52 protein-coding genes (1 of these 52 cut by a window edge) are annotated in these 56,608 nt (G+C 64.2%); 33 read left to right on the top strand and 19 right to left on the bottom strand.

The window, feature by feature from the left end:
• From pimD to FNV92_RS04675, 4 genes are all read right to left on the bottom strand, one after another.
• Positions 1 to 864, bottom strand: partial view of a pimeloyl-CoA dehydrogenase small subunit gene (gene pimD, locus FNV92_RS04690; RefSeq protein WP_143841910.1) — the 5' portion only. Its footprint begins 279 nt before the window's first position; only the first 864 of its 1,143 coding nucleotides appear in the window; it begins with the start codon at positions 862 to 864; the stop codon falls past the left edge of the window.
• A gap of 160 nt (positions 865 to 1,024) precedes the next feature.
• Entirely contained in the window at positions 1,025 to 2,215 is a 1,191-nt protein-coding gene (gene pimC, locus FNV92_RS04685; protein WP_014439594.1) for a pimeloyl-CoA dehydrogenase large subunit, read from the bottom strand.
• Between the two features lie 25 nt (positions 2,216 to 2,240).
• Positions 2,241 to 3,902: a dicarboxylate--CoA ligase PimA gene (gene pimA / locus FNV92_RS04680; RefSeq protein WP_143841912.1), complete on the bottom strand. Its 1,662-nt coding sequence runs from the start codon at positions 3,900 to 3,902 to the stop codon at positions 2,241 to 2,243.
• Positions 3,903 to 4,125: 223 nt separating this feature from the next.
• Entirely contained in the window at positions 4,126 to 6,222 is a 2,097-nt protein-coding gene (locus FNV92_RS04675) for a 3-hydroxyacyl-CoA dehydrogenase NAD-binding domain-containing protein (protein WP_143841913.1), read from the bottom strand.
• Positions 6,223 to 6,352: 130 nt separating this feature from the next.
• Between FNV92_RS04675 and FNV92_RS04670 the strand changes: the two genes are divergently transcribed.
• The 10 genes from FNV92_RS04670 (at position 6,353) to FNV92_RS04625 (ending at position 17,662) form a co-directional block, all read left to right on the top strand.
• On the top strand, positions 6,353 to 7,219 hold the full coding sequence (locus FNV92_RS04670; RefSeq protein ID WP_168213766.1) for an IclR family transcriptional regulator: 867 nt from the start codon (positions 6,353 to 6,355) through the stop codon (positions 7,217 to 7,219).
• A gap of 66 nt (positions 7,220 to 7,285) precedes the next feature.
• Complete coding sequence (locus FNV92_RS04665) at positions 7,286 to 8,083, top strand: ABC transporter ATP-binding protein (protein ID WP_014439590.1); 798 nt, start codon at positions 7,286 to 7,288, stop codon at positions 8,081 to 8,083.
• The gene (locus FNV92_RS04660) at positions 8,080 to 8,793 is read left to right on the top strand and encodes an ABC transporter ATP-binding protein (protein WP_008135694.1); all 714 of its coding nucleotides are present in this window, start codon (positions 8,080 to 8,082) and stop codon (positions 8,791 to 8,793) included. The genes FNV92_RS04665 and FNV92_RS04660 overlap by 4 nt, the downstream gene beginning before the upstream one ends.
• Positions 8,794 to 8,805: 12 nt before the next feature.
• Entirely contained in the window at positions 8,806 to 9,684 is an 879-nt protein-coding gene (locus FNV92_RS04655; RefSeq protein WP_014439589.1) for a branched-chain amino acid ABC transporter permease, read from the top strand.
• A gap of 2 nt (positions 9,685 to 9,686) precedes the next feature.
• Entirely contained in the window at positions 9,687 to 10,703 is a 1,017-nt protein-coding gene (locus FNV92_RS04650; RefSeq protein WP_014439588.1) for a branched-chain amino acid ABC transporter permease, read from the top strand.
• A gap of 25 nt (positions 10,704 to 10,728) precedes the next feature.
• The gene (locus tag FNV92_RS04645) at positions 10,729 to 11,958 is read left to right on the top strand and encodes an ABC transporter substrate-binding protein (RefSeq protein WP_014439587.1); all 1,230 of its coding nucleotides are present in this window, start codon (positions 10,729 to 10,731) and stop codon (positions 11,956 to 11,958) included.
• A 131-nt stretch (positions 11,959 to 12,089) separates the two neighbouring features.
• Positions 12,090 to 13,316, top strand: a complete 1,227-nt coding sequence (locus FNV92_RS04640) for an ABC transporter substrate-binding protein (protein WP_143841915.1) — start codon at positions 12,090 to 12,092, stop codon at positions 13,314 to 13,316.
• A 254-nt stretch (positions 13,317 to 13,570) separates the two neighbouring features.
• Positions 13,571 to 14,800: an ABC transporter substrate-binding protein gene (locus FNV92_RS04635; protein WP_014439585.1), complete on the top strand. Its 1,230-nt coding sequence runs from the start codon at positions 13,571 to 13,573 to the stop codon at positions 14,798 to 14,800.
• Positions 14,801 to 14,955: 155 nt separating this feature from the next.
• Positions 14,956 to 16,185 carry an ABC transporter substrate-binding protein gene (locus tag FNV92_RS04630; RefSeq protein WP_143841916.1) on the top strand — a complete coding sequence of 410 codons (1,230 nt, stop codon included), beginning with the start codon at positions 14,956 to 14,958 and terminating at the stop codon, positions 16,183 to 16,185.
• Between the two features lie 193 nt (positions 16,186 to 16,378).
• A complete protein-coding gene (locus FNV92_RS04625) occupies positions 16,379 to 17,662 on the top strand; it encodes a glycerate kinase type-2 family protein (RefSeq protein WP_143841918.1) in 1,284 nt (427 codons plus the stop codon).
• 37 nt (positions 17,663 to 17,699) lie between these two features.
• On the opposite strand, the gene FNV92_RS04620 is transcribed toward FNV92_RS04625, so the two are convergent.
• On the bottom strand, positions 17,700 to 18,221 hold the full coding sequence (locus FNV92_RS04620; protein ID WP_143841920.1) for a MarR family winged helix-turn-helix transcriptional regulator: 522 nt from the start codon (positions 18,219 to 18,221) through the stop codon (positions 17,700 to 17,702).
• 176 nt (positions 18,222 to 18,397) lie between these two features.
• On the opposite strand from FNV92_RS04620, the gene FNV92_RS04615 reads away from it, so the two are divergent.
• From FNV92_RS04615 to FNV92_RS04605, 3 genes are read left to right on the top strand one after another with little or no spacing between them, the layout of a single operon-like run.
• On the top strand, positions 18,398 to 19,438 hold the full coding sequence (locus FNV92_RS04615; protein WP_168213352.1) for a branched-chain amino acid ABC transporter permease: 1,041 nt from the start codon (positions 18,398 to 18,400) through the stop codon (positions 19,436 to 19,438).
• A gap of 7 nt (positions 19,439 to 19,445) precedes the next feature.
• Positions 19,446 to 21,215, top strand: coding sequence for a branched-chain amino acid ABC transporter ATP-binding protein/permease (locus tag FNV92_RS04610; protein ID WP_143841922.1), 1,770 nt, complete (start codon positions 19,446 to 19,448; stop codon positions 21,213 to 21,215).
• Positions 21,212 to 21,943 carry an ABC transporter ATP-binding protein gene (locus FNV92_RS04605; RefSeq protein WP_143841923.1) on the top strand — a complete coding sequence of 244 codons (732 nt, stop codon included), beginning with the start codon at positions 21,212 to 21,214 and terminating at the stop codon, positions 21,941 to 21,943. Before FNV92_RS04610 ends, FNV92_RS04605 begins: the two co-directional genes overlap by 4 nt.
• Before the next feature lie 192 nt (positions 21,944 to 22,135).
• Here FNV92_RS04605 and FNV92_RS04600 read toward each other — a convergent pair whose 3' ends face one another.
• Complete coding sequence (locus FNV92_RS04600) at positions 22,136 to 22,765, bottom strand: pyridoxamine 5'-phosphate oxidase family protein (RefSeq protein WP_143841925.1); 630 nt, start codon at positions 22,763 to 22,765, stop codon at positions 22,136 to 22,138.
• 123 nt (positions 22,766 to 22,888) lie between these two features.
• Between FNV92_RS04600 and FNV92_RS04595 the strand changes: the two genes are divergently transcribed.
• Positions 22,889 to 23,773, top strand: coding sequence for a LysR family transcriptional regulator (locus FNV92_RS04595; RefSeq protein ID WP_143841927.1), 885 nt, complete (start codon positions 22,889 to 22,891; stop codon positions 23,771 to 23,773).
• A gap of 140 nt (positions 23,774 to 23,913) precedes the next feature.
• On the opposite strand, the gene FNV92_RS04590 is transcribed toward FNV92_RS04595, so the two are convergent.
• Both FNV92_RS04590 and pobA read right to left on the bottom strand, forming a co-directional pair.
• A complete protein-coding gene (locus tag FNV92_RS04590; RefSeq protein WP_143841929.1) occupies positions 23,914 to 24,333 on the bottom strand; it encodes a PaaI family thioesterase in 420 nt (139 codons plus the stop codon).
• A gap of 226 nt (positions 24,334 to 24,559) precedes the next feature.
• On the bottom strand, positions 24,560 to 25,729 hold the full coding sequence (gene pobA, locus FNV92_RS04585) for a 4-hydroxybenzoate 3-monooxygenase (RefSeq protein WP_014439575.1): 1,170 nt from the start codon (positions 25,727 to 25,729) through the stop codon (positions 24,560 to 24,562).
• A gap of 254 nt (positions 25,730 to 25,983) precedes the next feature.
• Between pobA and FNV92_RS04580 the strand changes: the two genes are divergently transcribed.
• From FNV92_RS04580 to FNV92_RS04540, 9 genes are all read left to right on the top strand, one after another.
• Complete coding sequence (locus FNV92_RS04580; protein ID WP_143841930.1) at positions 25,984 to 27,000, top strand: TRAP transporter substrate-binding protein; 1,017 nt, start codon at positions 25,984 to 25,986, stop codon at positions 26,998 to 27,000.
• Positions 27,001 to 27,226: 226 nt separating this feature from the next.
• Complete coding sequence (locus tag FNV92_RS04575) at positions 27,227 to 27,736, top strand: TRAP transporter small permease (protein ID WP_143841932.1); 510 nt, start codon at positions 27,227 to 27,229, stop codon at positions 27,734 to 27,736.
• 2 nt (positions 27,737 to 27,738) lie between these two features.
• Positions 27,739 to 29,058 (top strand): TRAP transporter large permease, encoded by a 1,320-nt coding sequence (locus FNV92_RS04570; protein WP_014439572.1) that lies wholly within the window; start codon positions 27,739 to 27,741, stop codon positions 29,056 to 29,058.
• 10 nt (positions 29,059 to 29,068) lie between these two features.
• Positions 29,069 to 29,530, top strand: a complete 462-nt coding sequence (locus FNV92_RS04565; protein WP_014439571.1) for a DUF3237 domain-containing protein — start codon at positions 29,069 to 29,071, stop codon at positions 29,528 to 29,530.
• Positions 29,531 to 29,780: 250 nt separating this feature from the next.
• Entirely contained in the window at positions 29,781 to 30,590 is an 810-nt protein-coding gene (locus tag FNV92_RS04560) for a crotonase/enoyl-CoA hydratase family protein (protein ID WP_143841934.1), read from the top strand.
• Positions 30,587 to 32,470 (top strand): feruloyl-CoA synthase, encoded by a 1,884-nt coding sequence (locus FNV92_RS04555; protein ID WP_143841936.1) that lies wholly within the window; start codon positions 30,587 to 30,589, stop codon positions 32,468 to 32,470. Before FNV92_RS04560 ends, FNV92_RS04555 begins: the two co-directional genes overlap by 4 nt.
• 27 nt (positions 32,471 to 32,497) lie before the next feature.
• The gene (locus FNV92_RS04550; RefSeq protein WP_014439568.1) at positions 32,498 to 33,259 is read left to right on the top strand and encodes an SDR family NAD(P)-dependent oxidoreductase; all 762 of its coding nucleotides are present in this window, start codon (positions 32,498 to 32,500) and stop codon (positions 33,257 to 33,259) included.
• A 12-nt stretch (positions 33,260 to 33,271) separates the two neighbouring features.
• The gene (locus FNV92_RS04545) at positions 33,272 to 33,691 is read left to right on the top strand and encodes an acyl-CoA thioesterase (RefSeq protein WP_014439567.1); all 420 of its coding nucleotides are present in this window, start codon (positions 33,272 to 33,274) and stop codon (positions 33,689 to 33,691) included.
• A gap of 90 nt (positions 33,692 to 33,781) precedes the next feature.
• The gene (locus FNV92_RS04540; protein ID WP_014439566.1) at positions 33,782 to 34,933 is read left to right on the top strand and encodes an ABC transporter substrate-binding protein; all 1,152 of its coding nucleotides are present in this window, start codon (positions 33,782 to 33,784) and stop codon (positions 34,931 to 34,933) included.
• 59 nt (positions 34,934 to 34,992) lie between these two features.
• On the opposite strand, the gene FNV92_RS04535 is transcribed toward FNV92_RS04540, so the two are convergent.
• Positions 34,993 to 35,721 (bottom strand): glutathione S-transferase family protein, encoded by a 729-nt coding sequence (locus FNV92_RS04535; protein WP_143841938.1) that lies wholly within the window; start codon positions 35,719 to 35,721, stop codon positions 34,993 to 34,995.
• A 37-nt stretch (positions 35,722 to 35,758) separates the two neighbouring features.
• Positions 35,759 to 36,019 (bottom strand): hypothetical protein, encoded by a 261-nt coding sequence (locus FNV92_RS04530; protein ID WP_143841939.1) that lies wholly within the window; start codon positions 36,017 to 36,019, stop codon positions 35,759 to 35,761.
• Positions 36,020 to 36,131: 112 nt separating this feature from the next.
• Between FNV92_RS04530 and FNV92_RS04525 the strand changes: the two genes are divergently transcribed.
• Positions 36,132 to 36,830 carry a helix-turn-helix transcriptional regulator gene (locus FNV92_RS04525; protein ID WP_143841941.1) on the top strand — a complete coding sequence of 233 codons (699 nt, stop codon included), beginning with the start codon at positions 36,132 to 36,134 and terminating at the stop codon, positions 36,828 to 36,830.
• A gap of 5 nt (positions 36,831 to 36,835) precedes the next feature.
• Positions 36,836 to 37,159 carry a YkgJ family cysteine cluster protein gene (locus tag FNV92_RS04520; RefSeq protein WP_168213353.1) on the top strand — a complete coding sequence of 108 codons (324 nt, stop codon included), beginning with the start codon at positions 36,836 to 36,838 and terminating at the stop codon, positions 37,157 to 37,159.
• Here FNV92_RS04520 and FNV92_RS04515 read toward each other — a convergent pair.
• Positions 37,156 to 37,554, bottom strand: coding sequence for a hypothetical protein (locus FNV92_RS04515; protein WP_014439561.1), 399 nt, complete (start codon positions 37,552 to 37,554; stop codon positions 37,156 to 37,158). The two genes, FNV92_RS04520 and FNV92_RS04515, sit on opposite strands and share 4 nt — an antisense overlap.
• 278 nt (positions 37,555 to 37,832) lie before the next feature.
• Positions 37,833 to 38,180, bottom strand: coding sequence for a DUF3307 domain-containing protein (locus FNV92_RS04510; RefSeq protein WP_186355519.1), 348 nt, complete (start codon positions 38,178 to 38,180; stop codon positions 37,833 to 37,835).
• Positions 38,181 to 38,581: 401 nt separating this feature from the next.
• On the opposite strand from FNV92_RS04510, the gene FNV92_RS04505 reads away from it, so the two are divergent.
• The 3 genes from FNV92_RS04505 (at position 38,582) to FNV92_RS04495 (ending at position 42,132) form a co-directional block, all read left to right on the top strand.
• Positions 38,582 to 40,030 (top strand): TAXI family TRAP transporter solute-binding subunit, encoded by a 1,449-nt coding sequence (locus tag FNV92_RS04505; RefSeq protein ID WP_143841946.1) that lies wholly within the window; start codon positions 38,582 to 38,584, stop codon positions 40,028 to 40,030.
• Positions 40,031 to 40,224: 194 nt separating this feature from the next.
• Positions 40,225 to 41,334, top strand: a complete 1,110-nt coding sequence (locus FNV92_RS04500) for a cyclic nucleotide-gated ion channel (protein ID WP_143841948.1) — start codon at positions 40,225 to 40,227, stop codon at positions 41,332 to 41,334.
• Positions 41,335 to 41,346: 12 nt separating this feature from the next.
• A complete protein-coding gene (locus FNV92_RS04495; protein WP_143841950.1) occupies positions 41,347 to 42,132 on the top strand; it encodes an enoyl-CoA hydratase/isomerase family protein in 786 nt (261 codons plus the stop codon).
• Positions 42,133 to 42,342: 210 nt separating this feature from the next.
• Here FNV92_RS04495 and FNV92_RS04490 read toward each other — a convergent pair whose 3' ends face one another.
• Positions 42,343 to 42,987 carry a glutathione S-transferase family protein gene (locus FNV92_RS04490; protein ID WP_143841951.1) on the bottom strand — a complete coding sequence of 215 codons (645 nt, stop codon included), beginning with the start codon at positions 42,985 to 42,987 and terminating at the stop codon, positions 42,343 to 42,345.
• Positions 42,988 to 43,073: 86 nt separating this feature from the next.
• Here FNV92_RS04490 and FNV92_RS04485 point away from each other — a divergent pair, with 86 nt between their 5' ends.
• Entirely contained in the window at positions 43,074 to 44,078 is a 1,005-nt protein-coding gene (locus tag FNV92_RS04485; RefSeq protein ID WP_143841953.1) for a helix-turn-helix transcriptional regulator, read from the top strand.
• Between the two features lie 137 nt (positions 44,079 to 44,215).
• A complete protein-coding gene (locus FNV92_RS04480) occupies positions 44,216 to 44,461 on the top strand; it encodes a hypothetical protein (protein ID WP_014439553.1) in 246 nt (81 codons plus the stop codon).
• A 57-nt stretch (positions 44,462 to 44,518) separates the two neighbouring features.
• Here the strand turns inward: FNV92_RS04480 and FNV92_RS04475 are convergent, their stop codons facing one another.
• The 5 genes from FNV92_RS04475 to FNV92_RS04455 all read right to left on the bottom strand — a co-directional run bounded on the left by FNV92_RS04475 (position 44,519) and on the right by FNV92_RS04455 (position 50,913).
• On the bottom strand, positions 44,519 to 45,775 hold the full coding sequence (locus FNV92_RS04475; protein WP_143841955.1) for an EAL domain-containing response regulator: 1,257 nt from the start codon (positions 45,773 to 45,775) through the stop codon (positions 44,519 to 44,521).
• 287 nt (positions 45,776 to 46,062) lie between these two features.
• Positions 46,063 to 47,013: a fatty acid desaturase gene (locus tag FNV92_RS04470; RefSeq protein ID WP_143841957.1), complete on the bottom strand. Its 951-nt coding sequence runs from the start codon at positions 47,011 to 47,013 to the stop codon at positions 46,063 to 46,065.
• Between the two features lie 15 nt (positions 47,014 to 47,028).
• Positions 47,029 to 48,045 carry an alpha/beta fold hydrolase gene (locus FNV92_RS04465; protein WP_143841958.1) on the bottom strand — a complete coding sequence of 339 codons (1,017 nt, stop codon included), beginning with the start codon at positions 48,043 to 48,045 and terminating at the stop codon, positions 47,029 to 47,031.
• 231 nt (positions 48,046 to 48,276) lie between these two features.
• Positions 48,277 to 49,284, bottom strand: coding sequence for a zinc-dependent alcohol dehydrogenase family protein (locus tag FNV92_RS04460; protein WP_143841960.1), 1,008 nt, complete (start codon positions 49,282 to 49,284; stop codon positions 48,277 to 48,279).
• A gap of 15 nt (positions 49,285 to 49,299) precedes the next feature.
• Positions 49,300 to 50,913, bottom strand: a complete 1,614-nt coding sequence (locus FNV92_RS04455) for an acyl-CoA synthetase (protein ID WP_143841961.1) — start codon at positions 50,911 to 50,913, stop codon at positions 49,300 to 49,302.
• 210 nt (positions 50,914 to 51,123) lie between these two features.
• Here FNV92_RS04455 and FNV92_RS04450 point away from each other — a divergent pair, with 210 nt between their 5' ends.
• The gene (locus FNV92_RS04450) at positions 51,124 to 52,329 is read left to right on the top strand and encodes an ABC transporter substrate-binding protein (RefSeq protein ID WP_143841963.1); all 1,206 of its coding nucleotides are present in this window, start codon (positions 51,124 to 51,126) and stop codon (positions 52,327 to 52,329) included.
• A gap of 122 nt (positions 52,330 to 52,451) precedes the next feature.
• Here FNV92_RS04450 and FNV92_RS04445 read toward each other — a convergent pair whose 3' ends face one another.
• Complete coding sequence (locus FNV92_RS04445; RefSeq protein WP_143841965.1) at positions 52,452 to 53,396, bottom strand: helix-turn-helix domain-containing protein; 945 nt, start codon at positions 53,394 to 53,396, stop codon at positions 52,452 to 52,454.
• Positions 53,397 to 53,676: 280 nt separating this feature from the next.
• Here FNV92_RS04445 and FNV92_RS04440 point away from each other — a divergent pair, with 280 nt between their 5' ends.
• The gene (locus FNV92_RS04440) at positions 53,677 to 55,560 is read left to right on the top strand and encodes an AMP-binding protein (RefSeq protein WP_244623768.1); all 1,884 of its coding nucleotides are present in this window, start codon (positions 53,677 to 53,679) and stop codon (positions 55,558 to 55,560) included.
• Between the two features lie 41 nt (positions 55,561 to 55,601).
• Complete coding sequence (locus tag FNV92_RS04435; protein ID WP_143841967.1) at positions 55,602 to 56,573, top strand: ABC transporter permease; 972 nt, start codon at positions 55,602 to 55,604, stop codon at positions 56,571 to 56,573.
• Positions 56,574 to 56,608: the final 35 nt, after the last annotated feature.

Raw genomic sequence — 56,608 nt, 5'->3', positions numbered from 1 at the left:
GACGAACATGTCGGAGGCGCGATGCTGCAGGCTCTGGAACGAGCCGATAGCGACGCCGAACTGCTTGCGCGTCTTGATGTACTCGACCGTGGTCTTGAGCGATTCGTCCATCAGCCCGACCGCCTCGGCGCAGAGCGCGATGCGGGCCTCGTCCACCACGCGCTCGATCAGCGCGAGGCCGTCCTCGGGATTGCCGAGCGCGGCATCGCTGCCGACTTCGACACCGGTGAAGGTGATGTCGGCGGCGTGCAGGCCGTCCTGGGTCGGGTACGACTTCCTGGTCACGCCCTTCGCGTTCGCCGGCACCAGGAACACGCCGATGCCGCTGGTGTCGCGGCGGCTGCCCTTGGTGCGCGCGGTGACGACAAGCGTGTCGGCGTTCTCGCCGTTGAGCACGACGAATTTTTCGCCGTCGATGACCCAGCCGTCGCCCTTCTTCTTCGCGGTCGTGGTGACGTCGAACAGATCATAGCGCGAGTTCTTCTCGAGCTGGGCGAAAGCGAGCGTCTTGCTGCCGTCGATGATCCCGGGCACATGCGCGGCCTTCTGCGCGTCGGTGCCGGCGTGGCGCAGGAAGCCGCCGCCGATCACCACCGTCGCGAGATACGGCTCGAGCACCAGCGCCTTGCCGAGCGCTTCCATCACGATCATGGTCTCGACGCCGCCGCCGCCGAAGCCGCCATCGGCCTCCGTGAAGGGAAGTCCGAGCAGGCCCTGCTCGGCGAGCTTGCCCCAGACGGCTTTGCTCCAGCCGCCCTTCTCCTTCATGTACTTCTTGCGGCTCTCGAAATCGTAGGAGTCGGTCAAGAGTCCGTCGATGCTGTCCTTGAGAAGCCGCTGCTCCTCGGTCAAATCAAAATCCATGTTCTTTGCTCTCCGGGTATCTATTTCGTCATGCCCGGCCTTGTGCCGGGCATCCACGTTCTTTCGTGCCGCTAGGCGTGGATGGCCGGGTCATTTTTGCGAAGACGCGCTTCGCGCTTTAGCCCGGCCATGACGGCGAGTGCGTGGTGATAGCGCGACATCACAGCCCCAGCACCGCCTTGGCGATGATGTTGCGCTGGATCTCGTTGGAGCCGCCGTAGATCGAGACCTTGCGGTTGTTGAAGTAGCTCGGCGCGATCTGGGCGGTCCAGTCCATGGCTTCGTTGGAGCCGTCGTCGCCGTGCACGTCGTAGGGCGCGGCGAACGGGCCGATCACTTCCATCAGGAGCTCGGTGGTGGTCTGCTGGATCTCGGAGCCCTTGATCTTCAGCACCGAGGAGGCCGGATTAGGCTTGCCCTTGCCGTGCTTGCCTTCGTCGGCGACGACGCGCAGCTGGGTGAGCTCGAGCGCCTTCAGCTCGATCTCGCAGGCGGCCAGCTTCTCGCGGAAGGCGGCGTCCTGGATGATCGGCTTGCCGCCGGATTCGACCTTGCCGGCGAGATCGCGGATGCGGCGCAGCCGCTCCTTGGAGACGCCGACCCGGGCAATGCCGGTGCGCTCGTTGCCGAGCAGGAATTTTGCGTAATCCCAGCCCTTGTTCTCCTCGCCGATCAGGTTCTCGTAGGGCACCTCGACGTCGTCGAAGAAGACCTCGTTGACCTCATGGCCGCCGTCGATGGTCTGGATCGGGCGCACCGTGACGCCCTTCGACTTCATCGGGAACACGATGAAGGAGATGCCCATCTGCTTCTTGGCATTGGTGTCGGTGCGGCAGAGGCAAAAGATCATGTCGGCGTGCTGGGCCAGCGTGGTCCAGGTCTTCTGGCCGTTGATGATCCACTTGTCGCCCTTGCGCTCGGCCTTGGTCTTGAGCGAGGCGAGGTCGGAGCCGGAGCCGGGCTCGGAGAAGCCCTGGCACCACCAGTCGTCGACATTGGCGATGCGCGGCAGGTACTGTTTCTTCTGCGCCTCGTTGCCGAAGGTGTAGATGACCGGGCCGACCATGCTGACGCCAAAGGCGAGCGGCTGCGGCGCCGGATAGGCCTGCAGTTCCTCGTTGAAGATGTAGTGCTGCACGGCGCTCCAGCCGGTGCCGCCAAATTCCTTCGGCCAATGCGTGACGCCCCAGCCCTTCTTGTTGAGGATGCGCCACCACGTCACCATCTCGTCCTTCGAGAGGTGACGGCCCTCGACCAGCTTGCGCCGCGTGTCCGGCGGCACGTTGTCGCGGAAGAACGAACGCACTTCCTCGCGAAACGCCTGTTCTTCTTTCGTGAATGCGAGATCCATCGGATCCTCCTGTGAGCTCTCTTGTTTATGGAGTGGATTGTGCCGGTTTCTGCCGCTGGCGCAATTCGTGGCGCGACAGCTTTCCGACCGGCGTGCGCGGCAGTTCGTCGACGAATTCGACCTCGGCCGGCAATTCGTGCTTGCCGACCTTGCCGGCGAGCTGCGCGCGCAGATCGTCGAGCGAGAACGGCTTTGCGTCCGGCTTGAGCTTGATGAAGGCCTTGGCGGCTTCGCCGCGATACTGGTCGGGGATGCCGAGCACGATCACCTCGTGCACGCCCGATATGGTGTAGATCGCCTGCTCGATCATCTGCGGATAGACGTTGAAGCCGCCGGAGATGATCATGTCCTTCTTGCGGTCGACCAGGAAGAAATAGCCGTCGGTGTCGACATAGCCGATGTCGCCGGTGAGGAAGCGGCCGTCGGCGAAGGACTCCGCGGATTCCTTCGGCTTGTTCCAGTAGCCTTTGGTGACGTTCGGCCCCTTGATGCGGATCTCGCCGACTTCGCCCGGCGGCAGCACCCTGGTCGGGTCGTCCAGCGAGACCACGTCGAGCTCGATGCCGGGCAGCATCAGGCCGATCGAGCCCGGCTTGTCCGGGCCTGTGGGCGGATGGCCGGTGCCGGGCGAGCACGTCTCGGTCATGCCCCAGCCGCTCTTCAGCTTCTTGCCGACCTTGCGTTCGAACAGGCTTGCGATCTCGACCGGCAGCGGCGCGCCGCCGGAGCCGACGCTGGCGAGCGAGGAGAAGTCGCGCTTGTCCAGATCAGGCAGCGCCGCGATCGCGATCCACATCGTCGGCACGCCCGGGAAATAGGTCGCCCGTTTCACTTCGATGTCGCGCATCACGGCTTCGACGTCGAAGCGCTGGTGCAGCGAGATCAGATTGCCGCGGCTGAGCGAGGACAGCAGCACGACGGTGAGCGCGTAGATGTGGAACAGCGGCAGCACGCAGATCACGCGCTCGACGACGTCGCCACGCGCCGCGCGCGTCGGCTTGCCCCAGACGTCGTAGATCGACACCGCCGAAGTGAGGTTGCCGTGGGTGAGCATCGCGCCCTTGGGCAGGCCGGTGGTGCCGCCGGTATATTGCAGCAGCGCGACGTCATCGGCCGTGACAACAGGCCATCGCGCCGGCGCGACCGCGCCCTCGACGAAGGCCTTGAAGGTGACGATGCGGGGATCGCTGGGAATCGCGGCCTGCGGCGTGCCGACCTTGCCCCAATTGTCGTCCTCGCAGACGACCAGGCGGTCGATCAGGCCCTTCTCCAGGAACTTCAGCGCGGTCGGCAGCAGCGCGGCGAGATTGGACGTGACCAGCAGACGCGAACCTGAGTCCGAAACCTTGTGGGTCAGCGCGATCTCGCCGTCGAGCGGGGAGAGATGCGCGACGCGGGCGCCTGCCTTCAGCGCGCCGAAGAAATTGACGGGATGATCGGGCGTGTTGCCGAGGAACAGCGCGACGGAGCTGTCCTTGCCGCAGCCGGCGCGGAGAAAGGCGGCGGCCGCGCGCTCGGCCATCGAGGCGAGCCCGGCATAGGTGATCGGACGCTCCCGGAATTCCAGCGCGGTGCGCTGGCCGTAGCTCGCGGCGGCGCTCGACAACAGGTCAGGCAGCGTACCCTGGACGATGGTGTCGTCCCAATGCACGCCTTCGGGATAAAACTGTTCGCCGGGATGGGTCATTAACGATCGATACTCTGCAGAGCGATAGCAGCCGGGTCGTGTGAGGCGGGCACCGGCGGATGGGCTCCCTCCCCCCTTGCGGGGAAGGGTTGGGGAGAGGGGTGCCACGCACTCCGGTCTCGCCCGGGGCTACCCCCCTCCCTGACCCTCCCCCGCAAGGGGGGAGGGAACGGAAAGAGCCCTACCTCGGACGAAAGATCGGCAGCCACAGCACCCAATCCCATCACGCCGCCTTCGAGCCCGCCGCCAGCGAGGCGAAGGTCTTGCCTTCGGCCGCGAGCTTCTTCAGCAGCGGCGCGGGCTCGAGGCTCGGATCGTTGGTTTCCTTGGCGTAGAAGGCCAGGCGATCGGCGATGTGCTTGAGGCCGACGGTGTCGGCCCAGAACATCGGGCCGCCGCGATAGATCGGCCAGCCGTAGCCATAGAGCCAGACCACGTCGATGTCGGAGGGACGCGCCGCGATGCCTTCTTCGAGGATCTTCGCGCCCTCGTTGATCATCGGATACATCATGCGCTCGAGGATCTCCTCGTCGCTGACGACGCGCTTCTTGCGGCCGAGGCGGAGCAGCGTCTCGTCGATCAGCTTCTCGACCTCGGGATCCGGCAGCGCCGAGCGGGAGCCGGGTTCGTACTTGTAATAGCCCTTGCCGGTCTTCTGGCCGAAGCGGCCGGCCTCGCACAGCGCGTCCGCGATCTCGGACTTGATGCCGCGGTCCTTGCGCGAGCGCCAGCCGATGTCGAGACCGGCGAGATCGCCCATCGCGAACGGTCCCATCGGCATGCCGAACTTGGTCACGACCGCGTCGACCTGCTGCGGCAGCGCGCCTTCGAACAGCAGCTTCTCGGACTGCTTGCCACGCTGCGCCAGCATGCGGTTGCCGACGAAGCCGTCGCAGACGCCGACCACGGCCGGCACCTTCGCGATCTTGCGCGCGATCGAGACCGCCGTCACCAGCGCGTCCGGCGCGGTCTTGTCGGCACGCACGATCTCGCACAGCTTCATGACGTTGGCCGGCGAGAAGAAATGCATGCCGAGCACGTCCTGCGGACGCTTGGTCGACTTCGCGATCTCGTCGATGTTGAGGTACGAGGTGTTGGAGGCGAGCACCGCGCCCGGCTTGACGTACTGGTCGAGCTTGCCGAACACTTCCTTCTTGACCGCCATGGTCTCGAACACGGCTTCGATGACGAGGTCGGCATCGCCGACATTCTCGATGCCGACGACGCCGGTGATCAGCGCCATGCGCTTGGCCGGCGCGTCGGCCGGGATGCCGCCGCGCGCGGCGGTCGCTTCCCAGTTCTTCTGCATGATGCCGAGGCCGCGCTTGAGCTGCTCCTCGCCGGTCTCGATCAGGGTGACGGGAATGCCGGCATTGGCAAAGGACATCGCGATGCCGCCGCCCATGGTGCCGGCGCCGAGAATGGCAACACGGTTAACGGGACGCGACTTGGTGCCTTCAGGGACGCCTGCAATCTTGGCGGCCTCGCGCTCGGCAAAGAAGGCGTAGCGCTGGGCCTTGGACTGGTCGCTGGCGACGAGCTTCAGGAAGCCCTCGCGCTCCTTCTTCAGGCCTTCGTCGAACGGCAGGTCGATGGCATAGCCGACGGCGTCGGCCGCCGCGAACGGCGCTTCCAGGCCGCGCGACTTCTTGGTCATCGAAGCGACCGCATTGGTGAAGATCGAACGATCGGCCTTCGCCGCCGCCAACTTGGAATCGTCGTCGCGCAGGCGGCGCAGCGGGCGCTTCTCGGCGAGCAGCTTGCGGACGAAAGCCTCACCACCGGAAGCCGGGCCTTCGACGATCTCCTCGATCAGGCCGTTCTTCAGCGCTTCCGCAGCGCCAATGGGGTCACCGCCGACGATCATCTTGACGGCAAGCTCGGGGCCGACCGCGCGCGGCAGGCGCTGGGTGCCGCCGGCGCCCGGCAGCAGGCCGAGCTTCACCTCGGGCAGGCCGAGCTTTGCCTCTTTGACAGCCACGCGGAAGTGACAGGCCAGCGCGACCTCGAGGCCGCCGCCGAGCGCGGTGCCGTGAATTGCGGCCACGATCGGCTTCGGCGAGTTCTCCATCTCCGCCAGCACTTCGTTGAGGCCGGGTGGCTTCGGCGGCTTGCCGAATTCGGTGATGTCGGCGCCGGCGATGAAGGTGCGGCCGGCGCAGGTGAGAACGATGCCCTTGATCGCGGGATCGGCGATTGCGGCCTTGATGCATTCCAGGATTCCACCGCGGACTGCGGCACTCAGCGCATTGACCGGAGGACTGTTGACCGTGACGATCCCGACTTCGTCATGACGCTCAAGCTTGACCACTTCGCTCACGGTGTCCCTCCTTGGTGGGGATGTACTTTTGTTCGATTTCGCGGTGCGGAATTTAATTCCGCATCTTGACGGCAGGGTTATTTTGAAGCACGGACGTTGTCAACGACTCCGCGCAAGAAGCAGATCAGGGATGAAGCGTACAGGAAAGAAGACAGCGACCGACCGGAATTTCGTCGTCGCGCTTTCCCGCGGACTTGATGTATTGCGCGCATTCCACCCCAGCGACGGCCTTCTCGGCAACCAGGAAATCGCGGCCCGCACGAATCTGCCGAAACCGACAGTGTCGCGGCTGACCTACACGTTGACGAAGCTCGGCTACCTGACGCCGGTTCCCCGTTTCGAGAAATATCAGCTCGCGCCGGCTGCGATGGCGCTTGGTTACGCGGCGTTGGCCAATCTCGGTGTTCGGCATTTGTCCGAACCGTTCCGCGAGGAAATGATGCGCGCGACGGGAGGCGCCGTCGCAATCGGCGGCCGCGACCGTCACAGCATGATCTATTTCGGGCAAAGCCGCGGCAGCGAGACCGTCGGCGTTCAACTGGACGTCGGCTCTCGCGTGCCGATTGCAACCAGCGCGATGGGCCGCGCCTATTTCTGGGCACTCGACGAAGACGGCCGCGCCGAAGTGTCCCGCATCCTGCGCGAACATTACGGCAGCCGCTGGCCCAAGATGCGCGACGGGCTTGAGCGCTCCGGCGAAACCGTCGCGAAACACGGCTTCGCGATTTCCGTCGGCGACTGGCATGACGACATCGGTGCCGCCGGCGTCGCGCTCAGGCTCAACGATGGAACCGGACCTTACGCATTCAATTGCGGCGCGCCCGCATTCCGCTTCACGGAAGAGCGTTTGATCAACGACATTGGACCGCGTCTGCTTGCGATGGTAAGGAACATCGAAGCGGCACTCGGTGGACTGATGCCGCAATCCAAAAAAGAAGTCAGCAAAAAGCTGAAATCAGGAGGGAAAGTTGCTCGAGTGGCCGAGGGGTTCAGATAGCCTTTGTCATAGCCGGGAGCGGTTCGCATCGCCCCTTCGCCCACTGTACATAGTGGGCGAGACGACATGACGCAGGCACAGCTCGCGCGGGGGACATCGCCCCTGCTCGCGGTTCGCGACGTCAGCGTCGTGTTCGGCGGCATCGTCGCGCTCAACGGCGTGTCCTTCGACATGCACAAGGGCCAGATCCTCGGATTGATCGGCCCCAACGGCGCCGGCAAGACCACACTCTTCAACTGTCTCTCGCGGCTATACCAGCCGTCGTCCGGCGACATCCTGATGGATGGCGTGAGCATCCTGTCGCGACCGCCGCACCGGATCGCCGAAATCGGCATCGGCCGCACCTTCCAGAACGTGGCGCTGTTTCCGAACCTCACGGTGATGGACAACGTCCGCGTCGGTGCTCATTCGAAGACCTCCAGCGACATCATCAGCGATTCGCTGAGACTGGCCTGGGTCCGGCGCAGCGAGGCCGACGTCAACAAGAAGGTCAACGAGATCCTCGCCTATCTCAAGCTCGAGGACGTCGCCCACACCGTCGTGTCCGGCCTGCCGTTCGGCACGCAGAAACGCGTCGAGCTGGCGCGTGCGCTCGCGGCCGATCCGAAGATCCTGCTGCTCGACGAGCCCGCCGGCGGCCTCAACCACGAGGAAGTCTACGTGCTTGGCGACCTCATCCGGCGCATCCGCGACGAACGACACATGACCGTCCTGCTGGTCGAGCACCACATGGGCCTCGTGATGTCGATCGCCGATCACGTCGTGGCGCTGAACTTCGGCAAGAAGCTCGCGGAAGGCACGCCGGCCCAGGTGCAGGTGGACCCCGACGTCATCAAGGCCTATCTCGGGAGCAAGGACCAATGACGACGCTGCTCAACGTCAAGGACCTGCGCGCCTATTACGGCCAGGTCCAGGCGCTCCACGGCCTGTCCTTCTCGCTCAACGAGGGATCGCTGACGACACTGCTCGGCGCCAACGGCGCCGGCAAGACCACCACGCTGCGCGCGATCTGCAACATGGTGCGCTCCACCGGCGGGATCGAGTTCGACGGCAAGCCGCTAAACAACCGCTCCACAGAAAGCATCGTGCGGTTCGGCATCGCCCATGTGCCGCAGGGCCGCGGCACCTTCACCACCATGACGGTGGAAGAGAACCTGCAGCTCGGGGCCATCACGCGCAAGGACAGCGCCGGCATCGTCTCCGACATCGAGCGGATGTATGCGCACTTCCCGGTGCTCAAGCAGCGCCACACCCAGCAGGCCGGCACCCTCTCGGGCGGCGAGCAGCAGATGCTCGCTGTCGCCCGCGCGCTGATGCTGCGGCCGCGGCTGATGCTGCTGGACGAACCGTCCTTCGGCCTCGCGCCGCTGGTCGTGCGCGACCTGTTCGGTATCCTCGGCAAGATCAATCGCGAGGACAAGGTGTCGATCCTGGTGGTCGAGCAGAACGCCCAGCTCGCGCTCGAACTCGCCGACCAGGCCTATGTGATCGAGACCGGACGCATCGTGATGTCGGGCAATGCCAAGGACATCGCGAACAACGAAGAAATCCGCAAATCCTATCTGGGTTACTGAGGAGCCGGCACGATGGAACTGTTTACCAACCAAGTGCTGGCCGGCATCGCCACGGGAGCGATCTACGCCTGCATGGCGCTCGCCGTGGTCATGATCTACCAGGCCATCGACCATCTCAACTTCGCGCAGGGCGAGATGGCGATGTTCTCGACCTTCATCTCCTGGCAGTTGATGCAGTGGGGCTTGTCCTACTGGGTCGCCTTCCTGGTGACGCTGGCCTTCTCCTTTGTCGCCGGCATCGCGATCGAGCGCATCCTGTTCAAGCCGCTGACGAAGGCGCCGGTGCTGACAAACGTCGCCGGCTTCATCGCGCTGTTTGCGATCATCAACTCGTCGGCCGGCCTGATCTGGGACTTCACCATCAAGCAGTATCCGACCCCGTTCGGCTCCGCGCCGTTCCTGGGCAGCCAGCTGATCTCGACCCACCAGGCCGGCATGATCGGCGTCACGGTGCTGCTGCTGCTCGGCCTCTATTTCTTCTTCCAGTACACCCGAATTGGTCTTGCCATGCGCGCGGCGGCTTCCGTGCCTGAATCGGCCCGGCTGGTCGGCATCAACACGTCCTGGATGATCGCGCTCGGCTGGGGCATGGCGACCGCGATCGGCTCGATCGCCGGCATGCTGATCGCTCCGGTCGTGTTCCTCGAGCCCAACATGATGGGCGGCGTGCTGATCTACGGCTTTGCCGCGGCGGTGCTCGGCGGGCTGACCAGCCCGTTCGGCGCCGTGGTCGGCGGCTTCCTGGTCGGTGTCTTCGAGAATCTCGCGGGCACCTACATCCCCGGCGTCGGCAACGAGCTGAAACTTCCGATCGCGCTCGCGCTGATCATTTCCGTCCTGGTCGTCAAACCCGCTGGCCTGTTCGGCCGGCCCATTATCAAGCGAGTTTGATCATGAGCGCAGCAGAAGACGTCGTCACGGAAGCCCCGGCCGTCGAGGCGGTTCCGAAGCGGTCCATGACGCTGGGCATGGGCACTTCGCTGGTGGTGCTCGCCGCGCTGGTCATCATGCCGATCTTCGTCAAGAACTTCATCATCTTCCAGATGACGATGCTTCTGATCTACGGGCTCGCGGTGCTGGCGCTGAACATCCTCACAGGCGGCTCCGGCCAGTTCTCGCTCGGCCAGAGCGCGTTCTACGCGGTCGGCGCCTATACGACCGCGGTGCTGATGGAGCACTTCAACATCAACTATGCACTGACCCTGCCGATCGCGGGCGTCGTCTGCTTCGGCTTCGGGTATCTGTTCGGCAAGCCGGCGCTGCGGCTCTCCGGCGTGTACCTCGCGCTTGCGACCTTCGCGCTCGCCACCGCGATGCCGCAACTCCTCAAGCTGAACTTCCTCGAGCACTGGACCGGCGGCGTGCAAGGCCTCGTCGTCACCAAGCCCGATGCGCCGTTCGGCCTGCCGATGTCGCAGGACATGTGGCTGTACTACTTCTCGCTCGCCGTCGTGATCGCGATCTACATCTTCTCCGTGAACCTGCTGCGCTCCCGCTCGGGTCGCGCCTTCATGGCGATCCGCGACAACGAGATTGCAGCCTCCGCCATGGGCGTCGACGTCGCGTTGTACAAGACGCTGGCCTTCGGCGTGTCGGCTGCGATCACCGGCATCGCCGGCTCGCTCGGCGCCATCGCGGTGCAGTTCGTCGCGCCCGACAGCTACACCATCACGCTCGCGATCTCGCTGTTCCTCGGCATGGTCGTCGGCGGTGTGGGCTGGCTGCCCGGCTCGATCGTCGGCGCCGCCTTCATCATCTTCGTGCCGAACATCGCGGAGGGCATCTCCAAGGGCCTCTCCGGCGCCGTGTTCGGCGTGCTGCTGTTCCTCGTCATCTACCTCGTGCCGCACGGCGCAAGGCAAGTCGCGATCCTGGGCCAACAACTCGCCGGTAAGCTCAGAAAGAACTGAACCCCACACGGAAGGAGACCTCATTTTGCTTCTCGAAAGAATACTGCGAACCACCGCGCTCGTAACGGCGGTCGCGACCCTCACCTCCGGCGCAGCACTTGCCCAGAAGAAATACGACACCGGCGCGTCCGATACCGAGATCAAGATCGGCAACATCATGCCGTACAGCGGTCCGGCGTCGGCCTATGGCATCATCGGCAAGACCGAAGAAGCCTATTTCAAGATGATCAACGACAAGGGCGGCATCAACGGCCGCAAGATCAACTTCGTCACCTATGACGACGCCTATTCGCCGCCGAAGGCCGTCGAGCAGGTCCGCAAGCTGGTCGAGAGCGACGAGGTGCTGGCCGTCTACAATCCGCTCGGCACCCCCTCGAACACGGCGATCCAGAAGTATCTGAACGCCAAGAAGATCCCGCAGCTGTTCGTCGCCACCGGCGCGACCAAGTGGAACGACCCGAAGAACTTCCCCTGGACCATCGGCTGGCAGCCCTCCTACCAGAGCGAAGCGCAAATCTACGCGAAATGGCTGATGAAGGAAAAGCCGACCGCCAAGGTCGCGATCCTCTATCAGAACGACGATTTCGGCAAAGACTACCTCAAGGGCACCAAGGACGGTCTCGGCGCCAAGGGCGCGTCCATGATCATCATGGAAGAGAGCTATGAGATCTCGGAGCCGTCGATCGACGGTCATATCGTCAAGATCAAGGCCGCCAATCCCGACGTTCTCCTGATCTACGCGACGCCGAAGTTCGCGGCCCAGACCATCAAGAAGACCGCCGAGCTCAGCTGGAAGCCGCTCCAGATTCTCACCAACGTGTCGATCTCGGTCGGCAGCGTGATGAAGCCCGCCGGCTTCGAGGCGTCGCAGGGCGTGCTGTCGGCGGCCTATGCCAAGGATTCCACCGACCCGCAGTGGAGCAACGATCCCGGCATGAAGAGGTGGAACGAGTTCGTCGACAAGTACATGCCCGGCGCCGACAAGACCGACACCGGCATGGTCTACGGCTATGGCGCGGCTTCGACCCTGGTCAAGACGCTGGAGATGTGCGGTGACGACCTCACCCGCGCCAACCTGATGAAGCAGGCCGCTTCGTTGAAGGATTTTGCACCGGACACCCTGCTGCCCGGCGTCAAGATCAACACCAGCGCCACCGACTTCGCCCCGATTTCGCAGCTCCAGATGCAGCGCTTCAAGGGCGAGAAGTGGGAACTGTTCGGAGAGATCATCAGCGGCGACGTCGCCTCCGAATGACACTGGTGCCATAGTCTAGATCTGGTCCGAAATGACCAAGCCCCCGCGGGCAGCCGCGGGGGCTTTTTGTTGACGTCAGGCCGCAATCTTGTTCAATGCGGCGCGCCGATCCATTCCGGGGTGGGAGAAAGATGACTGCCGTTCGATTTCAGGTTGCGTCCGTCTTGGGCGCGCTCGCGTTGTGCACTGCGATGAACAGCCCGGTGCTGGCGCAAAAGAAGTATGACAGCGGCGCATCCGATACCGAGATCAAGATCGGCAACATCATGCCCTATAGCGGGCCGGCCTCCGCCTATGCCGCGATCGGCAAGGCCGAGGAGGCCTATTTCAACAAGGTCAACGCCGAGGGCGGCATCAACGGCCGCAAGATCAAGTTCATCTCCTATGACGACGGCTATTCGCCGCCGAAGACGGTGGAACAGGCGCGCAAGCTGGTCGAGAGCGACGGCGTGCTGCTGATCTTCGGCTCGCTCGGCACCTCCACCAACGGAGCCATCCGCAAGTACATGAACGAGAAGAAGGTGCCGCAATTGTTCGTGGCGAGCGGCGCCTCGAAGTGGAACGACCCCAGGCAATATCCGTGGACCATGGGCTGGCAGCCGAGCTACGCCAGCGAGGCACGCATCTACGCCAAATACATCGTGAAGGAAAAGCCCGACGCGAAGATCGGCGTGCTCTACCAGAACGACGATTTCGGCAAGGACTACCTGAAAGGCCTGAAGGAGGGCCTCGGCGCCAGGACGTCGATGATCGCAATGGAGGACAGCTACGACACCTCCGAGCCTGCGATCGACGAGCACGTCGTGAAATTGAAGGCCTCGGGCGCCGACGTCTTCATCAGCATTACCACGCCGAAATTCGCAGCCCAAGCGATCAAGAAGGCGGCCGAGATCAACTGGCACCCGGTGCACATCATCTCCAACGTCTCGGCCTCGGTCGGCGGCGTGCTCGAGCCAGCGGGGATCGAGATCTCGCAAGGCATCCTGTCCGCGAGCTACACCAAGGACGGCTCCGACCCGCAATGGAACGCCGACGACGGCATGAAGAAGTTCTACAACTTCATCGCGCAATACGACCCCAAGGCCAACAAGCTCGATGCCGGCGTGGTGTTCGGCTATGCAGCGGCGCAGACCATGGTGAAGACGCTGCAGCAGTGCGGCGACGACCTCACCCGCGAGAACGTCATGAAGCAGGCCGCTTCCTTGAAGGATTTCGCGCCCGATACGCTGCTTCCCGGCATCAAGATCAACACCGCAGCCGACAATTTCGCCCCGATCGAGCAACTGCAGATGATGCGCTTCAAGGGCAAAAAATGGGAATTGTTCGGCGACATCATCTCGAGCGAGATCGGGCACTGAACGCGGAACAAGCCAAGATAGCTGTATCTCTCTCCGGCAACTTAAGCGCCACTTATTAACGGCGCACCTGATCTCGCGCGCCGGAATATTCCGCACTGCCTCAAAGAGATCGCGCATCCCGTGACGGTTCTGCCGGGGCGTTCTCCTTGCTGCCGGCGATGGATGGGTATTGAATGTGAGGATGGAGCGACGCGCAACGATCGCTCCCAATCAAGAACAATCGACACATTCAAACCTCTTCTAGGGAGATCAAGATGCCTGCAATGCATGTGCGGTTGGGGGCCTTCTCGGCTGCCCTCCTGCTGGCTGCCGCCCTGTCCACGGCAGCATCGGCACAAAAGAAATACGACACCGGCGCCTCCGACACCGAAATCAAGATCGGCAACATCATGCCCTACAGCGGACCCGCCTCCGCCTACGGGGTGATCGGCAAGACCGAGGAGGCCTATTTCCGCAAGATCAACGCGGAAGGCGGCATCAACGGCCGCAAGATCAACTATGTCAGCTATGACGACGCCTACTCGCCGCCGAAAACCGTGGAACAGGCGCGCAAGCTGGTCGAGAGCGACGAAGTGCTCATGGTCTTCAACCCGCTCGGCACACCGCCGAACTCGGCGATCCAAAAATATCTGAACCAGAAGAAGGTGCCGCAACTGTTCGTCGCCACCGGCGCCACCAAGTGGAACGACCCGCAGAACTTCCCCTGGACGATGGGCTGGCAGCCCAACTACCAGAGCGAGACAATCATCTACGCGAAGTACATTTTGAAGAACAAGCCGGACGCCAAGATCGCGGTGCTCTATCAGAACGATGATTACGGCAAGGACTATCTGAAGGGCTTCAAGGACGGGCTCGGCGCCAAGGCAGCCTCGCTGATCATCATCGAGGACAGCTATGAGGTTTCCGAGCCGACCATCGACTCGCACATCGTGAAGCTGAAGGCCTCGGGCGCCGACGTCTTCATGAACATCACCACGCCGAAATTCGCGGCGCAGGCGATCAAGAAAAACGCCGAGCTCGGCTGGAAACCGCTGCATTTCCTCAACAACGTCTCGGGCTCGATCGGCAGCGTCATCAAGCCGGCCGGATTCGAGAACGCGCAGGAGATCATCTCGTCTCAGTACTTCAAGGACCCGACCGACGCGCAATGGAAGAACGACCCGGCGATGATCGGCTGGAACCAGTTCCTGGACAAATACTATCCAGAAGCCAACCGCGCCGATGCGTCGGTGATGTATGCCTACATCGTGAGCCAGGGCCTCGTGCACGTGCTCAAGGCCTGCGGTGACGATCTTACCCGCGAGAACGTCATGAAGCAGGCGGCCAACATCAAGGACTACGAGCCGGCCGGCCTGTTGCCGGGCATCAAGGTTAACACCTCCGCCACCGATTTCGCGCCGCTCTCGCAGTTGCAATTGATCAGGTTCAAGGGCGAGACCTGGGAGCGGTTTGGTGAAATCCTGAGCGCCGACGTCGGCGGCTGACCTCGAGCAGTCAACTAAAGACGCAACCCTCGCGGCCTTGCCGCGGGGGCTTTTCCTTGAAGCTTTCGCGCAAATCGTATTGAATTGCGGCCGCGTCGCCAAAAACAATCAGACAAGAAAAGGGACGCACACACCAAGAAAATAGGGAGATAGGAATGCCTGCTGTCACCGGCAAACTCGCGGCCGCGTCGTTCGCGCTCGCGCTCATTGCGGCCTCGACCTCCACTGCATCGGCCCAGAAGAAATACGATTCCGGCGCGACCGACACCGAGATCAAGATCGGCAACATCATGCCCTACAGCGGACCCGCCTCCGCCTACGGCATCATCGGACGGACCGAAGCCGCTTATTTCAAGAAGATCAACGAAGAGGGCGGCATCAACGGCCGCAAGATCAACTTCATCAGCTATGACGACGCCTATTCGCCGCCGAAGGCGGTGGAGCAGGCCCGCAAGCTGGTCGAGAGCGACGAGGTGCTGTTCATCTTCAACTCGCTCGGCACGCCGTCGAACTCGGCGATCCAGAAATACATGAACTCGAAGAAGGTGCCGCAGCTGTTCGTCGCCACCGGCGCCACCAAGTGGAACGATCCGCAGAACTTCCCCTGGACCATGGGCTGGCAGCCCTCCTACCAGAGCGAGACGCAGATCTATGCGAAATGGCTGCTCAAGAACAAGCCGGACGCCAAGATCGCGGTGTTGTTCCAGAACGACGACTACGGCAAGGACTACCTCAAGGGCCTGAAGGACGGCCTCGGGTCCAAGGCCGCCTCGATGATCGTCATGGAAGAGAGCTACGAGACCTCGGAGCCGACGATCGACAACCACATCATCAAGCTGAAGGCCACCGGCGCCGACGTCTTCATGAACATCACGACGCCGAAATTTGCCGCTCAGGCCATCAAGAAGAATGCCGAGATCGGCTGGAAGCCGCTGCACTTCCTCAACAACGTCTCGGCGTCGGTCGGCAGCGTGATCAAGCCGGCGGGCTTCGACGCCGCGCAGGACGTGGTTTCGGCCGCATATCTGAAGGACACCACCGACAAGCAGTGGGACAACGACGCCGGCATGAAGGCCTATGTCGAGTTCATGACGAAGTACTTTCCGGAAGGCGACAAGACCGACAACGGCACGGTCGTCGGCTACGGCGTCGCACAGACACTGGTTCAGGTCCTGAAACAGTGTGGCGACGATCTCACGCGTGAGAACGTCATGAAGCAGGCCGCCAGCCTGAAGGACTTTCGCACCGAGATGCTGCTGCCCGGCATCAAGATCAACACCGGGCCGGGCGACTTCGCGCCGATCAGCTCGCTCCAGCTCCAGCGCTTCAAGGGCGAGCGCTGGGAGCTGTTCGGTGACGTGATCAGCGCCGACGCAGGCGGCTAGCCGCCTCGGCCGCACCGCGACAACGAGCCCCCTGCGAGCCATCGCAGGGGGCTTTTGCTTGCGTCGCGATGATGATCACGCGATTGCATATTCGAATGACGGCAGAGCCTGCTTACGCTTTGGCGCGCGATGCGGTAGGCATGCCGATGGCGAGTTCCTCGCCGCTGCTTCCGTCCGCCGAAGGCTTTTCGTCATGACCGACCGACGTCCCCTGCTCCGCGCGCTCTATGATGCCGCCGTTGCCGCCGCCCATCCGAACACGATTCTGGCGCCGCATCTGCGGCCCGCGCCGAGGGGACGGGTGATCTGCCTTGCCGCCGGCAAGGGCGCGGGCGCGATGGCCGCTGCCGCGGAGCGGCATTATCTCGACACGCTCAAGCTCGCGCCGGAGCGCCTCGTCGGCATCGCCACCACCCGCCATGGCTACGGCGTGCCGACGCGCCGCATCCGCGTGGTCGAGGCCGGCCATCCCGTGCCCGACGAGGCCGGCCTCAAGGGCGCGGCCGACACGCTGGCGCTGGCGGGCGAGGCCGGCCCCGACGATCTGCTGCTGGTGCTGCTCACCGGCGGCGGTTCGGCGAACTGGATCGCGCCGGTGGACGGCATCAGCTTCGCGCAGAAGCAGGCGGTCAACAAGGCGCTGCTCCGTTCCGGCGCACCGATCGGCGAGATGAACGTCGTGCGCAAGCACCTCTCCCGCATCAAGGGCGGCCGCCTCGCGCGCGCCGGCAGAAACGCCGCGGAGATCGTCACGCTCGCGATCTCCGACGTGCCGCATGACGATCCCTCCGCGATCGCTTCCGGCCCCACGGTGCCGGATCCGACCACGCTCGCCGACGCGCGCGCCATCGTCGCGAAGTACAAGCTCGACATCGACGACGCCGTCCGCCGCGCGCTGGACGATCCCGCCAATGAAAGTGCCAAGCCGGGCGATGCTGCCTTCGCGCGCGCCTCGTTCGAGCTGATCGCGCGCCCAAAACAGTCGCTCGACGCCGCGGTGAAGCTCGCCAAGAACGCCGGCTACGAGATCATCGATCTCGGCGCTGATCTCGAAGGCGAGGCGCGCGAGGTCGCCGCCGATCACGCCAGGCTAGCGCTTGCAGCGCGCGCGCAAGGCAAGCGCCTCGCGATCCTCTCCGGCGGCGAGCTGACGGTGACCGTGCGCGGCAACGGCCGCGGCGGCCCGAACCAGGAATATGCGCTGGCGCTGGCCGCACTGCTGAAGGACACGCCCGACATTTCGGCGCTCGCCGGCGACACCGACGGCGCCGACGGCGGCGCCGGCCATCCCACCGACCCCGCCGGCGCCCTGATCGATGCGGCGACGTTTGCGAAGATGAAGGCGCTGGCGCTTCAGCCGCAGGCGTATCTGGACAACAACGATGCGACGACGTTCTTCGAGGCGACCGGGGATCTGCTGCAGCCGGGACCGACGCTGACGAACGTGAACGACATCAGGGTGATTCTGGTGGATTGAGCTGTTCTTATCCTCCCCTGGAGGGGGAGGGTAAGAGTCAAAACTCGTTGGCGATCTTCGAGAGCATCTCGAGCAGGGCCTCGCGGTTGGCTTGCCCGAGCAGCGTGTTCAGCCGCGACTCGTGCTTGGTGGCGACGAGCTTCTTGGCGCGCGTCAGCACGGCCTTGCCCTTGTCGGTCAGGACCAGGATGTGCGAGCGGCGGTCGTTGGTGGAGCGGATCCGCGCGCAAAGGTCGCGGCTTTCGAGATTGTCGAGCAGGGCCACGAAATTCGGACGCAGGATGCCGAGGGTGGAGGCGATCTCGGTCTGGTTACGGCCGGGGTTTTTCTCGACCAGCAGCAGTACGGAGAACTGCGCGGGCGTGAGCTGGAGCGTGGCCATGCAGCGCAGGAAGTTCTCGAACACCTTGAGCTGGGCGCGCTTGAGCACGTAACCGAGCTGCTCCGAGAGCTCGCCGAGCTGGAGGACTTCGGCGTGACCCTGGCCTTGGGCGTCGCCCGCGTCCTTGCGGCCCCTGGTCGCGTCACCGGATTTTTCAGCAGTTTTGGAAACGGTCATCGCCTCGTGCTCGTAATCCCGCTAAATTCGGGAAGGTCGTCCGCCACCCTTGAAGTTATATTTGATAATTGTTATGGACCATATCAAATATCGCCGTCGTATTTCAATGGCTGTGAGCGGACCATCCACCGCAATCGCGGAGACCGGTCCGCCATCTTGAGGGGGAGCGTCCGGTCTTGAACACCACCATCATGCTGTTCCTGGTGCAGGACGGCATCACCAATGGCGCGATCTACGCGCTGCTCGGCCTGGCGCTGGTGCTGGTGTTCGCCGTCACCCGGGTGATCCTGATTCCCCAGGGCGAATTCGTCACCTATGGCGCGCTGACCTACGCCTCGCTGGCGGCGGGCCAGATGCCGGGCACGGCAAAGCTCGCGCTGGCCCTCGGCATCGGCGCCTTCGCCTTCGACCTGTTCGTGGCCCGCAAGGCGCTGCACGGACGCCTGGTCGTACGCAGCTTCCTCACCAATATCGTGCTGCCGGCCGCCGTGCTGGCGCTGACCGTCTATTTCGCCGCCCAGAAGCCGCCGGTCGCCATCTGCATCGCGCTCTCGCTGGTGATCGTCGCGATGATCGGCCTGTTCCTCTACCGGGTCGCGTTCCAGCCGCTGGCGCACACCTCCGTGCTGGTGCTGCTGATCGCATCCGTGGGCGTGCACCTGGCGCTGCAGGGACTGGGCCTGCTGTTCTTCGGCGCCGAAGGCCAGCGCGGGCCTGCCGTGCTGTCCGGCTCCTTCACCGCCGGCGCGTTGCGCTTCACCGGCCAGAGCCTCACCGTCTACGGCATCACCATCGCCTTCATCGTCGGGCTCTGGCTGTTCTTCGGCCTGACGCTTTACGGCAAGGCGCTGCGTGCGACCGCTGTCAACCGGCTCGGCGCTCGGCTCGCCGGCATCCGCACCACGCTGTCGGGGCAGATCGCCTTCCTGCTGGCGTCCGTCATCGGCGCGCTGTCGGGCATCATGATCGTGCCGATCACGACGCTCTACTATGACAGCGGCTTCCTGATCGGCCTGAAAGGCTTCGTCGCCGCCATCATCGGCGGCCTCGTCAGCTATCCCCTCACCGCGATTGCCGCGCTGGTGGTCGGCATCGTCGAGGCGTTCTCGTCCTTCTACGCCTCGAACTACAAGGAGGTGATTGTTTTCATGCTCTTGATCCCCGTGCTGCTGCTGCGCTCGCTCGCAGCCCCCGCGGTCGAGGAAGAGAAGGACTGAGGCCAAGATGCAGAACCGGCTTCCCATCATCGTCTTCGCACTCGTCATGGCGGCGATTCCGTTCGTCCCCGGCATGCCGCCGTTCTGGATCGTGCTGCTCGACAATATCGGCCTTGCCGCGCTGGTCGCGATGGGCCTCGTGCTGCTGACCGGCGTCGGCGGCCTCACCTCGTTTGGACAGGCAGCTTTCGTCGGCTTCGGCGCCTACACCACCGCGGTGCTGTCGACGACCTATGGCCTGTCGCCCTGGCTGACCCTGCCGCTGTCGCTATTGGTCAGCGGATCGCTGGCCGTGCTGCTCGGCCTCGTCACGGTCCGTCTCTCCGGCCACTATCTGCCGCTCGGCACGCTGGCCTGGGGGCTCGGCCTGTTCTACCTGTTCAGCAAGCTGGAATTCCTCGGGCGCAACGACGGCATCTCGGCGATCCCGCCGCTGTCGATCGGCTCGTTGAAGATGCTCTCACCCGGTTCGATCTATTACGCGATCTGGATCGCCGTGATCGTCTCGGCCCTGCTCACGATGAACCTGCTGGACTCCCGCACCGGCCGCGCCATTCGCGCGCTGCGCCGCGGGCATGTCGCGGCCGAAGCATTCGGCGTGCACACCCCGCGCGCAAAGCTGCTGGTGTTCATTCACGCCGCCGTGCTCGCCGGCCTGTCCGGCTGGCTCTACGCGCATCTTCAGCGCGCGGTGAACCCGACGCCGTTCGGCGCGCAGGCCGGCATCGAATATCTCTTCATCGCGGTGGTCGGCGGCGCCGGCTACGTCTGGGGCGGCGTGCTGGGCGCGGCGATCGTCGTGGTCCTGAAGGAGGTGCTGCAAAGCTACCTGCCGCTGATCCTGCCCGGCTCCGGCCAGGTCGAGACCATCGTGTTCGGCATCATGCTGGTGGCCCTGCTCCAGCTCGCACCCGGCGGCATCTGGCCATGGCTGATATCGTTCCTGCCCGAACGTACCGGGGGCAGGAAGCCGGACACCTCCCTGGCACTCGAACAACGCACCCGCTCGGCCGGAGAGGCCGGCGTGCTGCTGCAGGTCGAAAAGGCGCGCAAGCAATTCGGCGGCGTGGTTGCGGTCAACAACGTCTCGTTCGACGTCCAGGCCCGCGAGATCGTCGCGTTGATCGGACCGAACGGCGCCGGCAAGAGCACGACATTCAACCTGATCACCGGCGTGCTGTCGGCGAGCTCGGGCTCGATCTCGGTGCAGGGCAAGAAGGTCGACAATGCGCCGCCGCAGGAGATCGTCAAGCTCGGCATCTCCCGCACCTTCCAGCATGTGAAGCTCGTCCCCGACATGACCGTGCTGGAGAATGTCGCGATCGGCGCGCATCTGCGCGGCCATTCCGGTCCGATCTCCTCGATGCTGAGGCTCGATCGCGCCGATGAGGCCAGGCTGCTGGCGGAAGCCGCGCGCCAGATCGAGCGGGTCGGCCTTGCCGACCAGATGCATCAGCTCGCGGGCAGCCTGTCGCTCGGCCAGCAACGCATCGTCGAGATCGCACGCGCGCTCTGCGTCGATCCGATGCTCCTGCTGCTCGACGAGCCGGCAGCGGGCCTGCGCCACATGGAGAAGCAGCGCCTCGCGACGCTGCTGCGCGAATTGCGTGACGGCGGCATGAGCGTGCTGCTGGTCGAGCACGACATGGGCTTCGTCATGAACCTCGCCGACCGTATCGTGGTGCTCGATTTCGGCACCAAGATCGCGGAAGGCACGCCCGCCACGATCAAGACCAACCCCGAAGTGATCAAGGCCTATCTGGGAGTGGCGGCATGAGCGCGCTGTTGTCCGTCGCGGATGCGCATGTCGCCTATGGCAAGGTCGAGGCGGTGCGCTCGGTCTCGCTCGAGGTCGGCCAAAACCAGATCGTCACCATCGTCGGCGCCAATGGCGCCGGCAAGACCACGCTGCTGTCGGCCATCATGGGCATCCTGCCGCTGAAGGGCCGCGTGTCGTTCGCCGGCCAGGACCTCGCCCGGCTCGAGATCGAGGACCGCGTCGCGATGGGGCTTGGCCTCGTGCCGGAGCACCGCGAATTGTTCGTGACCATGAATGTCGAGGATAATCTTGAGCTCGGCGCCTTCCGCATTGAGAAGCGCAAGGCGAAAGCCTCTATGGAGCACGTCTACACGTTATTTCCGCGACTTAAGGAGCGCCGTAAGCAGCTCGCCGGCACGCTGTCCGGCGGCGAGCAGCAGATGCTCGCCATGGGCCGTGCGCTGATGGGCGAGCCGAAGCTGCTGATGCTGGACGAGCCGAGCCTCGGGCTTGCGCCGATCATCGTCGCCGATATCTTTCGCATCATCACCGAGCTGCGTGCCGCCGGCGTCTCCGTGCTGCTGGTCGAGCAGAACGCGCAGGCCGCGCTGAAGATCGCTGACCATGCCTATGTGATGGAGCTCGGCGAATTCGTGCTCAGCGGCAGGGCCAGCGACGTCGCTGCAAACGAGCGCGTCGCGGCGAGTTATCTCGGCTTCCAACACGAAGGCGCGAGCGTTCTGTAACCTCGTCGCAGATGACGCTCTATGCAGGCGATCCCATGATGAGGGGTCTCCATCCGCAAATGACAACGTGGGACAGCTGTCACGCGGAGAAGACCCCTCACCCCTCTCGCCGCTTCGCGACGACTCGCCCTCTCCAGTGGGTGGAGAGGGTAATGCCGTTATGGCGCCGGGCTTCAATCGTCCGCGTCAGCTTTATGCTGTCGCGGTGGCCTGTTCCTTCAGCGCTGCGACCTCCGCCTCAAGCTCCGCGATCCGCTGATCCCGTGCCGCAAGCGCGGTCGCGACATCCGACGCGTCGAATTTTTGCGGAATGTGCTGCGGGCAGTTGGTGTCCCACGCCGCGATCTTGAACAGGATCACCTGCTCCGGTCGCGCCCGATAGCCCTTGGGCATCAGTGATGCCGTCAGCGCCTCGTCATCCTCGACCACGCGCGCCTCGCCCCAGATCTTCACCCGGCGGCGGTGGGCGTAGTCCATGACGAAGATGTAGGCCTTTGGATTCTCCGTCAGATTGCCCTGCGTGATGAATTGCTGGTTACCGGCGTAGTCGGCAAAGGCCAGCGTCTGCTTGTCCAGCACCTTCAGGAACCCCTTCGGGCCGCCGCGGTGCTGGATGTAGGGCTGGCCGTCCGCTGCCGCGGTGGCGAAATAGAAGCTGTTGGCCTCAGTGAGGAAGCCGGCCAGCTTCTCATCGACCTCGGTCCGCCAGCCATGTTGTTCGGCGCGGGCGTAGGCCTCGCGCGACCCCTTTCGCGCCTGGATCGCCTTCACCGCGGGCGTAAATGCCACGTCGCTGGCATAGGTATGGGCTGCTGTCGTCATCGGAACATCTCCTGAAGATTCCGGCGCATCTCTGCGTCTTTGCCTCGCTAAAATGGCCTTTTCTACGATTAAAACAATCGGCCTCATTGACACTTCATCATTGCAATATATGCAATAATTTCCATGGACCGCCTTGAAGCCATGCATGTCTTCGTCACCGTCGCCGACCTGCGCGGCTTTGCGCCGGCGGCACGCAAGCTGCACCTGTCGCCCTCGGCCGTGACCCGGCTGATCGCGGCGCTGGAGGAGCATCTCGGCGCGCGGCTGCTGCAGCGGACAACGCGGCAGGTGACCTTGACCGACGTCGGCGCGCGCTATCTCGAGCGCGCCCGGCGCATCCTTGCCGATGTCGAGGAGGCCGACGGGTCCGCGCGCGAGGAGCGCAACCGGCCGAGCGGGCGTCTCGTGGTGTCGGCACCGGTGGGTTTCGGCCGGCTCCATGTCGGCCCTATCATGACCGCCTACCTCAAACGCTATCCGGAGGTGACCTGCGAGTTGCGGTTGTCGGACAACCTCGTCAACCTCGTCGAGGATGCTGTCGACGCCGCCGTCCGCATCGGCCATCTCGCCGATTCCTCGCTGGTCGCCCGCCAGGTCGGCGAGATGCGGCGGATCGTGGTGGCAACGCCGGGCTATCTGAAGCGTCACGGCGAGCCCAAGACGCCGCAAGCGCTGCTCGCGCATCAGATCATCCAGTTCGGCCCATCCGCCAGTTGGCGCTTCGTGCAGGACGGCCGCGAGGTCGAGGTGATGCCGACGCCTCGATTTACCAGCAACAGCGCTGACGCCGCCCTGCAATACGCCGAGGCCGGCGGCGGCATCACGCGCGTGCTGGCCTATCAGACGGCCGAGGGGCTGAAGCACGGCCGGCTCAGAATCGTGCTGGCAAAATATGAGCAGCCGCCGCTGCCGATCCACATCGTCTATCCGACCTCGCGCCTGCTCTCGGCCAAGGTGCGCGCGTTCGTCGATCTCGTGGTGGAGACCGCGGAGTGGAGGTTTGGGTGATTCTCGAGCCCCGGACGCAGCGCAGCACGTAGTGATGCGCTGCTGAGCCGGGGCTTGGAAGCTCGTATCGATGGATGGGCCCCGGCTCTGCGGAGCGGCACTTCGCGCCGCACCGCGTCCGGGGCCCGGAGAGGGCGAGGCTATCCCTTCTTCGGCACCACCCGAAACGTCCCGCTGGCGCGCGCTATCACGGCATCGTCGGCCTTCGCCAGGCACTGCGCGAAGCAGATCGTGCTGCCGGTCTTGATCGCCTCGCCCTCGATCGCGAGCCACTGGCCGATCCCGGCGGAGCCGACATAGTCGACCGAGAGCGAGATCGTGACAAACGACGTCGTCCAGCCCATCGCCTGTGCGCAGCTGTAGCCCATGGCGGCATCGGCCAGCGCCGCGATCAGACCGCCATGGATCAGCCCCCGCGCATTGGTGTGCGGCGTCGCCAGGCGCAGGCCGATCGTCACAGCCTTGTCGGTCTTTCTGGAATAGAGCGGCTCCCAGGGATCGGTCAGCGGGGCCTTGCGGAAATGCGGCTCGAAGCCGGCGGGAATGTCGGTGCTGGTCATGGGGTGTCTCGCGTTGCTGTGTTCGAGCAGCATTGAACGCGAGGGACGCGACGGCTGCATCACCTACAAAGTTTTAAACGGCATTTGCGCGGGCGTTTGAAACGGCCTCCGTCGTCATTGCGAGGAGCCCTTGCGACGAAGCAATCCAGACTGTCTCCGCGGAGAGATTCCTGGATTGCTTCGCTTCGCTCGCAATGACGGAGTATGCGGCGCTGCCACGTTTCCCTTAAAACGGCAGCCCCACGTAATTCTCAGACAGCGACGTCATCGCGGCCTGGGACTGCGTGACGTAGTCGAGCTCGGCGAGCTGGATCCGCGCGCCGATACTGCCGTTGTCCGGGAATTTGTGCAGCATCGAGGTCATCCACCAGGAGAAGCGCACGGCTTTCCAGACCCGCGCGAGCGCCTTCGCCGAATAGGCGTCGATGCCGGCGCTGGACTTCTCGTCGTAGTACTCGCGGAGCGCGCTCGACAGATAATGCGCGTCGCTCGCGGCAAGGTTCAGCCCCTTGGCACCGGTCGGCGGCACGATGTGGGCGGCGTCGCCGCACAGGAACATCCTGCCGAAGCGCATCGGCTCGGCGACGAAGCTTCGCAGCGGCGCTATGCTCTTCTCGATCGAGGGGCCCGTGACGAGGCTGTCGGCGGCCTCCTGGTCGAGCCGGCGCTTCAATTCGTCCCAGAAACGGTCGTCCGGCCACTGGTCGACATGGTCGTCGAGTGAACATTGCACATAGTACCGGCTTCGCTTCAGCGAGCGCATGGTGCAGAGCGCGAAGCCACGTGCGTGGTTGGAGTAGATCAGCTCATGGCTGACCGGCGGCGTCTCGGACAGGATGCCGAGCCAGCCGAACGGATAGATCCGCTCGAACTCCTCGATCGCCGACGACGGGACGCTGGCGCGGCTGACGCCGTGAAAGCCGTCGCAGCCGGCGACGAAGTCGCAATCGAGCGTGTGGGTGACGCCGTCCTTCACCCAGGTCACGCGCGGGTGAGCACCGTCGAAATCGTGCGGCTGTACGTCTCTGGCCTCGTAGACCGTGGTAAGGCCGGCGGCCTGCCGCGCATTCATCAGGTCGAGCGTGACCTCGGTCTGGCCGTAGATCATCACCGTCTTGCCGGTTGCACCCTTCATGTCGATGCGGTGGCGGCGGCCGGAGAAGGCGAGCTCGATGCCCTCATGCACCAGGCCTTCGGCATGCGCCCGCGCTCCTGCCCCGACCTGATCGAGCAGCCCGACTGTTCCTTCCTCCAGGAGGCCGGCGCGGATGCGCCCCAGCACGTAATCCGGGCTCTGCCGCTCCAGAATGACATTGTCGATGCCGTATCGGTGCAGCAGTTGCCCAAGCAACAATCCTGCCGGCCCTGCCCCGATGATTGCGACTTTTGTCCGCAATACTTGCTCCTCCCGATCCTGTAAGCTTTCTTCGCGGCTCGCTTGTCGCGACCGTCCGCGCACGATAATTATATCATATAACGGTTGGGCAAAAGGGGAGTGCGCGTCGCCGCTGGCTGCGACAAATCCATGCAACATGGCTGACGTAGACAAGAGGCCAGTTCCGGCTTGAACGCGCCGGCCAATTAGATAACATGTTAATTAAAGAGACCGGGCCATCGAAGCCCGCCGTCGAAAACAGGGAGAGACGACCGATGAAGAAAGCCTGTCTGGCTTTGCTGCTCGCAGCAAGCGTGACGCCTGCGTTCGCACAAGACAAGACCTTCGACCTGAAGGTCTCGCACTGGGTGCCGGCCTCGCATCCGCTGCAAAAGTCGCTGGAAGACTGGGTAGCCGCGGTGAACAAGGATTCCGGCGGCACCATCACGGGCAAGGTGTTTCCCGCCCAGCAGCTCGGCAAGGCATTCGACCACTACGACATGGCGCGCGACGGCATCGCCGACGTCACTTATGTCAATCCCGGCTACCAGCCCGGCCGCTTCCCGATCATCGGCGCCGGCGAACTGCCGTTCCTGATCTCGGACGCCAAGGGCGGCTCGATGGGACTGGACGCCTGGTATCGAAAATATGCCGAGAAGGAGATGAAGGACGTCAAATACTGCCTCGCCTTCGTCCACTCGCCGTCGTCCTTCCATGTACGCACCAAGAAGATCGTGACGCCCGAGGACGTCAAAGGCATGAAGATCCGCCCGGCTCACGCCACGATGGCGAACTTCGTCACCGCGCTGGGCGGCACCAACGTGCAGTCCTCCGCACCTGAAGTGCGCGACATCATCGAGCGCGGCGTCGCCGACGGCGTGACTTTCCCGTGGGGCTCTCTGGTCCTGTTCGGCGTCGACAAGGTGACCAAATTCCACATGGACGCGCCGCTCTATGTCACGACCTTCGTGTTCGTGATGAACAAGGACAAGTACAATTCGATGTCCGACAAGCAGAAGGCGGCCGTCGACAAGAACTGCTCGACCGAGATGGCGGGCGTGGTCGGCGAGTATTGGGGCAAGTTCGAGGACGCCGGCATCGACAAGGTCAAGGCCGAAGCCGGCCAGGAGGTCTACAAGCTCACGCCCGACCAGACCGCCGCGTGGAAGAAGGCCGCCGAACCGCTGGTCAAGACCTGGGGCGATGGCGCCAAGAAAGCCGGGGCCGATCCCGACGCCGCGATGGCGGATCTGAAGGCCTCGCTGAAGAAGTACAACGCGCTGGCGGAGTGACGCCGCGACGCGATCGGCTCTTCCTCCCCCTCTCCCCGTCCTTACGGGGAGAGGGTTGGGGTGAGGGGCTGCTTCCGCAAAACTAGTGGCAGACGGACTCGCGGAGAGTCCCCCTCACCCGCATCGCATCTTCGATGCGTTGCGGCCTCTCCCCGCACGCGGGGAGAGGCGAAGCCCGCGGCGACATCTGGACCAAATGCATGGCATCACTCGACAGGACCTCCCCATGAAGCGCTCCTGGATGGACCGCGTCATCGACTCGATCGAATGGATCGCGGCGGCGTTCGTCGGCATCGTCGCGCTCGACATCTTCGTGTCGGTGCTGCTGCGCAACACGCTGAACTATTCGATACCCGATTCCTTCGACATCGGCCGCTTGCTGCTCGGCATTCTCATCTTCTGGGGCATCGCCGCGACCTCCTATCGCGGCACTCACATCACGGTCGACCTGGTCTGGGGCAACGTCGGGCCGCGCCACCAGCGCATGATCGACGTCTTCGCGACCCTGGTCCTGCTGTTCGTCGTTACGGTGCAGACCTGGACGCTGTTCGACAAGGTCCGCCTGACCTACAACGACAATGTGCAAACCTTCGATCTGCACATGCCGACCTGGCCGTTCTTCCTCGTCGCCTGGATCGGCGACGTCTGCGCCGTGCTGCTGATCGCGATCCGCACATACCGGCTGATCTTCCATCCCGAAGACATGCATGAACCCAAGATCAAGGTGACCGAGTGACCATGAGTACCGACGCCGTCGCCGTCCTCGGCTTCGTATCCCTGTTCGCCCTGATGCTGCTGCGCGTGCCGGTCGGCATGGCGATGGGCCTCGTCGGCGTGTCCGGCTTCAGCTATCTCGTCGGCGCGACACCGGCCCTGAAGATGGTCGGCCAGGTCACGATGCGCACGGTCACCGACTACACGTTCGGCGTGATCCCGATGTTCCTACTGATGGGTTCCTTCGTCAGCAATTCCGGCATGAGCCGCGAACTGTTCCGCGCCGCCAATGGCTTCGTCGGGCATTTGCGCGGCGGGCTCGGCATCGCCACTGTCGGCGCCTGCGGCGGGTTTGCCGCGATCTGCGGCTCGTCGGTGGCGACTGCCGCAACCTTCTCCGCCGTGGCCTATCCGGAAATGCGCCGGTTCGGCTATCCGCAATCCTTCGCCACCGGCGTGATCGCGGCCGGCGGCACGCTCGGCGCGATGCTGCCGCCCTCCACGGTGCTTGCGGTCTACGGCATCATCACCGAGCAGGACATCGGCAAGCTCTTCATCGCCGGCATCATTCCCGGCATCCTGGCGATGACCATGTACATGATCACGATCTTCCTGATCGGCTATTTCCGCCCCGACTTCCTGCCCAAGGGCAAGGTGCTGCCGTGGCGCGAGCGCTTCGCCGGCCTCAAGGACATCTGGGCGCCGGTGTTGCTGTTCGTGTTCGTCATCGGCGGCCTCTACGGCCTGCCGTTCCTCCCGCGCTTCACGCCGACGGAGGCCGGCGGTGTCGGCGCTACCGGCGCCTTCATCATCGGCGTCGTCACGGGCCGGCTCGACCGTGAGAAGATCCTGGCCTCGCTGCTCCAGGCGACGCGCACCGCGGCCGCGGTGTTCACCGTGCTGATCGGCGCGTTGATCTTCGGCTATTTCCTCACGGTGACGCAGACGCCGCAGAAGGTGACCGAATTCCTCACCGGCCTCGGCCTTGGTCCCTACGGCGTGCTGGCGCTGATCATGGTGATGTATCTGGTGCTCGGCTGCCTGATGGACGCCATGGCGATGATCATCCTAACCGTGCCGATCATCTTCCCGGTGATCATGCATCTTGGTTTTGATCCGATCTGGTTCGGCATCATCATCGTGATGACCGTCGAGCTCGGCCTGATCCATCCGCCGGTCGGGATGAACGTCTTTGTCATCAAAAGCGTGGTGAAGGACGTGTCGTTCTCCACCATCTTCAGGGGCGTGATCCCGTTCGTGGCGACGGACCTGGTGCGTCTGGTGATCCTGATCGCCTTCCCGCTGCTGGCGACGTGGTTGCCGACGCGGATGATGGCGCATTAACGAGGAAGCGATGACCACACCGACGTTAGAGACCAAATACGTCTTCAGCATCACCGCCCGCATCGGCGACGTCGTCACCGCCGGCGAGACCGGCATCGGCGTCCGCCGCATCATTCCGATCATCGGCGGCGAGGTGACGGGCGCGATATCAGGCAAGGTGCTGCCGTTCGGCGCCGATTTCCAGACCATCCGGCCCAACGAGCTGATCGACCTCGAGGCGAAATACGCCTTCGAGACCGACGACGGCGCTGTCGTCTATGTCGAGAACAAAGGCATGCGCTTCGGTCCGGTCGAGCTGCTGCAGAAGCTCAAGCGGGGCGAGGCTGTCGATCCCAAGCTAATCTATTTCCGCACCGTGCCGAGGTTCGAGACGGGACATGAGAAGTATCGCTGGCTGATGGAGCACATCTTCGTCGGCTCAGCCGCGCGTCATGCCGACCGCGTCGTGATCGACGTGCATCAGGTGGTGTGAGGAAGGCCCTCACCGCGTCATTGCGAGCGCAGCGAAGCAATCCAGAGTCCGTCCGCGGAAAGATTCTGGATTGCTTCGCTGCGCTCGCAATGACGGAGGGTGTGGCAACAGCAGCGCGTCAAACGCCTGCAACGCCTATGGTCGCCGAGTCGGACCCAGGGGCAGCTCCTGCCCCGGGGTGATATCGTCCCGCCCTCCTTGACTCCCCCAGAATTCGTTATACAACATAACTATTCTGATAAGGACGCAAATGACACAGGGAAACGCCAACACCGCTGACGCGGGCGCCTCCGGGCTGCTCCGGATCGAGCGGGCGGACCGGGTTCTGACCGTGGGCTTGAACCGCCCCGCCAAGCGCAATGCGCTCAACGACGGCATCATCCTCGAGATCGGCGAGTGCTTTGCGTCCCTGCCCGAGGACATCGGCGCGGTCGTCATCCACGGCATCGGCGACCATTTCTCCAGCGGCCTCGACCTGTCCGAGTTGCAAGACCACGACGCCACCGGCGGCCTGCTCCATTCCCAGATGTGGCACCGGGTGTTCGACCGCATCCAGTACAGCCGCGTGCCCGTGATCGCGGCGCTCAGGGGCGCCGTGATCGGCGGCGGGCTCGAGCTCGCCTGCGCCGCGCATATCCGCGTCGCCGAGCCCTCGGCCTATTTCGCGCTGCCGGAGGGACAGCGCGGCATCTTCGTCGGCGGCGGCGGCTCGGTGCGGCTGCCGCGGTTGATCGGCGTTGCCAGAATGATGGACATGATGCTGACGGGACGCGTCTACAGCGCGACCGAAGGCGCCTCCTACGGCTTTGCGCAATATCTGACGGAGGCCGGCAACGGGCTCGGCAAGGCGCTGGAGCTTGCGACCAAGATCGCCTCCAACGCACCGCTGACGAATTTCGCCGTGCTGCAGGCGCTGCCGATGATCGCGGAGGCCAATCCGCAGACCGGCTTGTTGATGGAATCGCTGATGGCAACGGTCGCGCAGAGCGACAAGGAGGCCAAGCGCAGGATCCGCGAATTTCTCGAGCACAAGACTGCCAAGGTGAAGCCGAAGCCATGAGTGCGCAGCCGTCCTCTTCCAGCATGGAGCGCGGCGCGAGCACTTTCCCGCTGCGGCCGATCTCTTTCGGCGATCCGGTCGTCGATATCGACCGTCGCGACGACGGCACGATCTACCTCAGACCCAAACAGCCGCTCGGCGACTATCCCGTCCGCATCACCGACCGGCTACATCACTGGGCGACGACCACGCCGGACCGCGTCTTCATGGCGGAGCGCGAAGGTGGCCGCGGTTGGCGCAAGATCACCTATGCCGAACTGCTCACCGCGAGCCGGCATATCGCATCCGCGCTGATCCAGCGCGGCCTGTCGGCGGAGCGGCCGGTCGTGATCCTCTCCGGCAATTCGATCGACCATGCGTTGCTCGCCTTCGGCGCGTTCTATGCCGGCATTCCGTTCTGCCCGGTGTCGCCGGCCTATTCGCTGGTGTCGAAGGATTACGGCAAGCTGTCTTACCTGATGAAGCTGCTGACGCCCGGCCTCGTCTTCGCCGAGGATGCCGACAAGTTTTCCGACGCGCTTGCCGCCAATGTGTCGCTCGGCACTGAAATCGCGGCCTCCTACGGCAGCGTGCCGGGCCGCGACGTCACCCTGCTCGCCGACCTCATGGCGACGCCGGTCCGCGGCGATCTCGACGCGGTGCACGACAAAATCAGCCCCGATACGATCGCAAAATTCCTGCTGACGTCGGGCTCGACCGGCAATCCCAAGGCCGTCATCAACACCCAGCGCATGATCTGCGCCAACCAGGTGATGCTGCGCGAGACGCTCGCCTTCCTCAAGGACGAGCCGCCCGTCATCATCGACTGGCTGCCCTGGAACCACACCTTCGGCGGCAACCACAATATCGGGCTGACGCTGTACAATGGCGGCTCGATGTATCTCGATGCCGGCAAACCGATGCCGGGCGGCATCGAGGAGACCGTGCGCAATCTCCAGGAGATTTCGCCAACGGTGTATTTCAACGTGCCCAAGGGCTATGAGTCTCTGCTGCCATACCTGCGCGACGACCAGGGCCTGCGCGCGAAGTTCTTCGACCGGCTGCACGCAATGTTCTTCTCCGGCGCGGCGCTCTCGCCGTTCGTCTGGAACAGCCTCGACGAGCTCGCGGTGAAGGAAAAAGGCTATCGCGTGCCGATGCTGACCGGCCTTGGCGCCACCGAGACCGCGCCGTTCTTCATGTCGGTCAATCCGCGCACCAGCCGCTCCGGCCATGTCGGCCTGCCAGTATCAGGCAACGACGCCAAGCTGGTGCCGAACAACGGCAAGCTCGAAGTGCGCGCCAAGGGCCCCAACGTGATGCCCGGCTACTGGCGCCAGCCCGACATCACCGCGAAATCCTTCGACGAGGAAGGTTTTTACAAGCTCGGCGATGCGCTGAAGGCGGTCGACCCCGACGATCTCAATGCCGGCTTCGACTTCGACGGCCGCGTCAGCGAGGACTTCAAGCTCGGCAGCGGCACCTGGGTCAGCGTCGGCCCGCTGCGCGCCCGTCTGGTTGCGGCCTGCGCGCCGCTCGTGCGCGACGTCGTCATCGCCGGCATCAACCGTGACGAGGTTTCCGCCCTCGTGCTGCTCGATCTCGACGGCTGCCGGCTGATCAACCCGACGCTGCCGGCCGACGATCTCACCGTCACCGCGCGCGACCGGCTGGTGCGCGAGGCTTTTCGCGAGCGCCTGACGCGCTTCCTCAGCCAGGCCACCGGGTCCTCGACGCGGATCACGCGTGCGATCCTGCTGGACACGCCGCTGTCGATCGACAAGGGCGAGGTCACCGACAAGGGCTCGATCAACCAGCGCGCGGTGCTGGAGCATCGTGGCGCGCTGATCGACGAGCTGTACGCTGCCAATCCATCGGACCGTGTGATATCGGTCGGCTAAGAAACCATCGCACCTCAGGAGAACGCCATGTTGTTGAAAGATCAGGCAGCCATCGTCACCGGCGGCGCATCGGGGCTTGGCGCGGCCACCGCGCGAAGACTGGCGGCGCAGGGCGCCAAGGTCGCGGTCTTCGACCTCAATACCAAGCTCGCGGAAACCGTTGCGGCCGAGATCAAGGGCGTCGCTGTGACCTGCGACGTGTCCGACGCCGCTTCCGCGGAAGCCGCGATCGCGCAGGCGACCAAGGCCCTCGGCGCGCCACGCGTGCTGGTCAATTGCGCCGGCATCGGCGTCGCCAAGCGCGTCGTCGGCCGCGACGGCCCCATGGCGCTCGCCGATTTCGACAAGGTGATCAAGGTCAATCTGATCGGCACCTTCAACATGCTGCGCCTTGCCGCGACCGAGATGTCCAAGCTCGAGCCGCAGGCGACCGGCGAGCGCGGCGTCATCATCAACACCGCCTCTGTTGCCGCCTATGACGGCCAGATCGGTCAGTCGGCCTATTCGGCATCCAAGGGCGGCATCGTCGGCATGACCTTGCCGATCGCGCGCGAACTCGCGCAGTTCGGCGTCCGCGTGCTGACCATCGCGCCCGGCCTGTTCCTCACGCCGCTGCTCGCCAATTTGCCTCAGGAGGCCCAGGACTCGCTCGCCGCCGCGATCCCGTTCCCGCGCCGTCTCGGCAATGCCGACGAGTTCGCGGCCCTTGCCCTGCACATGGTCGAGAACTCGTACCTGAACGGCGAAGTGGTGCGTCTCGACGGCTCGCTGCGCATGGCGCCGAAGTAAGGCGAGAATCGCATGTTCGTGAACCGGCGCGACGTCCAGATCCAGTGGGGTGATTGCGACCCCGCCAACATCGTCTACTACCCGCGCTATTTCGCGATGTTCGACGATTCGACGTCGACCCTGTTTGAGGTCGCCGGATTCTCAAAGCAGGACCTGGTCCGCAAATACGGCCTGGTGGGCATCCCCATGGTCGACACGCGGTCCAGGTTCTACATCCCCTCAACCTATGGCGACTGGATTACTATCGAAACCAGGATCGAGAGCATCAAGCGCTCGAGCTTCGAGGTGAAGCACAACGTCTACAAGGGCGAGGCGCTGGCGATCGAGGGGTTTGAGACCCGCGTCCTGGTCGGCCGCGACCCCGTTAACCCCGACAAGCTGAAATCGGCTCCATTTCCTGCGGAAATGGTAGCCAAATTCACGGGGAGTTAGGTCCGGAGCTAAATCGCCGCATCGCCAAAAGAGGGGGCTGAATTACCCCCCGATTTCTGCTTTCAAAGAAACACGTCAAGGGAGGAATAAATGAAACGCTTTTACCTGACCGCCGCCATCACTGCTGCGACGCTTGCCCTGCCGGCCCTGCCCGCGCTGGCCCAGACCGCCGAAGTCACCATCGGCATCACCACCACCACGACCGGCCCCGGCGCCGCGCTCGGCATTCCCGAGCGCAACGCACTGGAATTCGTGCCGAAGGAGATCGGCGGCGTGCCGCTGAAGGTGATCGTGCTCGACGATGGCGGCGATCCCACCACCGCGACCACCAACGCCCGCCGCTTCGTCACTGAATCCAAGGCCGACATCATCATGGGCTCGGCGCTGACCCCGCCGACCATCGCTGTCTCCAATGTCGCCAACGAGGCCGGCATTCCGCATTTCGGCCTCGCGCCGTTTCCGATCACACCGGAGCGCATGAAGTGGTCGGTGGCGATGCCGCAGCCGATCCCGATCGTGGGCAAGGTGCTGTACGACCACATGAAGTCAAAGGGCGTGAAGACGATCGGCTATATCGGCTATTCCGACTCCTATGGCGACCTCTGGTTCAACGATTTGAAAGCCCAGACCGGGCCGATGGGCATGACCATCGCCGACGAAGAACGCTTCGCCCGCCCCGACACGTCAGTGACCGGACAGGTGCTCAAGCTCGTCGCCGCAAATCCCGACGCGATCCTGGTCGGCGCTTCCGGCACCGCGGCCGCGCTGCCGCAGACCGAGCTGCGCGAGCGCGGCTATCAGGGCCTGATCTACCAGACCCATGGCGCAGCCAGCATGGATTTCATCCGCATCGCCGGCAAGGCTGCTGAAGGCGTGCTGATGGCGTCGGGTCCGGTCATGGACCCCGAAGACCAGCCGGACGAGGCCGCCACCAAGAAGCCGGGCCTCGCGCTCAACACGGCGTATGAGGCCAAGTACGGCCCGAACAGCCGCAGCCAGTTCGCCGGTCACTCCTACGATGCGTTCGAGATCCTGAAGCGCGTGATCCCGGCGGCGCTGAAGACGGCAAAACCCGGCACGCCGGAATTCCGCGAAGCGATCCGTCAGGCGCTGCTGTCGGAAAAGGAAATGGCCGCGAGCCAGGGTGTCTACAATTTCACCGAGAAGGACCGCTACGGCCTCGACGAGCGCTCGCGCATCCTGCTCACCGTGAAGAACGGCAAGTACACGCTGGTGAAGTAGCCGCAGCGACAGGTTTGAGACGACGAGAGCCGGCCCGATGGGCCGGCTCTTTTTGTTTCTCAGGCCGCCTGCCGCAGTGGGGCCCACGCGAACTCCGGATAGTACGCGTCCATCATGCGGTCGACATAGGCCGTGAGATTCCCAAATCCCTCCGCCCGCTGGCGCAGTCCGGATTCGAAGAACGGTGTCAGAATCCCCGCGAGCGCGCCGAAGGCGGTGGCATCGACGCCGCAGGGCTTGTTGCCCATCAGATAGGACTTGTCACCGAGCTGCACCGACAGCGCGAACAGCGAGCGCACCGCGAGATCGATATCGTCGTCCGGCCCGTGGCGGCCGAGGCCGGAAAGCAGATAGTTCTCGGCGACACGGAATTGCGCGTCCTCGCGCAGCTTCTCGCGATTGTGCTCCGGTGCGCCGTCGAAGAAATGCGCGGGGCCCTTGGCGAAATTGACCGGATCGACCCAGCGCGCGCCGACCAGCGCCCAATAGACGTGATGCTCGATCATGCGCTCGAACGCCCAGGCCTGCGCGCGCTCGGCCAGCGACAGGCCGGCGTCGAAATCGAAACCGTAGCAGCGCTCGATATGGGCGCGGATGAAGGTGGAATCGGCCACAGCCTCGCCGCCGTCGTCGATGAACGGCAATTGCCCCTTGGGCGAGGCGGGCGGCATCGCGCGTTCCTTCCAGTAGGGCAGTCCCGCCATTTTCAGCTGCACCTCGGTCTTGGTGACGAAGGGGCTGATTTCCGGCAGGCCGAAGCCCGCGCCAAAGCCATAAAGCGTGATCATGAAAGCTCTCCTGAACGACCGAAAGAGTTGACGGAACCTAGTGCCGGGCTGCTGCCACCATGGTGGCAGCAGCCGTGATATCTTCTGCGAAACGGGCTCCCCGCCAGGCGCGGCCCATCACATGGCGGACCAGCGCGTCCGCGGCCTGGACCAGCGAGCGTGCCACCACGCTTGCGACTGCAAATCGGAGGTCGGCGGCCATGAGATCGAGCGAAACGAGGCGGCCGAGCGCCCGGGCAGGCCACAGCTGTGCCCGCCACAGCGGCGCCGCCGAGCCGAAATGGGTTGGAATGATCATGGACAAATCCTCTTCAGTCGATGTGTTGTCCCGGTATAGAACTCCGCTGCTGCCAACATCCTGTCAGCATCCACGCGCCGTCGTCTGATCCGCCCCCGATGAGAGAATCGTCATGAGACGCGCCGACCGGCTGTTTCAGATCATCCAGGTGCTGAGGCGCACGCGTAAGCCGCTGACCGCGGACGCGATCGCGGCCGAGCTCGAAACCTCGAAGCGCACCATCTATCGCGACATCGCGACCTTGATGGGCCAGCGCGTGCCGATCCGCGGCGAAGCCGGCATGGGCTACATCCTGGAGAAGGGATTCGACCTGCCGCCCTTGATGCTGACACCCGACGAGATCGAGGCGGCGGTGCTGGGCGCGCAATGGGTTGCGGGCCATGCCGATTCCACGCTGGCGCGCGCGGCCGAAGATCTGATGGCCAAGATTGCCGACACCGTGCCCGAACGCCTGCGCCCCTTCGTGCTGGAGCCCGCGAGTCGCGCGCGGCCGAGCTGGAACAGGGAGCCCGATCGCCTGGACATGGCGCGCACCCGCGCCCAGATCCACGAAGGCAAGAAGATCATGCTGCGCTATCGCGACGAGCAGGGCCGCCCCAGCGAGCGCATGATCTGGCCGATCTCGGTCGGCTATCTCGAAGCCGTGCGCCTGCTCGCGGCCTGGTGCGAACTGCGCAGCGACTTCCGCAGCTTCCGCACCGACCGCGTGGTGGACGCCACCTATCTCGACGACAAATATCCGGAAAGGCGCGACGTGCTGCGCGCAAGATGGCGGCAGAGCCTGGTCTGGGGCCCGCCAAAGGACACGTGACGACGATGGAAGAGACCTCCCCCATCGACCTGTCGACCTGCTGCCAGAATTGCGGCGCCTGCTGTGGTTATTCGGAGAACTGGCCGCGCTTCTCGATCGAGAGTGACGAGGAACTTGCGGCAATCCCGGAAGCGCTCGTCAACGCACGCCAATCCGGCATGCGCTGCGAGGGCGATCGCTGTTCGGCGCTCAAGGGAGAGATCGGAAAGCAGACGGCCTGCGGCATTTATGAAGTGCGGCCGGAGGTGTGCCGCACCTGCATGCCGGGCGATGCCGAATGCGCGATGGCGCGGCGGAAGTTCGGGCTGCCGATAATCGAGGCCGTTTAGGCGGGAACGGCTTCGCCGATCTCGTCGTCGAGCTCGTCATCGAGCGGTGCGAGCACCGAGAGCGGCTTGGTCGACAGCGTGATCGGCTTGCGGCCGCCTGACAGCGACGGCGATGCCTTGGCCGAGCTTTCGCGTGACAGCGCGTAGAGCGTCGAGCCGACACGGCCGCCGTTCTCGATCAGGTCACGCTCGTTGCAGCTGCCTGCGATCGCAACAGCCAGCGAATGCAGATGGCTGCGGCGGTAGCAGAACAGCGCCAGCTTCGCGCGTGCGTCTGGGGAAACACTCTCAACCAGCCTCGGCAGGCCACTCTCGCTGGCGCGATACATCTCGCCAAGGAGTTCGTCCTGAACCGGGCAGAAATCGCTTTCAAAGGCGTCGCGGCTTGAAAACATTGCAGTTCTCCCTCGACGCCGAAGATGCAGCGCAATTCTCTAATGAAAGGTTAACCAACCCCGCCGGTAGTCACCCGGGGTGCTTGCGCGCCGGCCGCGAATCAGTGGGGCACCGAACAGAGGCGCTATGCGCTCCAGGCGTTATGGCCGGGCTTGTCCCGGCCATCCACGGAGCGCCAGGCCGCACGACGAACGCGGATGCCCGGGACAAGCCCGGGCCTGACGACCTTTCATGGTGCGAGGGCTTCCTCCAAACGGAGACCACAGGACGACCGCTCTCAGTTCGCCGCCATGAAGATGGAGAGGCCGAAGCCGGTCAAATGATGCAGCGCCTGGTCGACGCCGATCAGGGTCCAGAACCAGGGATGCTGCAGGTCGACGCCGAAATTGGCCGAGACGAGTCCCTTGGCGCGGTCGATCGTCATGTGGATCACGAAGTCGATCAACGCCACGAACCAGAATTTGGGCGCCACGATCAGGATCAGGGGCAGCGCAACCGCGAGGTGAATCAGGCAGTGCACGAGCAGCGGCAGGGCCCAGCCGTGCTTCTGATCCTTGCCATGCGCCATCCACGCAGTTTGCAGGACGAAATCGGCGATGATGTGCTTGAAGGTGAGCAACAACATCCAGCCAATGAGCGCTTCGACCGGAACCGCCGATGACATGGGTGGAAACGACAAGCTGACGCCTCATTGAGGTGACAAGAAAAATTGGAGCGTTCAGCGCAACTTCTTCTTGGACCGGTCAAATGGCCGGGACCCCTGATTTATGACATCTCCCGCGGCGGAATGCAGCCGGGGGAACCGGAAAATCGCCAACTGTGGCTAACTGGTGATAGGATGACCAATCGCCGCGCCTGAGTTGAGTAAGGTTACCTTCGGCTCGAAATTTGCTTTCCGGCATCGGCGCGCTATCATTGAAGATAGAGAATAACGTTCTTTTTTCAGGCATTTAGGAATTACAGGGCGCCCGCCGCGATCGCATCCCGCGAGCCACCGCCATCCAGATACAAGGCCAGAGTGCTGCCATGAGTGCTGAAGGCCCCACGACGTCACCAACAGAGCCGCCGCCGCCGCGGCGCCCCACTGTGATCAAGACCAATCAGCAGCAGGTGTTTCTCTACGTCGTTCTGACCCTGCTTCTGTCGCTCGCCACCGTCTGGGGCGGACGCGCCTTGCTGCACAATTCGGAGACGCTGACCTTTGCCGTCGGCGCCCCCAACAGCGACGAGGCGCTGTTCGCCGCCAAGCTCGCCGCCGTCCTGAAGAACAACGCCTCGCGCGTCCGGATCAAGATCGTCAACAACGGCGATAACGCCAAGGCGCTCGCACAGTTCGACCGCAAGCAAGCCGACCTCGCCGTGCTGCGCACCGACGCCAAGGTGCCGCTGCGGGCGCGTACGCTCGCGATACTCGAGCACGATCTCGTGCTCCTGCTGGGTCCCGGCAACAAGAAGATCAAGTCACTTGCCGAGCTGAAGAAGAAGAAGGTCGCGGTCGTCGCCGAGAGCGAATCCTCGCTCGCCTTCGTGCGCAGCATCCTCGACATCCCCGACGGTCCTGATACCGCCAGGATCCAGATGGCGCCGCAGGGCGCAACGCTCGACAAGCTGTTTGCACCGTCGAGCGGCTTTGGCGCGGTGATCGCCATCGTCCATGCCTCGAGGGCGGTGCGCGACAAGGCCTATGAGCAGGTCGCCAAACGCGGCGGCTTCACGCTGAACGCCATCGACGAAGCCAAGGCACTGGCGCGCAAATTCCCCGGCCTCTCGAACGAGACGCTGACAGCCGGCACGCTATCGGCCTCCCCCGAGATCCCCGACGACGACCTCGACACGATCGGGCTGGAATGGCTGCTGGTTGCGCAATCCAGGATGTCCGCGAGTGCAGCGGGCGACCTCGCACGCACCATCTACGAGAACAAGTCCGCGCTCCGCCTCGACAACGGCTTTGCCAGCAGGATCGAGCCGGCCTCCGTCGAGAAGGACGCTTTCGTGATGGCTCATCAGGGGGCCGCCGACTACATCAACGACGACACCAAGTCGTTCATGGATAAGTACAGCGACCTGATGTATCTGGGCGCCGCCGCGCTCAGCGTCATCGGCTCGATCTTCGCCGCGATCTACGCCAAGATCACCCGGATCGCGCCGGAGAAGGCCAGCGAGCTCTCCACCGCCATCCTCGACATTGGCGAACGGATCGAGCACGCCCATTCGCTCGATCAGCTCGAATGTCTCCAGGACGAGCTCGAGGGCATCTTGCGCGGTGCCGTCATCGGCCTCAGGGACGGCACGATCAGCACCGACGGGCTCGACACCTTCAAGCTCGGCTACGAATTCGTCCGCGACGAGATCGGCATGCGCCGCGACTACCTCAAGCGCCATGCCGGCGAGGCCGACAAGGTCGCCCAGGATACAGCCCCGCCCCAGCATGACGACAGCAAGGTCGTGGTGGTGAAGACGGCTCAGAGTGCCTGACCTTTCGTCGGAGATCTCGAAATCGCGGTCCGCCGGCATGGCGGCCCGGCCCGCCGAAGCACCGGAGCCGCGCCCCCGTTCAACGACATTGCAGGCGGCCAGCACCCGTCGTTGACGACCCCTGCCCGGGCGGGCACTTTGGCATCGAGGTCCCGACCGGGACCGCCGGATTCACGACCGAGCCCGCCTCCCCCATGTCCAAGCCGCTGATTCCCGCTCTGGCCCAGTTCGTGGCCGCCACAGCCGGCCGCAACATGACCAAGGCGGCCTATGTGGCGGTCGGTGTCGGCGTGCTCGGCATGGTGCTGCTGACGGTCGGCCCGGCCTATGAGACGGAGCACCGCTGGGTCGATGCCGTGCTCTGGGCCTGCCTCGTCTATTTCGTGTTCGAATGGGTGGTCCGGCTGCGGCACATGGCGCGCACGGGGCGCCTGTCGCTCTATATGTCCTCCTCCGCCGGGCTGGTCGACGCCGTCGGCGCCCTGGCTGTGCCGGTCGCACTCCTTCTCGGCGTCGAGCCCAAGACAGCCTGGCTGCTCAGCGTGCTCTGGGTCCTGAAAGTGGTGCCGGGCATTCCCGGCCTGCGGCAGCTTCGCCGGGTGCTGGTGCTGGAATCCGGGCCGCTGGTGAGCGTGCTCGTGATCTTCCTGATGGTCGTCTTCCTCGCCTCCGTCGCCGAATATTTCCTGGAGCGGGACGTACAGCCGCAGACGTTCGGCAGCGTCCCCGCCGCGCTGTGGTGGGCGGTGGTGACGTTGACGACGACCGGCTATGGCGACGTCGTGCCGGTGACGCCGCTCGGGCGCGTGGTGGCGGCGCTGGTGATGATCTCCGGCCTCGGCGTGTTCGGCCTGTGGACCGGAATTCTGGCGACCGGCTTTGCCGCCGAGACCCGCCGCGACAACTTCCTCAAGACCTGGGAATCCGTCAGCAAGGTGCCGTTCTTCGCAGCGCTGGGGCCTTCGGCCATAGCCGACGTCACCCACATGCTGCGCACCATGGAGCTGCCGGCGCGCACCATGATCATTCGCAAGGGCGCGCAGGGCGACTGCATGTATTTCATCGCCGCCGGCGAGGTCGAGGTCGACCTGCCCGGCAAGAAGGTGCGGCTCGGCGAGGGCGCCTTCTTCGGCGAGATGGCGCTGCTCGGCAACAATTCGCGCGGCGCCAATGTCTCGACCACGAAGGTGTCGCGGCTTCTGGTGCTGGACCTCGTCGATTTCCGCGTGCTGATGGCACGGCATCCGGACCTCGCCCACACCATCGACGCGGAAGCCAAACGCCGCGCGCTCGAAAACAAGTAAATGGAGACAACAATGTCCGATACCGCCGACGCGGCCTCCAGCCCCGTGCTCGACATCACCGGCGCGCGCGCCACCATCCGCCTCAACAGGCCAAAGCATCTCAACCGGCTTCAGGCCGAGGATCTCGGCGACCTGGTCAAGCTGTTCGACCGGGTCGAGGCGGATCCTGACATCCGCGTTCTGGTGCTGACAGGCACCGGGCGCGCGTTCTCCGCCGGCTACGACCTGAACTCGGTTGCCCAACGCGCAGTAAGCGCGAACGAGCAGCAGAGCGCGGGCTCCGCGTTCGAAGTGGTCGTCAACCGGCTGGAGGATCTTGGCGTGCCGACGATCTGCCGGCTCAATGGCGGCGTCTATGGCGGCTCGACCGACCTCGCGCTCGCCTGCGACTTCCGCATCGGCGTCGACACCGCCGAGATGTTCATGCCTGCCGCACGGCTCGGGCTGCATTACTACAGGAGCGGCATCAAACGCTACGTGACGCGGCTCGGCGTGGACAATGCGAAGAAGCTATTCCTAACCGCGCAGAAGATCAGCGCGCCGGAGATGCTGCGGATCGGCTATCTCACCGCCATGGTGCCGGAGGAGACGCTTGACGAGGAAGTCGACAAGCTCGCAGGCATCCTCGCCGGCAACGCGCCGCAGGCGATGCGCGGCATGAAGCGCGCCATCAACGAATTCGCTCGCGGCGAGCTCGACGAGCCCGCCGCCGACCAGCGCCACCGCGACAGCATGCGCGGCGACGAGATCAAGGAAGGCATCAAGGCGTTTGGAGAGAAGCGAGCGCCGCGGTTTTGAACGGCGTAATCAGGGAGTCCGAGGACGCGCCTCTTGCTCAACTGTCGTCCCGGACAAGCGAAGCTCCGATCCGGGATCCATAACCACAGGGAGTGGTTATGGTGCAAAGCTGGCAACTCCGAATCTTCGCAAAACTCCTTTCTGTGGTTGGATCCCGGGTTCGCGCTACGCCCGCCCGGGACGACAGCGGAGATTGAGGCACGCGCCGGCCTACCCCCCAATCGCGGCCGCATGCTGCGCCGCCATCTCGTCATCCGCCGCGTTGATGCGCTGGAACGCGGGCCGCGACGTCATCCTGTCGGCATAGCGGACGAAAACGTCTTTCTTCGGCACGATGCCGAACATCATGGTCCAGCTGAACGCGACGCCCCACAGGACGTCGGCGGCGGTCATGCGCTCGCCGAGCAGATACGGCCCCTTCGACAGTTGCGTCTCCAGCGCACCCAGCATGGTGTCGTAATCGGCATAGGGCGATTGCGTGATCGGCGCCGGCTCGCGCTGCATGAACTTGTCGATCAGGGCCGGCTCGAATGACGAGCCGTAATAGGCGATCCAGCGCAGATAGGGACCGCGCAGCGGATCGTCCAGCGCAGGCGTCAGACCCGCCCGCGGAAACAGATCGGCGAGATAGATCGTGATCGCGACCTGCTCGGTCACGAGCGCCTCGCCATGGCGAATCGCCGGCACCTTGCCGAGCGGGTTGATGGCGAGATAGGCCGGCTTCCGCTGCTCGCCGGCCTTCATGTTGAGGACATGGAGATCGTAGGGCGCGCCAAGCTCCTCCAACAGCACTCGCGTGCCGGTGGCGCGGCTCTGCGGCGAATAATACAGGGTGATGCGGCGGGAATCGGTCATGGCAGCTCTCCATCTGGCCGGCTGGCGATGGCGCGCTTGTAGCCGGGCATACCTGACATCTTGTGTCAGGTATGGTTTAAGGGATCATGCGCGCGAGCCGGATGCTGTCGATCCTCACCACCCTCCAGGCCAGGGGGCGGGTCACCGCGCCCGAACTCGCGGAGGCTTGCGAGGTCTCGGTGCGCACGATCTATCGTGACATCGACGCGCTCGCGGCGTCCGGCGTTCCCGTCTATGCCGATCGTGGCGCCGAGGGCGGCTATCGCCTGCTCGATGGCTATCGTGTGAGGCTGAACGGTCTGTCGCAGAGCGAGGCGGGCGCGCTGTTTCTTGCCGGATTGCCGGGCCCCGCCGCGGCGCTCGGACTGGATGCCGCGATGATCGCCGCGCAGAACAAGCTGATGGCGGCACTGCCGGCTAACTTGCGCGAAGATGCCGGGCGGATGCAGGAGCGTTTTCACCTCGATGCGCCCGGCTGGTTCGGCGAGGCGGAAGAACCCAGACATCTGCGCACCATCGCCGGCGCGGCTCTGCGCGGAACACTGATCCAGATTCGTTACCAGAGCTGGCGCGCCGAGAAGCAGCGCCGCGTCGCGCCGCTCGGCCTCGTGCTGAAGGGTGGCAGCTGGTATATCGCGGGCCTGGTCGACGGCAGCGTACGCACCTATCGCGTTGCACGCGTGCTCGACTGCACCGCGCTCGACGATCGCTTCGATCGTCCCGCCGATTTCGATCTCGCCGCCTATTGGCAGGCCGCGACGCTTCGCCTCGAAGCCGAGATGCATCCGAATGTCGCGATCGTGCGGCTGTCGCCGTTCGGCGTGAAACTGCTCGATGCGCTAAGCCAGCCTTACGTCAAGGCGCGCACGCAGCTCGAAGAGACCGCTGACGTTGACGGCTGGCGCATCGCCAGAGTGCCGACCGGCAAAACGTCATGGCATGCCGCGGCCGAATTGCTCCGGCTTGGGCCCGAGGCCGAAGTGCTGGAGCCGGCCGATCTGCGCGAGAAGATGGCGGAACTGACGCAGGCCATGGCCGCGCGCTATCGCACATCGACTCATGACGCGGCGCGGGCGGCGCGGAAAGCCTGATATCGGCGCATGTCGCCGAGGCCCACGAAACAATCCTGAAACACGATTCTCCTCTCCCCGCATGAACGCGTTCGCGCGTCGGCTCGACCGAGATGCAGGGACACAACAACGGCCCCGCGCCACACTGGAGAATGACGATGTTTCGTAAGCTTACACTTGGTCTGATCGCCGCCGCTTCGCTCGGCGCCGCCGCTCTGGCTCCCACCGCCGCCTCGGCACATGGCATCCACCCGCACTGGGGCCATGGCTGGGGTCCCGGCTGGGGCTACGGCGGCATCTACGTCAACACCGGCGTCAACAACTGCTACCAGGAGCGCGTCGTCCGCACCCGCCATGGCCTGCGCGTCCGCGTGGTGAATGTCTGCGCGTACGGGATCTACTGAGCACGTCCTGCATCGGCTGGCGCAGCCCCGGTCGCCTTGCGACCGGGGTTCGTCGCCTCAGTTCGCGAAAGCCGTCAGCCCCGGCGCGCCGCGTTGTGGCAGCGCCGCGGAAGCCGCCTGCTCCTCTACGAGAGAATTGCGCTGCGATATCCACCTTTCGGCGCTCGAGCGCCGCAGCGAGGGTGCGAAGAAGAACCCCTGGGCAACGTCGCAGCCGATCCGGCGTATGATCTCGAGCGCTTCCGAACTCTCGACGCCTTCGGCGACGACCTTCATATTGAACGCCTTCGCAAGCGCCACGGAGGCATCGACGATCTTCATCATGTCGTCATCGGATTCACAGCCCTTGATGAAGGACTGGTCGATCTTCAGTTCGCTGAACGGCAGCCGCGCCAACGCTGAGAGCGACGAATAGCCCGTGCCGAAATCGTCGATCGCCGTCCCGATATTCTTGATCCGCAACCGCACCAGAATGTCGTTGGCGCGATCGACGTCGGCCATCGCCGAGGTCTCCGTGATCTCCACCGTCAGGGACGACGGAGCGACGTTTTCGCGCCGCAGGATCTCCTCGATGCGATCGGGCAAGGTCAGGTCCGACATCAGGGAGCCCGATATGTTGACGGCGACGGTGAAGCCGGGAGTGCGTTCGATCAGCTTGCGGCCCTGCGACATCGCCGACGAGAGAACGCGGTCCGTCACCTCGCGCATGAGACCGGATTCCTCGGCGATTGGAATGAAGACCAGTGGCGAGATCATGCCGAATTCGGGTGTGCGCCAGCGTGCGAGCGCTTCGGCGCCGACGACCTTTCCGGTCTGAAGCCCGATCTTCGGCTGGAACTCGACGAAGAACTCCTGATCGGCGAGGCCGCGCAGAATTCTCTCCGGCGTGATCTGGAGTGATGGCGTGGCGGAGGTCGCCACCGGCGGCGACCGCTGCGGCAACTCCAGCGCGCTGCGCAAGCGGTTGAGATCGAGCGGCTTGGTCAGGCAGCCGCCGAGCGAGAGCTTCAACCCGTTCACGACCCTGCGCGTTGCCTTCATGATGCGATCGTCGCAGCCACTGATGATCACGATCGACATCTCGCGAAGGTCTCGCTCCGCCACGAAACGCAACAACTCCACCCCGTCGCGCTCACCGAGCGACAGGTCGAGCGCCATGACTTCGAAGGTGTCGCGGGTCAGAAGCTCGGTTGCGGCCTCGTACGAAGAAGCCACGACGGTGTCGTAGCCAAGTTTCGCGCCGATCTTGCCGATCAGGACGCGCTGCACCAGATCGTCATCGACCACCAGAAGGCGGTCTCTCGTCGCATTCATCACCAATCTCTCCCGATGTCGTCGCCCTGATGGCACGACGTTAGAGCGGCGGCATCGACGGGTCGTGAATGCCAGATCGCTAAAACTTTCCCGATCCGGAGGGATTCGTTAAGTACGTTTCTGGAGCGCCCAAGCCGTTGATTTTGGTAAAGATTTATGGGTTGCATGGCGAACCGGTATCGGAATATTCCGCCCAATCCGAAGATGCGATGAACACGCCGTAAAGCAGCCTATCGGAAGCCGGCAGAAGCACGACAAACTACGGGGCCGGCAACACCGGCGCTCCGTCACCTGACCGCCGGTCGATGCTTGCGAAACCAGGCCCAGGTCTCGCGCGTCGTTCTGATGTAGCCACGGCCGCGATAGACGATCTCGCCGTCAACGATCTCGTTCAGCCTCGGCAGCGCATGAAACGGGATCGACGGATAGGCATGGTGCTCGACGTGATAGGGCATGTTCCACGCGAACCATTTGACGATCGCGCCGGTATAGGTGGTGCGGGTGTTCTGGAACGCGCTGCGCGTCGTGTCGCAGCCGGTATGCTCGGCATAGAGATAGGGCCGGAGGAAGAACTGCCCGATGATCAACGGCACGATCCAGACCCAGAGCAGCAGCGCCGATTCAAACCACAGCGACAGCGCGAACAGCAGCACATAGATCGCGACATAGGCCCGCGCTTCGGTCACGATCGTGGCGCGCTTGCCTTCGGGAATCCAGGGCACGACGACCTTGCCGGTGACGGCGTGAGCGAGCATCAGCCGGAGCCGCCCGGCGACCTGAAGCAGGCCGCTATAGGCGATCGCGAGCTGCGTATCGGTGGCCGGCTTCACGCCGACGATCAGCTCCGGGTCCTTGTCCGGATCCTGGGTGTAGCGGTGATGGTCCCAGTGAAACAGGCAGTAATATTCGTACGGCAATCCGATGATGAAGGCCGAGAGATTGCCGACCGCGAGGTTGAGGCCACGGCTTCTGAACGCGGTCTTGTGCGCGGTCTCGTGCACCGCCATGAACAGGAAGGCGACGAGATAGCCCTGCACCGCCATCAGCGGCAGCGCCCAGAGCACGCCGTAGCTCGACGTCACCTTCCAGATCAGCGCACCGACCAGCACGATCACGCCGTAATGGCCGAGGCTTTGGGCGGCACCCCTGAGATTCGAGCGCACCGACAATTCGCGCAGCATCGCCGGCGTCAGCGGCTTGAGGCGGTGGCCGGGTTCTGAAACGGTCGCGTCGCTCATGGTTGGATGCCTGCCCTACTTGCTGAGAAGCGCTGCGATCTCGGCCTTGATGAAAGCTTGATCGCGCGGATTGTTGACGGGATTGCCGGCACGATGGCCGTGCAGTGATGGGATCGGATGCAGCACTGCCGATTTCGCGTTGGCCAGCTTGCCAAGCTCGTCCTCGTTGTCGCGGACGTCGAAATAGCGGTCGGTGGCGCCCGGCATCAACAGCATGTGCGCCTTGATCGCCGCGAGCGCGCGGTCGAGATCGCCACCAAAGGCGGCGCAGCGGCTGATGTCGCCGCCCTGCCAGATGCCGACCTGTGCCAGCAGGTCGTTGCCGTCACGCCGCGCGAACGCGGCATCCCAGGCCCGGACGAGATAGTCCTCCAGCGAGATGAAGCCGGCCTCGCGCCAGACCTCGTCGCGATAGAACCCGTGCGACATCGCCCAGCCGGCATAGACGCGCCCCATGGCGCGATAGCCGGCCACGGGCTTCTCGACGAAGCGGCCATCGCGGAAGGCAGGATCGCCCGTGAGGGCCGCCTTCACGCTTTCGAGGAAGACGTGATTGTAGGGCGCGCATCGCGCACTGCCGCAAACGATTGCGGCACGCGCGACCATGTCAGGATGCAGCGCCGCCCAATGATAGGCCTGCATGCCGCCCATCGACCAGCCGTAAACAAGAGCCAGCCTTGTGATGCCAAAGCGCTCGATGAGCAGCCGATGCTGAACCGCGACGGCGTCGTGATAAGTCAGTTGCGGGAACGGCACGGCCGAGTTCGACGGCGAGGACGACAGCCCGTTGCCGAACAGGTTCGGGATGATGATGAAATAGCGCGCAGAGTCGAGCACGCCGTCGGGCCCAATGAGCCACTCGGTATCAAAATGCTGCGCGCTGAACGAGGTCGGATAGAGGATGACGTTGTCCTTGGCCGGGCTGAGCGTGCCGTAGGTCTGGTACGCCAGCTTCAGCGCGGGGAAGACGGCGCCGGACTGGAGCGCGACGTCGCCGGCCTCGAAGATTTCGTAGTCGCGCTGTGCCGTCATCGATCAACCCCGCTCACGCGGCCGCAAACTACGCCCGCCGAAACAACGATGCATCGATCGTGCCGGTCCAGCAAACGCATCGTGGCGTCGCGTTTAATAATGTACTTATAGTACAGTTATTAGATCGATGCAACGAGCAATCCAGGGTCTTTCCGCGGAGAGTTTCTCGATCGCTCCGCCGCAAGGACAGTGGGGAACGTGTGGAGCGCGCCCCAACCAACCGAGCACCTGCTACGGAAACTCCACGACGATCTTGCCGAAGTGGCCGCCCCGCTGCATCAGGCGCAGCGCGTCGGGCACGGCGTCGAAGCCGAACACGCGGTCGATCACCGGTCTCATGGCGTTGTGTCCGACCGCTGCTGTCATCCCCTCGAACATGCGGCGGCTGCCGACCGACAGGCCAGTGACGTGCAGGTTCTTGGAAAACAGGGTGGGGATCGCGATCTGCTGCGAGACGCCGGAGAGCACACCGATCACCAGAATGTTGCCGCCGACCCGCGCAGCCTCGAGCGATTGCGCGAAGGTGTCCTTGCCGCCGACCTCGACGACATGGTCGACGCCGCCGCCCGTCCACTCGGAAGCCGCCCTGCCCCATTCCGGCACCGAACGATAGTTGATGGTGTGGTCGGCGCCGAGCGCACGCGCGCGTTCGAGCTTCTCATCACTCGACGACGTCACGATCACGCTCGCGCCGGCGAGCTTTGCGAACTGCAGTGCGAAGATCGACACGCCGCCGGTGCCCTGGACCAGCACGGTGTCGCCGGGCCGCACCTTTGCCTCCTCGAACAACGCGCGCCAGGCTGTGAGCCCGGCGCAGGGCAGCGTCGCAGCCTCCTGGAAGGACAGATGCGAGGGAACACGGCTGACGCCCTCGGCATCGAGCAGCATCACCTCCTGCAAAACGCCCGGCCGCGTGCCGCCAAGCGCGTAGCGGCGGCTGGCCGCCGACACCTTGCCGTCTATCCATGACTGGAAGAACATCGGACAGACGCGGTCGCCGACCGCGACACGGGTCACGCCCTCACCGATGGCGATCACCTCGCCCGCACCATCCGAGAACGGGATCAGCGGCAATCTGGTGACACCGCCCTTGCCTTGCACGGTGATCAGATCGCGGTAATTCAGCGATGCCGCCTTCATCCGCACCGTAACCCGGCCTGGACCGGGTGCAGGCTCCGGCAGATCGGCCAGCTCCATCCCCTCGATCGACCAGTCGCGCGCGACCTGCCAGGCTCTCATGCCGATCGCTCCATCTCAGGTGCCGAAGCTCTTCTGGACCGCCTTGTCGAGCGTCTCGCCGCCGACGAAGCGCTGGCGCAGCTCCCGCTTGAGCAGCTTGCCGCTCGGATTCTTAGGCAAGGCATCGACGAAGATCACGCGCTTGGGCACCTTGAAATGTGCCATCTGGCCGGCGCAATGCTTGATGACGGACTCTTCGTCGAGCGTCTCACCGGTCTTGACCACGACGATCGCGGTCACCGCCTCGATCCAGCGTGGATCGGGCAGGCCAACGACGGCAACCTCGGAGACCCCGGGGATACGATAGACCATCTCCTCGACCTCGCGGCTGGCGACATTCTCGCCGCCGGTCTTAATCATATCCTTGACGCGGTCGACCACGGTGATGTGGCCTTCGTCGTCGACGGTGGCGAGATCGCCGGAGTGAAACCAGCCGCCGGTGAAAGCAGCCGCAGTCTTCACCGGGTCATTGTAGTAGCCGGACAAGAGATGCGGCGAGCGATGCACGATCTCGCCGACCTCGCCGACCTTGACGTCTTCCATCGCCGTGTTGACCACGCGTGTCTCGACATTGAGCACGGGCTTGCCCGCAGAGCCGGCCTTGCGCAGCTGGTCTTCGGGCCGCAGCACGGTCGCGAGCGGCGCGATCTCGGTCTGGCCGTAGAAGTTCCAGAATTTGACGGCGGGCAGGCGGCGCTGCAGTTCGAGCAGGACCTCGACCGGCATGATCGATGCGCCGTAGTAGCCCTTCTGAAGCGTCGACAGATCGGTCTTGTCGAAGTTCGGCGAGCGCAGCATCGCGATCCAGATCGTCGGCGGTGCGAAGAACGACGTGATCTCATGCGCCTGGATCAGCGCCAGAATGTTATCGGCGGTCGGCTTGCCCGTGATCACGCCGGAGGCGCCGAGATACACTTGCGGCCCCAGGAACACGTCGAGCTGCGCGCAATGATAGAGCGGCAGCGCGTGCAGGAACTTGTCGTCCACGCTCATGCCGCCGTCGATGATGCAGCTGACATACTGCCACATCACGGCTTCATGTGTCAGCATCGCGCCCTTGGGCAGCGACTCCGTGCCGCTGGTGTAGACGATCTGCGCGAGATCGCGGCTGTCGACGGACGCTTCCAAGAACGAGCCGTCGGGGCTGAGGAGATCATCGAAGGTGGCGAGGCCCGCGGGCGCCGCGGCCGGGTCCTCGCCCGGCAGCCAGATCATCTTCTCGACCGCGCAATCCCTGGCGCTTGCGGCCTTCGCCGGCTCGACGAAATCCGGGCTGGTCGCCAGCAGCTTCGCGCCGGAGCTCTTGAGGATGAAATTGATCTCGTCCGGATTGAGCATGAAGTTGATCGGCACCAACACCGCGCCTATCCGCGCCAACGCAAAGCGCAGCGCGGCGAACGCATGCGAATTGCGCGAGAGCACGGCGACGCGATCGCCCTTCCTGACGCCGAGGCCGAGCAGACCGCGGCCGAGCCGGTTGCAGATCGCGTCCATCTCGGCAAAGGTCCAGCTCACATTGCCGCAGCTGACCGCAAGCTTGTTCGGCTCGCGACCTGCCGAGCGGCGCAAGAGATCGCCGATGGAGTGCTCGCGCGCTTTCGAGATCGTGGCTGCGGTATCGTTCGGCATTTCCGTCCCCCGGGAATTTCAATCTGCGTGACGGCGGACTCAATGCTCGTCAGGCACTTCGCTTACGCATTTCGCGTTTGCCCAAAGCGTAGTCGGCGCAACCTGCCGCGTCAAATCATCCAGAGGCGCGGCGCCGTCACGCAAGAATTGACGCTTCGCAGAAGCAACTCTAGGCTCGCGCACCAAAATATAAAAACGGGGGAAGTATCCATGCATCGAATTGCGCGCGCCGCTTTTGCGGCCGGACTGCTTGCCGGGTTCGCCATTGCCCCGGCTCTGGCCCAGCAGACGCCGCTCAAGATCGGCGTGCTCTCCGACTTCTCCTCGGTCTATTCCGATATCGGCGGCCAGGGCAATGTCGAGGCCACCAAGATGGCGATCGAGGATTTCGGCGGGCAGATGTTCGGCAAGCCGATCGACATGGTCTCCGCCGACGTGCTGAACAAGCCCGACGTTGCCTCCACCATCGCCCGCAAATGGTGGGAGACCGAGAGCGTCGACATGATCATCGACCTGCCGACCTCGGCCACCGCGCTCGCGGTGATGGAGCTGTCGAAGCAGTACGAGAAGATCATGATCGTGACCGATGCGGCGAGCTCCGACATCACCGGAAAATCCTGCTCGCCCTATACCGCACACTGGACCTACGACACCTATTCCAACGCCCACACCGTCGGCAGCGCCATCGTCAAGAACGGCGGCGATACCTGGTTTTTCCTTACCGCGGATTATGTGTTCGGCCATTCGATCGAGCGCGACACCGGCGACGTCGTGAAGGCAGCCGGCGGCAAGGTGCTCGGCAGCGTCAAGCATCCGCTCAACACCGCCGATTTCTCGTCCTTCCTGCTGCAGGCCCAGGCCTCCAAGGCCAAGATCATCGGGCTTGCCAATGGCGGCGGCGACACCATCAACGCGATCAAGCAGGCCGGCGAGTTCGGCATCGTCGCCGGCGGCCAGAACCTGGCGGCGATCGTGATGTTCATCTCCGACGTGCACAGCCTGGGGCTGAAGCTGGCGCAGGGCCTGATCATCACGGAAGCCTATTACTGGGACCTCAACGACAAGACCCGCGCCTTCGGCAAGCGTTTCATGGAGCGCATGAAGCGCATGCCGACGATGAACCAGGCCGCCACCTACAGCGCGGCGCTGCACTACCTCAAGGCCGTGCAGGCCGCCGGCACCAAGGACACCAAGACGGTGATGGCGAAGATGCGCGAGCTGCCCGTGAAGGATGCCTTTACCGACAATGGCATTCTGCGCGAGGACGGCCGCATGGTACACAGCATGTTCCTGTTCCAGGTGAAGAAGCCCGAGGAGTCGAAAGGCCCGTGGGACTATTACAAGCTGCTCGCCGAAGTGCCCGCCGACCAGGCCTTCCGTCCGCTGAAGGACGGCGGCTGCCCGCTGGTGAAGTAACGCTGACGAAGTCGGACCTGCATCGCCTCGCGCGGTGCAGGGTTCTCTAAAGCGCGATGAGATTGGAACGAATCGTCGTCGCGCTCTAGGTTTTGTAGAGCATGATCTTTCCGGATCATGCTCTAGCGGCGCCGCAGGTCCGACGGGCTGTGGCCGAACTTCCTGCGGAACGCCGTGCTGAAATACGACGAGCTGCTAAAACCGAGCTGATAGGCAACTTCAGTGATCGACAGCGACCGCAGCTCCGGGCGGGTCAGCACGTCGTAGCAGCGCTGCAGCCGGCGATCCAGGATCCATTCGGACACCGAGACATCAGTGAGGCGGAACAGATAATGCAGATGCCTGAGCGAGACGCCGTTGCTCTTCGCGATCTTCTCCAGCGATAAGTCCGCATCGGTGAGATGCGCCTCGATCCAGGCCTTGACCGAACGCAGGCGCGCCTGCTGCGCGCTCGCATCTTCCGAGAATTCGTCCCGATCGCCCATGTCGAGCGCGAGCGCCAGCACGTCCATCAGTTCGGCACCGAGCCGCGTCCTCGCGGCCTCGTCCAGCGACCCACCTTCCGTGGCGAGCGTCGCGCAGAATTCGGCGGCGATTCGCCCAAGGCCGCGGCCCGTCGCCATCGTCGTGACGACAGGCAGGCGCCCGTCACTGAAGCGCGCGGAAAACTCCTTGCGCGGGATCTCGAGATACAGCGATCGCACCTTGCCGATACATTCGAGATCGTAGGCCTCGGAGGCCGAAAAGATCGCGCCGACGCCGGGATTCGACAGCAGGGTCTGGCCCGCCTGCAGTACGTTGACCCGGCCCTGCTGGACGAATTCGACATAGTAGCAATCCTTGTCGAGTTTTGCGATGTGACGCTCGCGGCGCGAGATGCGCTGCTCCGACAGCAGGACATCCGTCATCGTCACCGCGCCGAACCGCGCTTCCCGGATGAAGCCGTGATAGTCGGATCGCTCCTCGGCATTCACGTCGACATGGACGTAGACATCGCAAATGGCGCCTTGCCACGCGGCGTAGCGCTTGGCCAGCTCCAGATAGTCCGTCGTGAAGACCAGGTTCATCGTCTGCCCATCCGTCGCAAGGCCATGATGAACATCGTTTGTGCATCGCACAAGCCTGCCACGCAAACAGATTCTAGATCGCCGCCGCCTACACGCAAGACCGGTTTGCGCGGAGAAGCAAAAGCTTTGCGCTCCGGAGCAAGCCGCATCCGGGCATGTGGCCTATGAAGAACAAAAAACGGTCAATGAAATAGGCAGGAAACGTTCGCTTGCGTGAGGCCCAATCAACCGCTGCACAGCTTGCCGTGCCGCCAGAATGGCGATGCCCGTGAGCTTTGGCTTGTCATCGCCGATCACGACGCGGTTCATTCAACCGGTCCAAACCATCGCCGACATCGAGGCGCTGGAGCGGCAGCCTTACGACTCCCTCATCCCTGCCCGCAATCTCCTGCACCTGTTCGAAGCCACGGCACGCCTGCATCCCGACCGTCCCGCGCTGACGGTGCTGACCAGGGGCTCGCGCGAGCCCGGTGACGTCACGGTGACGCATCGTCAACTGTTTGCGGAAATCATTCGCGCCGCCAATCTGTTCAGGTCGCACGGGATCGGGAAAAGCGGAGGAACAGCCGCGTTTCTCTGCCCGATCCTGCCGCCGCTATTTCCTTCGTTGCTCGGCGCCCAGGTTGCCGGTGTTGCGAGCTCGATCAACTATCTCCTCAACGAAGACGCGATCGCCGACCTGCTCGAGGCGCAGAACGCGACCGTGCTGGTGATCCCGTCCGAAGCCTCCGATCGCGCGATCTGGGCCAAGGCGGCCAACGTCGTGCGGCGCGTCCCATCGCTCAAGACGATCTTGGTGATCGGCGCGGATAGTCTCCTGCCCGGAGGTTTTCTGAACTATGATGAGGCGGTCGCGCGCGCACACGACACGCTGGACTTCGAGCCCTCGACAGATCGCGCTGCGATATGCGCCCTCTTCCACACCGGCGGGACCACCGGGCGACCGAAATTGGTTCGGCTGACGCACGGCAACCAGATCCACGCCGCCTGGAGTTTTGCGCAGGTGCATGGACTGGACGAGCTGGATGCCGCCGTGAACGGCTTTCCGCTGTTTCACGTCGGCGGCACCATGACGCTTGGCCTGTCGATCCTCGCGGCCGGCGGCCATGTGATCATGCCCTCACCCTACAGCCTCCGAAGCCCCGACGCGATCCGGGACTATTGGCACACCGTCGAGCGGTTCGGCGCGACCATCGTCAGCGGCGTGCCGACTTCGATCGCCGCGCTTGCCGAGGAGCCGGTCGGATCCTCCGACATCAGCACCGTCCGGATGGCACTCACCGGCGGAGCCGTGGCGCCGAAGGCGGTCAGCGAGCGATTTCAGGCACGCACCGGCATCACGCTGTTCGAGACCTACGGCATGACCGAGACCGCGGCCGCAATCGCGTTCAATCCCGGCCACGGGACGCCAGTGCAGGGCAGCGTCGGCTTCCGGGCGCCGTTCGCGAAAACGAAGATCGTCGCGCTTGATGATACCGATTTGAAGACGGAATGTTCGCCGCTCACCAGCGGGCTCGTCCTTGTCAGCGGCCCTCAGGTGTTTCCCGGCTATCTCGATCCCCGGCACAACAACGGCGTGCTGACCGACGACCACTGGATCGTCACCGGCGACGTCGGCTATCTCACGCCGGACCAGCGGCTGGTGCTGACGGGACGCGAGAAGGACCTGATCGTGCGGAGCGGTCACAACATCGACCCCGCCGCCATCGAGGACGTCGCCAATGCCTTTCCGGGCGTGCAGATGAGCTCGGCTGTCGGCATGCCGGATGCCTATGCCGGCGAAGTGCCGATTCTCTTCGTGGTGCCGTCGCCGGGACAGACCATCGACCTCGCAGAGCTGCGCGAGCATCTCGAGCGCAACGTCAATGAACCTCCCGCGAAGCCGAAGCGCGTCGTGCTGCTCGAAAGCCTTCCGGTCACCGCGGTCGGCAAGATCTTCAAGCCCACGCTCCGCGACCTCGCCGTTCAGGAGAAGGTCAGGAGCGAGATCGACCGCATCTTCGGCCCTGACACCGCGGCGGAGATTCGCGTCGAGAAGGATGCGAGGCTGAATACGCTGGTCCACGTCACGGTGAACTCCAATGATCAGGATCGGGGGAAAGCACTCGCCGAGAGCCTGACGCCGCTTCCACAGACCTATCGCATCGAGACCCGATCGTCATAACGGACCCGCAGAGGCCGGCGTCGAAGAAAGGCAACACTGGAATGAAGCGCATTCGGTTCAATCAGCAGGAAATCGTCTTCGCGGTCTTTGCGATGCTGTTCCTGCTATTCTCGATCTTCCTGCGCGGCTTCCTCACGCCGGAAAACATGCTGACGCTGCTGCAGAACGTCTCCGTGCTCGGCATCCTCGGTCTCGCCATGGCGATCGTCGTGATCGGGCGCGGCATCGACATCTCGCTGATCGCGGCGCTTGCGGTGCCGCCGGGACTGGTCCTGCAGATGGTGCAGAACGGTCACTCGCTGCCGGCCTCGCTGCTGACCGCCGTGCTGCTCGCGATTGCCTTCGGTCTCGTCAACGGCTGGCTGATCGCCTACGCGGAAGTCCCTTCGCTGTTCGCGACGCTCGCGACGGGCCTGCTACTCGCTGGGCTCGGGCAGGCCGCGCTGTTCCAGCTCGACGTCGTGCAGTGGAGTCCGGGCATGGACGGCTTCGAGCGGCTCGGACAGGGCACCATTCTGGGCATTCCGACGTCGATCTGGATGTTCGCGATCGCCTGCGCCGTGGTCGCCTTCCTGCTGCGGAAAACGCGCTGGGGCGCCTATATCTACGCGATCGGCGATAATCCTTACGCCGCGCGCGTAACCGGCATCCCCTCCCGCCCGATCATCGTCCTGCAATATGTGATCACCGCCCTGATCGGCTGCTTCGCCGGCCTCGTGATGGCGGCCTCCGTCAATTCGATGCCGACCCGCATCTTCAATTCGACGCTGATCTACGACGTCATCCTGGTCGTCGTGCTCGGCGGGATCGGGCTGTCGGGCGGGCGCGGCGGCGTGCTCAACGTCGTCATCGGTACACTCGTGATCGGCACCATGCTCAACGGCATGACCATCATGGATATCTCCTACGCCGGACAGAATCTCATCAAAGGCGTGGTGCTGCTGCTCGCCGTCATCACGGATTCCTTCCTGAATCCGCGCAACGAAGAAACGGCACAGCAGGGCGACATCTGAACGACCAAAACAAACAATGACAACCAAGGAGGAAG

This window comes from Bradyrhizobium cosmicum (assembly GCF_007290395.2).
Lineage (GTDB): Bacteria > Pseudomonadota > Alphaproteobacteria > Rhizobiales > Xanthobacteraceae > Bradyrhizobium > Bradyrhizobium cosmicum.
Note: the sequence above shows the minus strand (reverse complement) of the source record. Positions and strands in the feature narration are given on the sequence as shown.

What these genes read in the sequence shown, in the direction of transcription:
- FNV92_RS04570 (WP_014439572.1), top strand. Translation starts at nt 27,739, where the DNA reads ATGAGTACCGACGCCGTCGCCGTCCTCGGCTTCGTATCCCTGTTCGCC.
- FNV92_RS04505 (WP_143841946.1), top strand. Translation starts at nt 38,582, where the DNA reads ATGAGTGCTGAAGGCCCCACGACGTCACCAACAGAGCCGCCGCCGCCG.
- FNV92_RS04605 (WP_143841923.1), top strand. Translation starts at nt 21,212, where the DNA reads ATGAGCGCGCTGTTGTCCGTCGCGGATGCGCATGTCGCCTATGGCAAG.
- FNV92_RS04470 (WP_143841957.1), bottom strand. Translation starts at nt 47,013, where the DNA reads ATGAGCGACGCGACCGTTTCAGAACCCGGCCACCGCCTCAAGCCGCTG.
- FNV92_RS04655 (WP_014439589.1), top strand. Translation starts at nt 8,806, where the DNA reads ATGGAACTGTTTACCAACCAAGTGCTGGCCGGCATCGCCACGGGAGCG.
- FNV92_RS04435 (WP_143841967.1), top strand. Translation starts at nt 55,602, where the DNA reads ATGAAGCGCATTCGGTTCAATCAGCAGGAAATCGTCTTCGCGGTCTTT.
- FNV92_RS04550 (WP_014439568.1), top strand. Translation starts at nt 32,498, where the DNA reads ATGTTGTTGAAAGATCAGGCAGCCATCGTCACCGGCGGCGCATCGGGG.
- pimA (WP_143841912.1), bottom strand. Translation starts at nt 3,902, where the DNA reads ATGACCCATCCCGGCGAACAGTTTTATCCCGAAGGCGTGCATTGGGAC.
- FNV92_RS04640 (WP_143841915.1), top strand. Translation starts at nt 12,090, where the DNA reads ATGACTGCCGTTCGATTTCAGGTTGCGTCCGTCTTGGGCGCGCTCGCG.
- FNV92_RS04660 (WP_008135694.1), top strand. Translation starts at nt 8,080, where the DNA reads ATGACGACGCTGCTCAACGTCAAGGACCTGCGCGCCTATTACGGCCAG.
- FNV92_RS04635 (WP_014439585.1), top strand. Translation starts at nt 13,571, where the DNA reads ATGCCTGCAATGCATGTGCGGTTGGGGGCCTTCTCGGCTGCCCTCCTG.
- FNV92_RS04460 (WP_143841960.1), bottom strand. Translation starts at nt 49,284, where the DNA reads ATGAGAGCCTGGCAGGTCGCGCGCGACTGGTCGATCGAGGGGATGGAG.
- FNV92_RS04610 (WP_143841922.1), top strand. Translation starts at nt 19,446, where the DNA reads ATGCAGAACCGGCTTCCCATCATCGTCTTCGCACTCGTCATGGCGGCG.
- pimC (WP_014439594.1), bottom strand. Translation starts at nt 2,215, where the DNA reads ATGGATCTCGCATTCACGAAAGAAGAACAGGCGTTTCGCGAGGAAGTG.
- FNV92_RS04590 (WP_143841929.1), bottom strand. Translation starts at nt 24,333, where the DNA reads ATGACCAGCACCGACATTCCCGCCGGCTTCGAGCCGCATTTCCGCAAG.
- FNV92_RS04575 (WP_143841932.1), top strand. Translation starts at nt 27,227, where the DNA reads ATGAAGCGCTCCTGGATGGACCGCGTCATCGACTCGATCGAATGGATC.
- FNV92_RS04580 (WP_143841930.1), top strand. Translation starts at nt 25,984, where the DNA reads ATGAAGAAAGCCTGTCTGGCTTTGCTGCTCGCAGCAAGCGTGACGCCT.
- FNV92_RS04495 (WP_143841950.1), top strand. Translation starts at nt 41,347, where the DNA reads ATGTCCGATACCGCCGACGCGGCCTCCAGCCCCGTGCTCGACATCACC.
- FNV92_RS04670 (WP_168213766.1), top strand. Translation starts at nt 6,353, where the DNA reads ATGAAGCGTACAGGAAAGAAGACAGCGACCGACCGGAATTTCGTCGTC.
- FNV92_RS04565 (WP_014439571.1), top strand. Translation starts at nt 29,069, where the DNA reads ATGACCACACCGACGTTAGAGACCAAATACGTCTTCAGCATCACCGCC.
- FNV92_RS04520 (WP_168213353.1), top strand. Translation starts at nt 36,836, where the DNA reads ATGGAAGAGACCTCCCCCATCGACCTGTCGACCTGCTGCCAGAATTGC.
- FNV92_RS04445 (WP_143841965.1), bottom strand. Translation starts at nt 53,396, where the DNA reads ATGAACCTGGTCTTCACGACGGACTATCTGGAGCTGGCCAAGCGCTAC.
- FNV92_RS04620 (WP_143841920.1), bottom strand. Translation starts at nt 18,221, where the DNA reads ATGACCGTTTCCAAAACTGCTGAAAAATCCGGTGACGCGACCAGGGGC.
- FNV92_RS04450 (WP_143841963.1), top strand. Translation starts at nt 51,124, where the DNA reads ATGCATCGAATTGCGCGCGCCGCTTTTGCGGCCGGACTGCTTGCCGGG.
- FNV92_RS04500 (WP_143841948.1), top strand. Translation starts at nt 40,225, where the DNA reads ATGTCCAAGCCGCTGATTCCCGCTCTGGCCCAGTTCGTGGCCGCCACA.
- FNV92_RS04650 (WP_014439588.1), top strand. Translation starts at nt 9,687, where the DNA reads ATGAGCGCAGCAGAAGACGTCGTCACGGAAGCCCCGGCCGTCGAGGCG.
- FNV92_RS04525 (WP_143841941.1), top strand. Translation starts at nt 36,132, where the DNA reads ATGAGACGCGCCGACCGGCTGTTTCAGATCATCCAGGTGCTGAGGCGC.
- FNV92_RS04630 (WP_143841916.1), top strand. Translation starts at nt 14,956, where the DNA reads ATGCCTGCTGTCACCGGCAAACTCGCGGCCGCGTCGTTCGCGCTCGCG.
- FNV92_RS04515 (WP_014439561.1), bottom strand. Translation starts at nt 37,554, where the DNA reads ATGTTTTCAAGCCGCGACGCCTTTGAAAGCGATTTCTGCCCGGTTCAG.
- FNV92_RS04475 (WP_143841955.1), bottom strand. Translation starts at nt 45,775, where the DNA reads ATGAATGCGACGAGAGACCGCCTTCTGGTGGTCGATGACGATCTGGTG.
- FNV92_RS04595 (WP_143841927.1), top strand. Translation starts at nt 22,889, where the DNA reads ATGGACCGCCTTGAAGCCATGCATGTCTTCGTCACCGTCGCCGACCTG.
- FNV92_RS04455 (WP_143841961.1), bottom strand. Translation starts at nt 50,913, where the DNA reads ATGCCGAACGATACCGCAGCCACGATCTCGAAAGCGCGCGAGCACTCC.
- FNV92_RS04510 (WP_186355519.1), bottom strand. Translation starts at nt 38,180, where the DNA reads ATGTTGTTGCTCACCTTCAAGCACATCATCGCCGATTTCGTCCTGCAA.
- FNV92_RS04485 (WP_143841953.1), top strand. Translation starts at nt 43,074, where the DNA reads ATGCGCGCGAGCCGGATGCTGTCGATCCTCACCACCCTCCAGGCCAGG.
- FNV92_RS04545 (WP_014439567.1), top strand. Translation starts at nt 33,272, where the DNA reads ATGTTCGTGAACCGGCGCGACGTCCAGATCCAGTGGGGTGATTGCGAC.
- FNV92_RS04540 (WP_014439566.1), top strand. Translation starts at nt 33,782, where the DNA reads ATGAAACGCTTTTACCTGACCGCCGCCATCACTGCTGCGACGCTTGCC.
- FNV92_RS04555 (WP_143841936.1), top strand. Translation starts at nt 30,587, where the DNA reads ATGAGTGCGCAGCCGTCCTCTTCCAGCATGGAGCGCGGCGCGAGCACT.
- FNV92_RS04530 (WP_143841939.1), bottom strand. Translation starts at nt 36,019, where the DNA reads ATGATCATTCCAACCCATTTCGGCTCGGCGGCGCCGCTGTGGCGGGCA.
- FNV92_RS04600 (WP_143841925.1), bottom strand. Translation starts at nt 22,765, where the DNA reads ATGACGACAGCAGCCCATACCTATGCCAGCGACGTGGCATTTACGCCC.
- FNV92_RS04480 (WP_014439553.1), top strand. Translation starts at nt 44,216, where the DNA reads ATGTTTCGTAAGCTTACACTTGGTCTGATCGCCGCCGCTTCGCTCGGC.
- FNV92_RS04560 (WP_143841934.1), top strand. Translation starts at nt 29,781, where the DNA reads ATGACACAGGGAAACGCCAACACCGCTGACGCGGGCGCCTCCGGGCTG.
- FNV92_RS04665 (WP_014439590.1), top strand. Translation starts at nt 7,286, where the DNA reads ATGACGCAGGCACAGCTCGCGCGGGGGACATCGCCCCTGCTCGCGGTT.
- FNV92_RS04465 (WP_143841958.1), bottom strand. Translation starts at nt 48,045, where the DNA reads ATGACGGCACAGCGCGACTACGAAATCTTCGAGGCCGGCGACGTCGCG.
- FNV92_RS04490 (WP_143841951.1), bottom strand. Translation starts at nt 42,987, where the DNA reads ATGACCGATTCCCGCCGCATCACCCTGTATTATTCGCCGCAGAGCCGC.
- FNV92_RS04535 (WP_143841938.1), bottom strand. Translation starts at nt 35,721, where the DNA reads ATGATCACGCTTTATGGCTTTGGCGCGGGCTTCGGCCTGCCGGAAATC.
- FNV92_RS04625 (WP_143841918.1), top strand. Translation starts at nt 16,379, where the DNA reads ATGACCGACCGACGTCCCCTGCTCCGCGCGCTCTATGATGCCGCCGTT.